This is a genomic window from Streptomyces sp. NPDC001700 (assembly GCF_053596435.1).
This window is the reverse complement of record NZ_JBSFGE010000031.1, coordinates 1-57,150: the sequence shown is the minus strand read 5'-3', so window position 1 is coordinate 57,150 and position 57,150 is coordinate 1. Positions and strand designations below refer to the sequence as shown.

The window sequence follows — 57,150 nt, the reverse complement described above, 5'->3', positions numbered from 1 at the left end:
AGCGCGGGCATGGAGTCGGCGGCGGGCGGGAGGGCGGCGGTGGCGGCCTGGCGGACGGTGTCCAGGAGGACGTCCTGCGCGACGATCGCCTTGGCGGCCAGGCCGTCGGGCTCGGCCAGGAGGCCGAGGACGAGGTGTTCGGTGCGGATCTCGTCGTTGGAGGCGGCGCGGGCCTCGTTCTGGGAGGACACCACGACGTTCCGGGCGCGGGGGGTGTAGCGGCCGAAGCCCTGGCTGGGGTCGAGGTCCTGGGCGGCGGAGCCCTTGGGGACGAAGCGCTTCTGGGCCGCCTGCCGCGTCACCCCCATGCTCTTGCCGATGTCGGTCCAGGAGGCGCCGGAGCGGCGGGCCTGGTCCACGAAGTGGCCGATGAGGTGGTCGGCCACGTCACCGAGGTGGTCGGCGGCGATGACCGCGTCAGTGAGCTGCTCCAGGGCGTCGGTGTGGGTCTTCTTGATGGCATCGATCAGCTCGTCGAGGCGTACGGGGTTGGTCATGCCGGTGGGCTGCGCGTTCGCGTCCGGGTTCGTCATGTGTCAACTATGGGTTGACAGTCTTCGGTGTGTCAACTCGTGGTTGACAGTAGACAGTGTCTACTTCTGACTGGTAGACACTGTCTATGAGCGAAGAGGACAGGGGCCTGCGGGCCCGACTGGTCGATGTCGGCGTCGAGTTGGTGGACCGGGAGGGCGCGGCGGCCCTGTCGCTGCGCGAGATCGCGCGGCAGGCCGGGGTCTCGCACGGGGCGCCCCGGCGCTACTTCCCGACACATCTGTCCCTGCTGTCGGCCATCGCGCGGCGCGGCTTCGACCAGCTGGCCGGGCAGGCCGGGGCGGCGATCGGGGACGGGCGGCGGGAGCCCCGGGAGCAGCTGATGGCGCTGGGGCGGGTCTACCTGGAGTTCGCGCGGACCAACCGCGGGATGTTCGAGCTGATGTTCCGGCACGATCTGCTGGAGAGCAACCAACTGGGGCTGCGGGAGACCAGTCTGCCGCTGTTCGAGGTGCTGGTGGGGCTGGTCCGCCGGGTACGCCCCGAGGCGGAGGCGGGTGTCGTCGCGGGTGCGCTGTGGGCCAATCTGCACGGCATCGCGCAGCTGTGGGAGTGGGGCAGCCTCCCGCTCGCCACCGGTACGGAGGACGTCGAGCCGTTGCTGCGGGCGGCGATGGACGCCCATCTGGGGGCGGCATGACGACGACGTCACGGCGACGGCAGCGGCTCATCCTCGTCGGCAGCGTCACCGGCGCCGTCGTCGTCGCCCTCGACGGCACCGTACTGACCGTCGTACAGCCCGCCCTGCAGCGCGATCTGCACGCCTCGTTCACGCAGGTGCAGTGGACCAGCACGGGCTATCTCATCGCCGTCGCCAGCCTGTTGGTGTTCGCCGGGCGGCTCGGCGACCGGTACGGCCACCAACGGGTGTTCGCGGTCGGCACGCTGGGCTTCGCCGCCGCGTCGGCGGGCATCGGGGTGGCGCCCGGCATCGGCTGGGTGATCGGACTGCGCGTCGCGCAGGGCGTGTTCGGCGCGCTGCTGCAGCCCGCGACCCTCGGCATGCTGCGCGCCGCCTATCCGCGCGACCGGCTCGGGATGCCGATCGCGCTGCGTACCAGCGCCATCGGGGTGGCGGCCGCCGCCGGGCCGATCGTGGGCGGGGCGCTCGCGGCGCAGTTCGGCTGGCGGTCGGTCTTCTTCCTGAGCGTGGTCCCCGCGGCGGCGGTGGGCGTGCTGGCGCTGGTCGTACGCGTCCCGGCGGACGGACCGGACGGGCCGGACGGGCTGGACGGGCTGGACGGACCGCGCACCGGGGTGGCGCTCGACCTGCCCGGTGCCTGTCTGCTGGCGCTGGCCCTGGTGTGCCTGGTCCACACGCTCGCCGCGATACCGGAGACCGGCTGGACGGCGGCCACCGCGCCCGGCCTCCTGGCCATGGCGGCCGCCGGGGGCGCGTACGTATGGCACGCGCGCCGTACGCCGAACCCGCTGGTGCCGCCCGGCGTGCTGCGCTCGGCGACGGTCGCCTCGGCGCTCGGCGTGCTGGTGGCGGCGTCGGCGGCGCTGTTCGGGGCGCTGTTCGTCGGCACGTACTTCCTGCAGGACGTCCTCGCGCTGGACCCGCTGGAGAGCGGGCTGCGGGTGCTGCCGCTGGCCGCGACGATGGTGCTGGGCGCGCCGGTCGCGGCGGTCCTGGCGCGCCGGTACGGACCACGGCGTACGGCGGTGGCGGGGATGGCCGTCCTCGCACTCGGCATCCTGCTCCTCTCCCGGCTCGACCGGGCGGCGACCGTCCCGGAGATCGGCGGCTGCTTCTTCGCGCTCGGGGCCGGTTTCGGCACCGTGATGGTGACCGCGACGGCCGTCGTCGTACGCCACGCGCCGCTGGAGCACGCGGGGGTGGCGGGCGGGCTCCAGCAGACGGCCATGAACATCGGGCCGACGCTGGGGGTGGCCGCCGCGACGATGCTGCTGCGGCTGCCGGGCGGCGCGACCTTCGCCGCCGCGATGGGCCCCGCGCTGGCCGCCCTCGCGGCGGTCGCGGCGCTGGGCGCGCTGCTGGCCACCGCCCTGCCCGGCCGGACGCGCCCGGAGGCAGGGCCGCGCGAGCACGTGACAGAGACAGGGGCAGAGGCAGAGACAGAGGGCGTGCGTTGAGGACGCGGGCTGTCCTCATGGGTTCCTAGGGTCAGGCACGTCATCGCGAAGAAGCCCGCCCCGAGGAGAGCCATGAGCGGCACCGAGGTACGTCCCTTCCGCATCCACATCCCGCAGCCGGACCTGGACGACCTGAACGACCGGCTGGCCCGCACCCGCTGGCCTCGGCAGCTTCCCGGCGAGGAGTGGAGCCGTGGCGTCCCGGTCGCGGAGCTGAAGGAGCTGGCCGGGTACTGGGGCGAGGGCTTCGACTGGCGTCGGCAGGAGGCGCGGCTGAACGAGTTCCCTCAGTTCATGACGGAGATCGACGGCCAGGACATCCACTTCCTGCACATCCGGTCCGCCGACCCCGGCGCGCTGCCGCTCCTCCTCACCCACGGCTGGCCCAACTCCTTCGTGGAGTTCGCCGACCTCATCGGCCAGCTGACCGGCACGTTCCACGTGGTCGTGCCCTCGGTGCCCGGCTTCGGCTTCTCCGCGCCGCCGCGCGAGACCGGCTGGAGCGCGGCGCGGGTGGCGCGGATCTGGGCGGAGCTGATGGAACGCCTCGGCTACGACCGGTACGGCACCCAGGGCGGGGACTTCGGCGCGTACGTCGCCCCGGAGGTGGCCAGGGCCGCCGCGCCGGGACGGGTGGCCGGGGTCTACGTCATCGGCGGGCTCGGCTTCCCGACGGAGGCCGACGTTCCCGACCTGACCGAGGACGAGCGGGCGGCGTACGCGTGGTTCCAGGAGCAGGACTGGCTCCACGGCGTGGACCACCACGCGCTGCTCCGCGCGGCGCCGCAGACCTTCGCCTACGGATGGCAGGACTCCCCCGCCGCCGCGCTCGCCTGGATGGCGCAGAAGTTCAAGGAATTCACCACGGCGGGCAAGGGGTGGCAGGAGCTGATCGACCGGGATCTGTTCCTGACCAACCTCAGCCTCTACTGGTTCACCGGCACGTTCGGCTCCTCGTCCTGGCCCATGTACGACAGCACCGGCTTCGGCTGGCCGGAGGGCCAGGCGGTGGCCCCGACGGGCGTCTACAGCGGCCCGCCCGGCATCCGCCGACTGGCCGAGCGGCACAACACGATCGTCCACTGGCCCACCGACAACCCGGGCGGCCACCACTTCGTGGCCATGGAGCGGCCGGGTGATGTCGCCGCCGATATGCGGGCGTTCTTCGACGCGGTCTAGGCTTCCGTGCGCAGCTGAAGGCCGCGGCGCAGCCTTCTGCACAGCAGGGCTAGGCGCGCCCCTCGTGCTGCGGTGGGTGGCGGGGCCACCAGGGGGTCCAGGTGAACTTGTCGCCGCCCACCCAGCGCACCACGTCCGGGTCGTCCAGGTCGATGTCGGCCAGGCCGAGCTGACGGGCGATCTCGATGACGTCCAGGACCGAGTGCGCCTTGCCGACCAGCTCCCCCGCGACCTCCACCAGGCGGTAGGGCGGATCGCCGTGCTGGACGCCGAGCACCACCATCGTCGGCCGGGTGACGCGCGGGCTCTCGCTCTCGGTCATGGCTCCACGCTGCGGCCGGGGCGCCGTCGTCGCACCCCTGGATGCCCCAGATGGGCGAATCCCGGGGATGGGGAGGCGGGGCCCCCGACCCTGAGGGCCCCGCCGGTCCGCACGATGGGTTCCGCTACTCGAAGAGTTCTCCGTACGAGCCCATCGCCAGCGCGATGTCCGCCTGGGCCCAGAAGCGGTGGTACGTGAAGCTCGGCACCGCGCCGCCCTTCAGGTACGCCTCCACCTTGGACCAGGCCGGGTCGTTCTTGTAGAAGGAGCGGATCGACTGGAAGGTCGAGCTGGAGTCGATCTTGTCGCCGTTGGGCATGGTGCCGGTCCAGCCGCTGGGGACGTAGACCGGGTCGTCGAAGCGGTTGTAGTCGGCGCGGGACTCGGGGACCGCGATGCCCAGCGCGTCCTGGTGGTGGTTCCACATGCCGTCGAGGAGCGCCTTGGCGGCGTTCTTGGCGGCGGTGTGGCCCGACTTGGCCGCGTAGTACGACAGCGTCTTCGCGTACGCGGCGGCCACGCCCACGTCGTTGGTGTAGTCGGTCACGGTGACGTGCAGGCCCGTGTTGGCGCCGGGGCTGGACGCGTTCCAGGTGTCGGGCTGGCCGGACCACTGGAGGTTGGACGGGAACTGGTAGGTGCCGTCGGGGTTGATGGTGGTCTTGGACAGCGCCCAGGTGACCCACTTGTCGAGGACGGCCTTGGCCGAGGCGTCACCGGTGCGGTTGTAGTACTCGGCGACGCGCTCCATGGACCACGCCTGGAAGCCGAACCACTGGTTGGACGGCGGGTCGTGGTAGACCGGCTTCTCGTCGTAGTACATCCCGTAGAAGGTGGACTTTCCGGCGGGCGGAGTGGCGTAGCGGCCCTGCCAGCTGTTGGTGGCGCCGCCCGCGATGGCGCCCTCGCTGGACTGCAGCCACCGGTAGAACTCGACCTGCCGCTTGAGGCTGGTGGACCAGTCGCTCGCGCCGGTCGCGGACTTGGGCTTGAGGTCGGCGTACGAGCTGAGCGCCCAGGCCGCCATGGGGTTCTGGTAGCCGCCGTGGGCGTGCGAGGAGCCGATGCGCCAGGCCCAGCCCGCGGAGGTGTCGGTGGCGCCGCCCCAGGCGTAGTACCAGGAGAGCAGATAGCTGGAGCTGTTCTTGCCGCTGCCCGCCGGGCAGGTGGTCTCGCCGACGCAGTTGCCGACCTTCTTGAAGTACTTGTCGTACATGGCGTAGCGCAGGTAGTCGCCCATCTTGGCGGCCTTGGCGATGTTCCCGGAGATCTGGCTGCCCTTGCCCTGCGCCTTGGCCCATTCGGAGGCCCAGTAGGCGGCCTGGACGACGCGGGCGTCGGCGTCGGGGGCGTTGGTGAACTTCCACTGCTTGGAGTAGGAGGCGTCACCGGTGAACAGGTCCAGATAGCCGTTCTTGCCGCCGTACTTGAAGCCGTCGCAGGTCGGCTGGGTCACGGTCTCCCAGACGGACTCCTGCGGGCCGCGCTGGAAGGTGTTGACGTAGGACGGGCCGGTGTCGGACGGTCCCGCCTCGCACTTGCCGGGCGAGTTGCCGTAGCCGTAGACGTTGTCGACGTCCTGGATCCAGTGCATGCCGTAGACGTCGTCGGTGCCGTACGCGCTCTTCAGCTCGGCCCCGATGGGGTCCTGGCCGACCGGTACGTTGCCGTCGAGCTTCGCCGGGTACTGCGAGGGCTGGTCCCACTCGGGCGCGTAGGTGGCGGGCTTGGAAGGGTTGTAGAAGCTGTTCGTCGGCTGGTCGGCGCGGGTGGGGATCATGTACTTCTCCATGATGTCCCACGCGGAGTTGAACTTGGCCCAGTCGCCGGTGACCTTGCCGTACATCGCCTGGAGCCAGATCAGATAGCTGTACGCCTCGGACGTCGTCTCATGGCCGTGGTCGGGGGCCTCGACGATCAGGGTCTCCACGGAGTGGTACGGGATGCCCTCGGGCGAGAAGTAGCCCGCCGAAGGTGCGGTGATCTTGTTGTACAGCTCCAGGAAGCGGGCGTCGTACGTCTTGGCGGCGGCCAGCTGGGTCACGGTGACCTCGGCCTTGGTGTGGCCGGAGGCGGTCGCGGTGAAGGTCGCGGAGCCGGTGCCGGAGCTGGCGGCGGCCACGGTCACCTGCTGGGCGGTGTTCCAGTTGGCCGGGGTGAAGGTGAGGCTGCCGCCGGAGGAGATGGTCAGGCCCGTGTTGCCGGACGTACGGGCCACCGCGACCGTCACGTTGGCGGACGGCCGGGTGGACAGCCGGAGAGCGAACGTACCGGTCTTGCCCTGCTCGACGCCGAGCTGAGCGGGGCTCGCGACCAGCGCGGGACCGGCCGCGACATGGATGCCGACGGGGGTGGACTCGGCGGCGGCGCCCTGGCTGTCGTAAGCCTTGGCGTACAGCGAGAAGTCGCCCGCCGGGACGTCCGCGTAGTCGAAGCTGTACGGCGACGTGGTGTCGGTGCCCAGCAGCTTGGTGTCGCTGTAGAACTCGACCTTGGTGATGCTCGCGCCGTCGGCGGCCGCGGCGGTGGCCGCCATCGGGACGGTGCCGCCCGCCGAGTAGACGGCGCCCGGGGCCGGGCTGGTGAGGACGGTGATGGGCGGCTGGTGGGCGCCTCGGCAGGTGACGCCGTTGACGGCGAAGGCGGTGGGCGCGGCGTTGGCGCCGCTGTAGCTGAACTGGCCGCCGGTGGTGACATTGCCACCGGCCGCGATGTTCGCGTTGTGGGCGGCGTTCTTGACGGTGACGGTCTTGCCGGACTGCGACCAGGTGCCGTTCCAGCCGTTGCCGAGCTTCTGGTTGCCCGCGTAGTCGTAGGTCAGGGTCCAGCCGTTGATGGCCTCGGTGCCGGGGTTGGAGATCGTGAGATCGGCGGTGAAGCCCGAGCCCCAGTCGTTCGTCTTGTAGTCGACGTTGCACTGCACGGCGGCGGCGGTGTCGGCGTGGGCGGGGGCGGCGCCACCGGCGGCGGTCATGGCCACGGGCAGCGAGAGGGCCGCGGCCAGCGCGGTCACCAGCCGTCTCATCCGCCGACGCGCCCCTGACAAGGGTGAGCCTCGCTGTACGCGCATGGGGGACCTCCACGCGGGTTCGGAAATGGGGGGATGTGCGAACCAGTGGGAGCGCTCCCAAGCGTCCGTTCCATCTGAGGAAGTGTCAAGTCTTTGAACAAGACGGCCTGACAGAACGCCTTCGACCGATAAATCTCTGAACGAGTCTGTTGACATGTACGCCACTGGCGCTACGGTCAGCTCAACCAGTGGGAGCGGTTCCAGCAGTCAGCGCCGCACGGGACGGCGCGAGCACCCGAGGAGTCGCTCCATGCGAGCACCACCGCGCCTTTACGCCTTGGCGGCCGCCGCGTCGCTCACCCTGGCGGGCACCGCGGGCACCGCCGCCGCGTCCGGCAGCTCCGTCGCACCACGGGACAGCTCCGTCGCACCACGGGCGGCGGCCGCCTGCACCGTGGCGTACACCGCCGCCAGCCAGTGGGGCGACGGCTTCCAGGGCAACGTCACGATCACCAATAACGGAGCCGCGCTCGACCGCTGGACCCTCACCTTCGACTTCTCCGCCGGACAGAAGGTGACCCAGGGGTGGAACGCCACCTGGTCGCAGTCCGGGACGACGGTGACCGCGGTCAACGCCGCCTGGAACGGGAAGATCGCGACGGGCGGCAGCGTCGGCGCCGGGTTCACCGCCTCCTGGTCCGGGACCAACCCGGTGCCGTCGGCCTTCAAGCTCAACGGCGTGGCGTGCGACGGCGGATCCGGCCCGACGGATCCCACGGACCCGACCGATCCCCCGCCGGGCCAGGGCGGCACCCCGCCGAAGCTGCGCGTCGCGGGCAACGCGTTCGTGGACGAGAACGGGGCCACCCGGCGGCTGCTCGGCGTCAACCGCTCCGGCGGCGAGTTCATGTGCGTGCAGGGGCGGGGCATCTTCGACGGACCGATGGACGACGCGTCCGTGAAGGCCATCGCCGGGTGGAAGGCGAACGCGGTCCGCGTCCCGCTCAACGAGGAGTGCTGGCTCGGTCTGTCGCACATCAACGCCGCCTATCGCGGAGCGAATTACATCAACGCGGTGAAGGAGTACGTCACCCGTCTGGAGGCCCACGGCATCACGCCGATCCTCGAACTCCACTGGAGCCACGGAAAGTACACCGGCGGCGACAACAAGTGCCCGGACACCGCCTACGCCACCTGTCAGAAGCCGATGCCGAACGCCCAGTACACCCCGGCGTTCTGGTCCTCGGTCGCCGAGACCTTCAAGGGCGACCAGGCCGTGGTCTTCGACCTCTTCAACGAGCCGTTCCCGGACCGCGCCACCTCCGACCTCACGGCGGCGTGGAAGTGCTGGCGGGACGGCGGCAGCTGCCCCGGCATCGACTTCCCGGTCGCAGGTATGCAGAGCCTGGTGAACGCGGTACGGGCCACCGGCGCCCGCAACGTGATCCTGCTCGGCGGCCTCGCGTACTCCAACGACATGCGCCAGTGGCTGGCGTACAAGCCGAGCGACCCGGCGGGCAACCTCGCCGCCGCCTGGCACACGTACAACTTCAACACCTGCTCCAGCGAGAGCTGCTTCAACGAGCAGCTGGCCCCGGTGATCGCCCAAGTCCCGTTCGTGGCGGGAGAGATCGGCGAGAACACCTGCTCACACGGCTACATCGACCGCGTCATGGCCTGGCTGGACGCCCGGCGCGCCTCGTATCTCGGCTGGACCTGGAACACCTGGGACTGCTCGTCCGGCCCCTCTCTGATCAGCGATTTCAACGGCACCCCCACCGCTTTCGGCATCGGACTCCGCGATCACCTGAAAGGACTGTCATGAGCCGCATTCCCTCACCTCCCCCACCGTTCCAGAAGCCCCGTAGCCGCACCCGCGCGGCCGCGCTCGCGGGCGGTGCGCTGCTGGCCGCCACCGCCCTGACCGTCGGTTCGCTCGCGGGCACCGCGTCGGCGCAGGCCGACGGGGCCGCCAAGGCCGCCGCGAAGGTCGACAACCCGTACGCGGGCGCCAAGGTGTACGTGAACCCGGACTGGTCCGCCAAGGCCGCCGCCGAGCCGGGCGGCTCCAGGATCTCCAACCAGCCGACCGGCGTCTGGATGGACCGCATCGCCGCGATCAACGGCACCTCCGGCGCCCGCGGCCTCCGCGCCCACCTGGACACCGCGCTCCAGCAGTCGGGCGGCAGCCCCACCGTCGTCCAGCTCGTCATCTACAACCTGCCCGGCCGCGACTGCGCGGCGCTCGCGTCCAACGGCGAGCTGGGCCCGACGGAGATCGACAAGTACAAGACGCAGTACATCAACCCGATCGCGTCGATCCTGGGCGAGTCGAAGTACGCCAACTCCAATCTGCGGATCGTCACCACCATCGAGATCGACTCGCTGCCGAACCTGGTCACCAACACCGGCGGCCGCCCGACCGCCACCCCGCAGTGCGACACCATGAAGGCCAACGGCAACTACGTGAAGGGCGTCGGCTACGCGGTCAACAAGCTCGGCGCCATCGGCAACGTCTACAACTACATCGACGCCGGACACCACGGCTGGATCGGCTGGGACGACAACTTCAACGCCACCGCCCAGGTCCTCAAGCAGGCCGCGACCGCCGAGGGCAGCACGGTCGACAAGGTGGCCGGGATCATCGTCAACACCGCCAACTACAGCGCCCTGAAGGAAAACAACTTCACCATCAACGACAACGTCAACGGGACCACGGTCCGCCAGTCCAAGTGGGTGGACTGGAACCGCTACGTCGACGAGCTGTCGTTCGCCCAGGGCTTCCGCCAGGAGCTGGTGAACGTGGGCTTCCCGTCGAACGTCGGCGCGCTCATCGACACCTCCCGCAACGGCTGGGGCGGCTCGGCCCGCCCGTCCGGCCCTGGCGCGACGACCAGCGTCGACACGTACGTCAACGGCGGCCGCTACGACCGCCGTATCCACATCGGCAACTGGTGCAACCAGTCCGGGGCCGGGCTCGGTGAGCGGCCCAAGGCATCGCCCGCCGCCGGGATCGACGCGTACGTGTGGATGAAGCCCCCGGGCGAGTCCGACGGCTCCAGCTCGCAGATCCCGAACGACGAGGGCAAGGGCTTCGACCGGATGTGCGACCCGACGTACACGGGCAACGCGCGCAACGGCTACAACATGTCCGGTTCGCTCGCGAACGCGCCGCTGTCGGGCCACTGGTTCTCGGCCCAGTTCCAGCAGCTGCTGAGGAACGCTTACCCGGCGCTGTAACTCCTCCCACAGGCCCCGCTCGTGTTCGTACGAACGCGAGCGGGGCCTACCCGTTCACGACGACTCGCGCCGCACCAGCTGGGTCGGCAGCACCACCTGGGGGCGCTTGGAGGGCCGTTCCGAGGGGCCTTCGATCTCCTCCAGCAGCACCCGCACCATCGCCCGGCCCATCTCCTCGGTCGCCTGCCGGACGCTGGTCAGCGGCGGATCCATGTGGCGGGCGACCGCCGAGTCCTCGAAGCCGACCAGCGCGACGTCCTCCGGGACCCGCCGCCCGGACTCGCGCAGCACCTGGCGGGCGCCCGCGGCCATCACGTCCGAGGCGGCGAAGACCGCGTCGAGGCGGGGCCGCAGCTCCAGCAGCTGGCGCATCGCCCGGCGGCCGCCCTCCTCGGTGAAGTCGGCGGACGCCACCAGCTCCGGTTCCGGCTCCCGGCCCGCGGCCCGGACCGCGGCGCGGTAGCCGTCCAGACGGCACTGGGCGACGTACATGTCCAGCGGCCCGGTGATGGTGGCGACGGTGGTGCGGCCGCGCCCGATGAGGTGCTCCACGGCGGACTGCGCGCCGCCGGTGTTGTCCGAGTCGACGTACGGCACCGACTCGTGCGCCGAGCGGCGCCCGCTCAGCACGGCGGGCATCTCCAGGCGCTCCAGCAGGTCGGGCAGCGGGTCGTCCGCGTGGACGGACACCAGCAGAACGCCGTCGACCCGGTGCGCGGAGAGGTAGTCGGCGAAGCGCTGGCGCTCCTTGGGGGTGCGGATGAGGGTCAGCAGCAGCTGCAGATCGGTGTCGGCCAGCTCGGCGCCGACGCCGCGGATGATGTCCGAGAAGTAGGGCTCCGCGAACAGCCGGGTCTCCGGCTCGGGTATGACCAGCGCGACGGCGTCGGCCCGGTTGGCGGCCAGCGCGCGGGCCACCCGGTTGGGCACGTAGCCCAGTTCGGCGACGGCCTGCTCGACGGCCGTACGGGTGCGATCGCTGACCCTCGGCGAGCCGTTGATCACCCGGGAGACGGTGCCGCGGCCGACGCCCGCGCGGGCCGCGACCTCCTCAAGGGTGGGCCTGCCGCGCCCCGCACCATGCCGCCGCCGGGTTCCTGCCATCTCGCGCCTCCAGCCTCCGTACCCAGCAGATCCACCCACATGGGCGGCTGCGGTGGACATTCAACAGCAGTGCGGTTTCCGGAAGTTGTTCCGCTCTGTCCCTTGACACCCCAGCGGGGAGCCGCAACCCTTCAACACATCAACCTGGGAGCGCTCCCACAGTACCTGAGTCATACACAACCCGCACGCTGCCCGCCCGTGCCGATGCATCTCAAAGTCCCATGGATTCCCCCTTTTTGGCCGGGAGCGGTACGTCAGGGCGCTAGGAGGACGGAATGCGCAGGATCACTGGTACGTACCGCAGCAGAGCGGTGGCCCTCGCGGCCATCGCCGCGTTAGGGGCCGGACTGCTGAGCGGCTGTGCCGACGACGGCGACAGCGACACCAAGTCAGGCGGGGGCGGCGGGGGCGGTGGTGGCGGAAAGACCAAGATCATCATGGGCCTCTTCGGCACCATGGGCTTCAAGGAAGCCGGGCTCTACGACGAGTACATGGAGCTGCACCCGGACATCACGATCGAGCAGACGGTCATCGAGCGCAACGAGAACTACTACCCGCAGCTGCTCAACCACCTGAGCACGGGCAGCGGTCTGGCCGATGTCCAGGGCATCGAAGTCGCCAACATCGCCGAGGTCGTCCAGACCCAGGCGGATAAGTTCGTTGATCTTTCGAAGACAGCGGGCGTCAAGAAAGAGAACTGGCTCGACTGGAAATGGCAGCAGAGCATCACGAAGGACGGCAAGGCGGTCGGCCTCGCCACCGACATCGGCCCGATGGCGATCTGCTACCGCAAGGACCTGTTCCAGAAGGCCGGGCTGCCCACCGACCGTGAGAAGGTCGCCCAGCTCTGGGCCGGGGACTGGAACAAGTACCTGGACGCGGGCAAGCAGTACATGAAGAAGGCCCCCAGCGGCACGGCCTTCGTCGACTCGGCCGGCGGTGTCTTCAACGCGGCGGTCGCGGGCAACGCGGAGCGGTACTACAACAAGAGCGGCAAGATCATCTACAAGGACAGCCCGGCGGTGAAGGACGCCTGGGAGCTGGCCACCAAGGCGGCCACCGGGAAGATGACCGCCAAGCTCCAGCAGTTCCAGAAGAGCTGGGACCAGGGCTACGCCAACGGGCAGTTCGCCACCGTCTCCTGCCCGCCGTGGATGCTCGGCTACATCCAGAGCAAGGCCGGGGACAAGGCGAAGGACCAGTGGGACGTGGCCGCCGCGCCCAAGCCCGGCAACTGGGGCGGCACCTTCCTCGGCGTGCCGCAGGCGGGCAAGAACAAGGAAGAGGCGGCCAAGCTCGTCGCCTGGCTGACCGCACCCGAACAGCAGGCGAAGCTGTTCAAGGAGCGCGGAAGCTGGCCCAGCTCCCAGGCGTCGTACTCCCTGCCGGACGTGAAGGACGCCAAGCACCCCTACTTCGCGAACGCGCCGATCGGCTCCATCTTCACCGAGGCCGCCAAGGGCATCCCGGTCCAGGTGCTGGGCGCGAAGGACCAGATCATCAATCAGAACCTCGTGGACATCGGCCTCCTCCAGGTCGACCAGCAGGGCAAGTCGCCCGAGGCGGGCTGGAAGGCCGCGACCAAGACGATCGACAACGCGCTGGACCAGTGACCGGAATGCCCACCACCTCCGGTACTGCCGCGCCCCCCGCAGGGCAGGGGGGCGCGGCCCCGCGCCGCGCCACTCCGGTGGCGCCCCTCGATCCCCGGGAGCGGCGGCGGCGCGCCTGGCGCTCCCGCCGCCACCACTGGGACGTGAAGTGGAGTCCGTACGCCTTCGTCGCCCCGTTCTTCGTCTTCTTCGCCGCGTTCGGGCTCTTCCCACTGGTCTACACGGGCTGGTCCGCGCTGCACCGGGTCGAGCTGACCGACCCCACCCATATGGAGTGGGTCGGGATGCGGAACTTCTCCCGGCTGTGGGAGGACGAGTTCTTCTGGAACGCGCTCCAGAACACGTTCACCATCGGGCTGATCTCCACCGTGCCGCAGCTGATCATGGCGCTCGGGCTGGCGCATCTGCTCAACTACAAGCTGCGCGGCTCGATGTTCTTCCGGGTCGCGATCCTCACCCCGTACGCCACCTCCGTCGCCGCCGCCACGCTCGTGTTCGTGCTGCTCTTCGGGCGCGACTACGGAATGATCAACTGGGCGCTGGGCCTGATCGGCGTCGACGGGATCGACTGGCAGAACGGCACCTGGTCCTCACAGTTCGCCGTGTCCACGATCGTCATCTGGCGCTGGACCGGCTACAACGCGCTGATCTACCTGGCCGCCATGCAGGCGGTGCCGCACGATCTGTACGAGTCGGCGTCGCTCGACGGGGCCTCCCGCTGGCAGCAGTTCCTCCACGTCACGATCCCCTCGCTGCGGCCCACCATCCTGTTCACCATCGTGGTGTCCACGATCGGGGCGACCCAGCTCTTCGGCGAGCCGCTGCTGTTCAACGGCAGCGCGGGCGCGACCGGCGGGGGCGACCACCAGTTCCAGACGCTGGGTCTTTACCTGTACGAGCAGGGCTGGGTGAACCAGCACCTGGGCCGGGCCTCGGCCATCGCCTGGGCCATGTTCCTGATCCTGCTGCTGATCGCCGCGGCCAACTGGCTGGTGCAGCGACGGCTGCGGAAGAGCCAGTGAGGGAGACGAGGGACCACCATGACCGCCACCGTGTCTTCCCGACCGGCCACCGCACCGCCCGCACCGCCCCCGGCCGGGCGGAAGGGCCGTAACCGCGCGGGCAAGCAGCTGCACGGCGGGAAGATCACCTATGCCGTGCTGACCCTGTTCACCCTGGGGTCGCTCTTCCCGCTGGTGTGGACCGCCATCGCCGCGTCCCGCACCAACACCCGGCTCGCCGAGACCCCGCCGCCGTTCTGGTTCGGCGGGAACCTGTTCCACAACCTCGATGTGGCGTGGAACGACGCCAATATGGGCAAGGCGCTGCTGAACACGACCGTGGTGGCCGGGACCATCGCGACCGGCACCGTGCTGTTCTCGACCATCGCGGGCTTCGCCTTCGCCAAGCTGCGCTTCCGCTTCAAGAACCTGCTGCTGATGCTCACCATCGGGACGATGATGGTGCCGCCCCAGCTCAGCGTCGTGCCGCTGTACATGGTGGTCGCGAAGCTGGAGTGGACCGACCAGCTCCAGGCCGTCATCCTGCCGACGCTGGTAACCGCCTTCGGGGTGTTCTTCATGCGGCAGTACCTCAGCCAGGCGCTGCCGACGGAGCTGATCGAGGCGGCCCGGATGGACGGCGCCAGCAGCCTGCGCGTCATCTGGCACGTGGTCTTCCCGGCGGCCCGCCCGGCCATGGCCGTGCTGGGGATGCTCACCTTCGTCCAGGCGTGGAACGACTTCTTCTGGCCGATCATCGCGCTCACCCAGACGGGCAACCCCACCGTCCAGGTCGCGCTGAACGGACTGGGCCGCGGCTACGTCCCCGACCAGTCGGTGATCATGGCGGGAGCGCTGCTCGGCACCCTGCCGCTGCTGATCGCTTTCGTGCTCTTCGGCAAGCAGATCGTGGGAGGCATCATGCAGGGCGCGGTCAAGGGCTGACCACCCATCCGCACCGCCCTCGCCTCCCCTCTCCCCCGTCCCTCCCCACATCACGACCTCGAATGGGAGCGCTTCCATGAGTCTTTCCTTCCCGCCCGGATTCCTGTGGGGCGCGGCCGCCGCCTCCTATCAGATCGAGGGCGCCGCGCAGGAGGACGGCCGCACCCCGTCCATCTGGGACACCTTCAGCCACACCCCCGGCAAGGTGCTCGGCGGCGACACCGGCGATGTCGCGGTCGACCACTACCACCGCTTCCGCGAGGACATCCGGCTCATGGCCGACCTCAACCTCGCGGCCTACCGCTTCTCGGTCTCCTGGTCACGCGTCCAGCCCACCGGCCGCGGACCCGCCGTGCAGCGCGGGCTGGACTTCTACCGCGGGCTGGTGGACGAGCTGCTGTCCGCCGGAATCCAGCCGGTCCTGACCCTCTACCACTGGGACCTCCCCCAAGAGCTGGAGAACACGGGCGGCTGGCCGGAACGCGAGACGGCCGAGCGGTTCGCCGAGTACGCCGGGATCGTCGCGGAGGCGCTGGGCGACCGCGTCGAGTACTGGACGACCCTCAACGAGCCGTGGTGCAGCGCCTTCCTCGGCTACGGCTCCGGAGTGCACGCCCCGGGCCGCACCGAGCGGCTCGCCCCGCTGCGCGCCGCCCACCACCTGAACCTGGCCCATGGCCTCGGCGCCCAGGCGCTGCGGGCCGCCCTCCCGGCCCGCGCCCAGATCGCCATCAGCCTCAACCCGGCGGTGGTCCGCCCGCTCACCCAGGACCCGGCCGACCTGGACGCTCAGCGCCGTATCGACGCGCTGGCCAACCGGGTGTTCAGCGGGCCGCTGCTGCGCGGCGCGTATCCGAACGACCTCATCGAGGACACGGCGGCTATCACCGACTGGTCCTTCGTCCGCGATGGCGACCTGGCCGTCATCAAGCACCCCCTCGACGCGCTCGGCATCAACTACTACACGCCCTCATTGGTATCAGCCCCCACCGACAACGAGGGCCGGGCCGCCCGGCACGACGGCCACGGGGCCAGCGCCCACTCCCCCTGGCCGGGCTCCGAGCGGGTCGCCTTCCACCAGACGCCGGGCGAGCGCACCGAGATGGGCTGGACCGTCGACCCGACCGGGCTGTACGACCTGCTGATGCGCTACACCCGGGAGGCGCCGGGAGTGCCGCTCTACATCACCGAGAACGGCGCCGCGTACGACGACAAGCCGGACGCGGACGGCCACGTCCACGACCCGGAGCGGATCGCCTACGTACGCGCCCATCTGGCCACCGCCCACCGGGCCATCGCGGACGGCGCCGATCTGCGCGGCTACTTCCTGTGGTCGCTGATGGACAACTTCGAATGGGCGTACGGCTACAGCAAGCGCTTCGGCGCGGTCTACATCGACTACCCCACCCAGGCCCGCGTCCCGAAGTCCAGCGCCCGCTGGTACGCGGAGGTCGCGCGCACCGGGGAGCTGCCGGACGCGTGATGCTGCCGGACGCGTAATCCGGACCGCGGGAAAAGACCGCGGCTCCGCCCAGCCTGTGGGGGGTGGGCGGAGCCGCCTTTTCATTCCGCGCGCAACCGGCACTGGCCCGAATGGATTACGGCGTGGTCCACACGCCCGGCCGACGGGGCGAACGGCGGACAGTGCTGGTAAATGCATGAGATATGAGCAAAGCAAAGGGCGAGGCACTCGCCGGGTGGTTCGACGGGCGGGTCGGCCTCTTCTCGATGGCCAAGGCCAATCTGCGGAAGGTCTTCCCCGACCACTGGTCCTTCCTGATCGGCGAGATCGCCCTGTACACGTTCGTCATCATCATTCTGACGGGCGTCTACCTGACCTTGTTCTTCGAGCCCGCCATGAACGAGGTCGTCTATCACGGCCGCTACGAGCCGCTCAACGGCATCCGCATGTCCCAGGCGTTCGAGTCCACCATGGACATCAGCTTCGACGTGCGCGGCGGCCTGCTCATGCGGCAGATCCACCACTGGGCGGCCGTGCTCTTCATCGCGAGCATGATCGCCCATATGATGCGGACGTTCTTCAACGGCGTCTTCCGCAAGCCACGCGAAATCAACTGGCTCTCCGGCGCCGGACTGCTCATTCTCGGCATGTTCGACGGCTTCATGGGCTATTCGCTCCCCGACGACCTGCTCTCCGGCACCGGGCTGCGCTTCATGGAGGGCGCGATCCTGTCGGTGCCGATCGTCGGCACGTATCTGTCGTTCTTCTTCTTCGGCGGGCAGTTCCCCGGGACGATCGTCATCCCCCGGCTCTTCACCCTCCATGTGCTGCTCATTCCCGGTATCATGCTCGGCCTGCTGGCCCTCCATATGATCCTGCTCGTCTATCACAAGCACACCCACGGGCCCGGGCCCGGCAAGAAGAACATGAATATCGTGGGTCCCCCGCTGTGGCCGGTCTATGTCGCCAAATCCGGCGGGTTCTTCTTCCTCGTCTTCGGCATCACCACCCTGATGGCGGGCATCGCCCAGATCAATCCGATCTGGGCGTACGGCCCCTACCGGCCCGACCAGGTCTCCACCGACGCCCAGCCCGACTGGTACATGGGCTATTCCGAGGGGCTGATCCGGCTGATGCCCGGCTGGGAGATCAATCTGTGGGGCCACACCCTGGTCCTCGGAGTCTTCATCCCCCTGGTGGTCTTCCCGATGGTGCTGCTCGCCATCTGGCTCTATCCGTTCCTCGAAGCGTGGATCACCGGCGACAAGCGCGAACACCATCTGAACCAGCGCCCGCGCAACGCCCCCACCCGCACCGCCTTCGGCGCCGCCTGGATCTCCCTCTACACGGTCCTGCTGATCGGCGGCGGCAACGACCTCTTCGCGACCCACTTCCATCTGTCGATCAACGCGATCACCTGGGCCGGGCGGATCGGCTTCTTCGTGGTGCCGCTCGTGGTGTTCGCCATCACCCGGCGGATCTGCCTCGGGCTGCAGCGGCGCGACCGGGACATGGTGCTGCACGGCCGCGAGACCGGCATCATCCAGCGGCTGCCGCACGGCGAGTACATCGAGGTGCACGAGCCGCTGTCACCGGGCGAGCGGTACACACTGACGGCCTACGAGCAGTACGAGCCCCTGGAGCTGCCACCGGCCGTGGACGGCGCCGGGGTCGAACGGAAACTGTCCCGCTCGGTGCGGCTGCGGGCGCGGCTGTCCCGCTTCTACTTCGGCGACGGCGGCCAGATCGCCAAGCCGACGGCCGAGGAGTACCGGGAGCAGCAGGAGACCCCCCACCACTAGCCGCTATACGCTCCCAGCTCCTTGGTGAACGCCAGCGCGTCCTGCTCGACCGAGCTGCAGATCGCCGACGCCGACTTCTGGGCGCCGCCCGCGCACTGCTTGTCGCGGGTCGCGGACCACATGGACAGCTTGCCCAGCCCCTTGGTCCGGGCGAACCGCACCAGCTGGGTGGCGTCCTCGACCGTGAATATCTCGACCTTGACGTCGTTGACGCCGATCATCGGGGTGACGCCGACGGCCTTCCACGCCGCCTCGTCGCTCAGCTTCAGCGCGCGCTTCAGCTGCTTCTGGGTCGCGGTGGCCGCGTCGATCGCGTACTGACCCATGTCGCCGTCGTAGAAGGTGCCGTAGTCCATCGCCATGATGTTGACGGCGGAGATCTTCACCCCGTTCTTCTCGGCGTCGGCGACCAGCTCGGCGCCGTCCCGGGTGAGGCCGGTGGGCATCACGGGCAGGGTGAAGGAGACGTCCAGGCCGGGGTTCTCCTTCTGCAGCGCGGCGATGGCCTGCGCCCGGCGGGTGTTGGCCTCGGCGTTCTTCAGCGCCTTGCCCTCGATGTCGAAGTCCATCTTGGTGAGCTTGAACCGGTCCACGACCTCGCCGTAGGCCTCGGCCAGCTCGTCCACCGAGGAGCAGGCCAGGGCCAGTTCGTTCCCGGACTGGCCGCCGAAGGAGACGCGTATGTCGCCGCCCTCCGCGCGCAGCGCCTTCGTCTGCCGGGCCACCTTGTCGCCGCCGAGCGCGGTTCTGCCGCCCCACTCGGGGGTGCAGCCGCCGCCGGGGGAGACGAAGCCGAGCGTGAACTCCTTGACGCCGGTCTTCTGCGCGGTGCCGACCATGTCGTAGGGGACGTGGAGCGAGGTGTCGATGTACGGCGCGAAGCGCGCGGCGGCCGCCACCCCCTCCCCGTTGCCCTGCTGCCCCGGCGTCGTGCCCGGGGGCGTGCCCGGTGTCGTGCTGGGGGTCCCGCCCGGCGCGGTCCCGGGTCCCGTCCCCGGTCCCGTACCCGCGCCCAGGTCCGGCGCCTCGTTCACCGACTCGCCGCCGCCGACCGCGCCGCTCAGCGCGAACGCCGCCCCGCCCGCCACGAGGACGACGGCGGTCGCGCCGATCGCCATCGTGCCCCGGCCCACGGTGCGGCGACGGCGGTACCTGCGGCTCATCATCTGCCTGCCCTGCGTACGGAGTTGGGTGGTCTACGGGGGGCACGCTAGCGATCGGATCGGGGACGCACGACCAGATCTGTGGAATGCGACAGATTTAGTCGAAGACGGCCGCCGGGGGCGCCGGGGAACGGGTGGCTGTCGCGTCGGTTACCGGGGCCGCGCCGCCGGTGAAGTCCGCGAGCGCGCGGCCGTGTTCGACCCGGGCGGGGTGCGGGTCCACGGCGGCGCGGCGGGTCAGCTCGGCCACCGGCAGCTCGTGGTCGGCGGCCAGCAGGACGGCGTTGCCGAAGCGGCGGCCGCGCAGCACGGCCGGGTCGGCGGTCAGGCACACCTCGGCGAACGCGGCGCGGGCGGTGGCGATCTGGGCGCGCAGATGGGCCAGCGGCGGCCCGTCGGCGAGGTTCGCCGCGTACAGCCCGCCGGGGCGCAGCGCCCGGCGGACCTCGGCCAGGAACTCCTGGCTGGTCAGGTGCGCGGGGGTGCGGGCCCCGCTGAAGACGTCCGCGATGATCAGATCGGCCCAGCCCTCGGGCACCTTGGCGAGCCCGGCCCGGGCGTCGGCGCCCCGCACCCGTATCCGGTCGCCGGGGCCGAGCGGCAGCTCGCGCCGTACGAACTGGACGAGCGGGGCGTCGATCTCGACGATCTGCTGGGTGGAGCGGGGCCGGGTCGCCGCGATGTAGCGGGCCAGCGTGAAGGCGCCGCCGCCCAGGTGGACGGCGTGCAGCGGGCGCCCCGGCGGGGCGGCGAGATCGGCGGCGTGGCCGAGCCGCCGCTGGTACTCGAAGTCGAGATACGCGGGGTCGTCGAGGTCCACATGGGACTGCGGTTTGCCGTCCAGCAGCAGCGTCCAGCCGCGCGGGCGGTCGCGGTCCGGCACCAGCTCGGCGAGGCCCCCGTCGACGGGTGCGGTGACCGGCTCGGGGGTGCGCCCCCGGCCCGCCGCGCGCCCGCGCTCCGCCGCTCGCTTCTTCGTGCCTTTCGCCATGTGCCCCAGTATGGGCCGGGCCACCGACAGCCGGTCCACCGCCCGGCATCGGGGCTGGTCACAGGGCTACTGACAGCGGTCGACGGCCTCGATCGTACGGGCCGCCTCACCGAGCGCGGCCCGCAGCTCGGCGGGGTCGGTGGCGCCGGTGTACGCGGCGTCCGGTGGCACCAGCCAGTGGGTGGCGCCCTGCCCCACGGCGCCGCCGTCGTTTATGCGCATGCCGCGCCCGGCCGTCTCGGTGCAGGCGCTGCCCGGCATGTCCCAGCCGTCCGCGGTGCCGGGCGGCACCAGGAAGCCGAGGGTGTCGCAGGCGTTGTCGTGCATCACGGGGCCGAGGCCGTCGCAGCCGCGGCGCAGGATGTCCACCGCCTCCAGCCCCTGGCGGGCGGGCACGGTGACCAGATCACACTCCTGGCGCGGGTGATGTTGGGCAGTCGTCCGCGAGCGGCTGATATCCACTCCGGCCTCCCTCTTCATCGGGTTGCTCAGGGTTCAACGCTCGGCAGTGTCAACGGCTACGGCCGAATGCCGCCGTAAAGGATGGCAGTTCATGGCAGATCGAGGGTGACTTGTCTTTATTGCCGGGAATATCCAAATGTCCGGAACGTCGTAACCGGTACGGTTCTCCCCCGCCGACACGGCAGCACCGTAGGGAGGGTCACCATGAGGCCGCTTCCGGAATCCTCGCCAGCCTCGCCAGTCACGTCCCCCCGCCCGAACACCGCGTTCCGGCTGTTACGCGGGCAGCTCTCACCGGCCGAGTTCGCGGCGTCCGTACGGCGCGCGGCCCGCGAGATCGGCGAACAGGTCTCCTGTGACGCGCGCTATATCGGCCGCGTCGAGTCGGGGGCGATCCGCTGCCCCAACTACGCGTACGAGCGCGTCTTCCGCCATATGTTCCCCGGCCGCGCCCTCACCGACCTCGGGTTCACCCCGCGCGAGGCGGTCCGGGGCCGCCCGGTCGGGCCCGCCGCCGTTCCGGCACCCCGTCCGGAGCCGGAGCCCCGCGCCCCGGCCGACATCGACATCTTCGAGGAGAGCGAACTGCTACGGCGTGCGTTCATGGCGGGCGGGGCGGTGGCCGCCGCCGAGGCCGTGCGGACCTCCCGGCGGGCCGGACAGGCCGAGGCGGCCGCCGTGGAGGAGGCCGTGCGCCGCATCCGGCTGCTGGACGACCGGCACGGCGCGGACAGCCTCTACGTGCACACCGCGCGCCCGCTGAGCGCCGCGTACGCGCTGCTCGACGCGGGCGGCTACGGCCGCTCCGTGGTGGAGCGGCTGCACGCGGGCGCGGGCGAGCTGGCCATCTCGGTGGGCTGGCTGGCCCATGACTCCGGGCGGCTCACCGACGCCCGCTCGCACTACGCGGAGGCGCTGGCCACCGCGCGCGTCACGGGCGATCCCGCCCTCGAGGCCCACGCGTTCTGCAACACCGCCTTCCTGGCCCGCGACGCGGGCCGCCCGCGCGAGGCCGTACGCGCCGCCCAGGCCGCGCAGCGGGCCGCACGGCGGCTGGCCTCGCCCCGGCTGCTGTCGCTCATCGCGCTGCGCGAGGCGGGCGGCCGGGCCTGGCTGGCCGACCGCGGCGGCTGCGAACGGGCCCTGCTGCGCGCCCAGTCGCTCTTCGGCCGAGGCCCCTGCGACGACGACCCGGAGTGGATGACCTTCTTCGGCGAGGCCGAACTGGAGGGCCTGGAGGCGCAGTGCTGGTCGGCACTGGGCGACTGGGGGCGCGCGGCGGAGCACGCGCGCCGCGCGGTCTCCCTCCAGAAGCCCCATTTCACCCGCAACATCGCCCTGTTCACCACGGAGCTGGCGAACGACCTGGTGGCGGACGGCGAGCCGGAGGCGGCCGCCGTGGCGGCGGGCCGCGCCCTGGGCCTGCTGAACCAGGTCACGTCCTCCCGGATCCGCCGCATGCTGGAGGACACCGCCCGGCTGCTGCGCCCGCACGGCCGTAACGCGTCGGTCGCGGACTTCCTCGCCCGCTACCAGCAGGCCCACCGCGAAAGCCCGGTCTGACCGTGCGATCGCGGCGGCGGGAGGTCAGCCCAGGTGCCCGGTGTCGTTCCAGCGCTCGATGGCCGGTTCGCCGTACGCCCACCCCAGGATCGACAGGGACGTGGGGTCGAGGCGTATCCGGGCCGCGAAGGAGACGTCGTAGCCGAGCCAGCGGGCCCCCAGGGTGCGCAGGATGTGGCCGTGCGCGAAGACCAGCACATCCCGGTCGGCGGAGCGCGCCCACTCCACCACGGCGTCCGCCCGGGCCGTGATCGCGGCGAGCGACTCGCCCTCCGGGACGCCGTCGCGCCAGATGAGCCAGCCGGGGCGGTCCGCCTTGATCTCGGCCGGGGTCATCCCCTCGTAGGCGCCGTAGTCCCACTCCAGCAGGGCGTCCCAGGCCTGCGCCCGGTCGCCGAATCCCGCCAGGTCGCAGGTCTCCTGGGCGCGTACGAGCGGACTGGTGCGCACCTCGGCGTCCGGCAGGCCCGCCCAGGGGGTCTGGTGGAGCCGCTCGCCGAGCAGCTTGGCGCCGCGCCGCCCCTCGTCCAGCAGCGGGATGTCCGTACGGCCGGTGTGCTTGCCCAGGAGCGACCACTGCGTCTGTCCGTGCCGGGCCAGGAGGATGCGTGGTGCCATGGGGTCGCCTTTCACCGGATGACGTGCCTGCCGCGCGCCCCGTGCGCCATGCCACGCGACCGCCCGCGGAATACCTGCGCTCTACGCGCTCTGGGGAACGGATCTCTGTCCGTTCGTTGTCCATCCATCATCGCGCACGTGATCGAGAGGCAACCTTGGGGGGACTCCTGACGTCTTCCTGCTCGCGCGGTTATCAACCGTGGGTCCCCGGGGGCGGTGCGGGGGCCGCCTCGACGACACCGTACGGTTGACCGCGCGCCATGTTGTGGCCGCCTGACTTTTGACTGGGAGAGCGTCCGGATGCCCCAAACCGCGCCCCGTGACGGAGCGACACTGGGCAGTCGGGCCCGTTGGTGGACCGAGCTGCCGCTGATCGCGGTGGTGTACCTCGCGTACGCGGGCGGTCGGCTGCTGGGCCAAGGCGATGTGTCCACCGCCGTCGACCACGGCCTGGGAATCCTCCGTTTCGAACGGCAGCTCAACATCGATTTCGAGTCGCCGCTCAACGACCTGTTCACCAAGCACGCCTGGATAGGCATACCGGCCGACTTCCTGTACGCGTCACTGCACTACGCGGCCACCCCGGCGGTCCTGGTGTGGCTGTGGAGGCGCGGCCGGAACTCGGACTACCGCTTCGCCCGCACCTGGCTGCTGGTCACCACGATGATCGGCCTGGTCGGGTTCGTCGTGGTGCCGACGTGCCCGCCGCGGCTGCTGGAGGCGAGCCAGGGCTTCGTCGACACGATGGCTCAATACAGCGCCTACGGCTGGTGGGGCGGTGACGCGTCCGCGCCACGTGGCATGGGCGGGCTCACCAACCAGTACGCGGCGATGCCGAGCCTCCATGTGGGCTGGGCGCTGTGGTGCGGGATAGCGCTGTGGTGGCAGGGGCGCTCGGTGTGGTCGAAGATCGTCGCCGTGGTCTATCCGCTGGTCATCACCCTCGTGGTGATGGGCACCGCGAACCACTACTTCCTCGACGCGGCCGCGGGTGCCGCCGCCGTCGGGGCCGGGGCGCTGCTGACCCGGCCCGCGCTGCGGCTCGCGGACGCCGTCCGCGACCGCTTCCACCCGGCCCGAGCCGCCATCGCGACCCGGACCGCCGACGCCGCCACCGAAGCTGCCACGGGCGCGGCCGCTACCGGAACCGCCGCCGGAACCGCCGCCGGAATCCCCGGCGCTGCCGCGAATGTCAGTGACAAGTGCGAGACTTCGGCCCGTGAACGGGAACGGGAACGGATCCCCCGACAGCAGGGCAGGGGCGCGGACACGCAACGTACGGGTGGCGGCGACGGCGGCGGACGGCAAGCCGGTGCCGGTGCCGGCCACGGCCGGGGAGCCGGTGCGGGCGACGGCGCTGCGGCACCAGCTCGCTGAGCTGCGCGGCCCCTCCGCCGTTCCGCATCCGATGGACGCCCGCGCGCTGGCCGCGCTGGCGGCCAACCCCGGCTGCCGCCGCCGCGCGCTGCTGGACGGCGCCGGGGTCGACAAGGGGGCGCTCGCGCGGGCGCTCGGAGCGCCCGCGCCCTTCGGCCAGTCCCAGTTCGCCCACCAGCGCGGCAATACCTTCGAGGCCCACGTCAAGGCCGACCGCGGCGCGCTGCTCACGCGGCTGCTGCACGAGCGGCTGGCCGACGGTTCGGCCGCGCCCGATCCGGACACCACCGCGACCCCCGAGCTGACCGCGGCCGGTCCCCAAGGGCGTACGGCCCGTACGGCGCTGGCGCTGCGGGAGGCCACCTCGGCGGGGCGGTGGGCGCTGCTCGACCATCCGATGGTGAGCCTGGACGTCGCGGGCTCCCCCGCCTTCCTGGAGCCGGACGCGGTCGTGGTGCACCCCGACGGCTCCTGGACGGTCGTCGAGATCAAGTCCTTCCCCATGGTGGACGGCGCGGCCGACCCGGCCAAGGTCGGCGCGGCGGCCCGGCAGTCGGCCGTCTACGCCCTGGCCCTGGAGCGGATCGCGGCCCACCTCGGGGAGGTCACCGAGGGCCCGGAGGGCAAGCAGGAGGGCGTGCGGGCCCGGGTGCGGCATCAGGTGCTGCTCGTCTGCCCCAAGGACTTCTCCAACCTGCCGACCGCCGAACTCGTGGATGTGCGCAAGCAGCTCGCCGTGACCCGGCGGCAGCTGGGCCGCCTCACCCGGATCGAGGAGATCGCCGCCGCCCTCCCCGAGGGCACCACCTTCGACCTGCGGCTCACCGAGGACGGCCAGACCGCGACCCGGCCCGTCGGGGAGCTGACCGCCGCGGTCGAGTCGGTCGACGCGGCGTACGCGCCGGAGTGCCTGTCCACCTGTGAGCTGTCCCTCCACTGCCGGGAGCGGGCCCGGGCGGCGGGCGCCGTCGAGTCGCTGGGGCGCGGCGTACGGGGTGACCTGGGCGGGCTGACCACGGTGGAGGCCGTGCTCGCGGCCGCCCTGGAATCCGGCGGTCCGCAGCCCACCGGCGACCCGGCCGTGGACACCCTGCGGCGCGCGGCGGCCCTGCGCGCCGAGGCCCTGGCCACCGCCGCGCGGCCTGCGGAGGCGGTATGTCGCTGATCACCACGCTGGCCCGGATGGAGGCCGTCCGGGAGGGCCGGGCGCGGCCGCTGACCACGGTGCGGCACCGGCATCTGTCCCAGCGGCCACTGGCGTTCGTACCGCTGACCACCGCGGGCGAGACGGGCGCGCCGCTCGGCGCGCTGGTGGGCACCGACCGGGACGCGCCGCGGCTGCTGATCGTGGCGCAGCCGCGCAACCGTGATCTGCGGTTCGCGTTCCTCGCCGAGCTGGCGGAGGAGATGCTTCCGTACCTGGACGGGTACGCGGACGACGTCGAGCTGGAGGAGCGCAAGGAGACCGACCCGGAGACCGGGAAGAAGGTGCCGGTCCAGGTCGAGCTGTGCGCGGACGCGCCGCAGCTGCTGGTGCCCAGCGCCTCGGGCGTGGCGTTCGTGCGGCTGCTGGGCCGGTCGATGCGGTTCCGGCGCACCGCCGAGCAGGACCCGGAGACGCCGTTCCCGGCGCCCGCGCGCGTACCGCTGCTCGGCCGGTGGCTGACGCACTACGGGGAGCGGTCCCGGGTGCCCGGCTCCTCGCTGCTGCTGTCGCTGACCGAGCTGCTGGGGCGGCACTGGGCGACCGGGCAGAGCAATCTGGAGGACCAGCACCTGGGCTCGCTGCTGGCCTGGATCGACCCGCCGGAGGGCGTCCCGGGCGCGGAGGCGGCGCTGCACACCGAGTCGGCGCGGGACGGGGACGGGCAGCTGCTGTACCCGCCAGCGGGCCCCGCCACCGACCCGGCCTTCGACAACAAGCTGCTGGCCCCGGCGATGTCCCGGTACGACGCGGCGCGCTCCGAGGTGACCGGCGGCGTGGCCGGGGGCGAGGCGCGGCTGCGGGCGGCCGAGGCGGAGCTGCGCGAGCTGATCGCGTCCCAGCTGACGCCCACCTGGGACGCGCTGTGGCGGGGTGTGGATCGCTTGCGTCAGCTGCCGGAGGGCGCGCGGGTGGCGGACCGCTGGAAGCGCGACCGCTGGTCGTACACCGGCCACCGGGACCGCGTCCGGGCCGGTGAGCCGCCCCAGCCGAAGCGGGACGACGCGGTGACGGCGGCGCAGAAGCTCGCCGCGCGCGAGACCGCGCAGGCCCAGCTGGACGCGCACGAGGCGCTGGACGATCCGCTGGTCATGGCGGGTCGGCGGCTGTCCGGGGAGGCGTTCGCGGGCGAGGTCACCGAGGTGGAGATGGCCTGGTCGGAGGCGAAGGTGCCACGCCCGCGGCCGCTGGTCACGGTGCGCACCGAGGACCGCCCGCACCTGGCCGAGCGGATCAAGCTGTACCGGGTGATGGACGACGGCCGGACGCAGACCGGGGAGTTCGCCGGGGACGCCGAGCCCGTGGAGGAGCCCGCCGAGGGCCCCGGGGGCGCGTCCGCCGCGTTCGTGGTCCGGCTGACCGGGGGCATGGGCCGGGGCAAGGAGCCGGAGCCGGGTTCGGTGCCCGAGCCGGGCGACCGGGTGTGCTGGACGCTGTTCGAGCACGCCCCGCGCGGCGGTCCGGAGCTGCCCGACCCCGAGAGCACCCCGTGGACCCACGGCGGCCCGCCGGACGCCGCCGTGCAGGACGCCGACCCCGTGACCGAGGAGGACTTTCTTTGAGCCCTCCCCCAGCTGAAGGCAGGGGGATTCCTGGCTCACGTCGCCTGCGGCCCTGCGGGTCGACAGGTCTTACACGATCAACACCAGCCGGGTTGGAACCAGCCCGGTTTGGCACAACAAGCAAAGGAGTCGCTGTGCTGGCTTGGTTCTCGCTCAGCACATCGGACATCGTACCAGCCATCTCGTCCGATTCCTCCCGGCTTGATGGCCGGGGCATCCTCGGAGGTTCACGGTGATCGCCACGGACCGGGCGGCCCGTGCGGGGAAGGGCGAGCCGTTCGACCCGTCGGCCGCGGCCGCGCGCGCGACCGACGCGATCCTGCACGACACCCTGCACGGCACCCACCGAGGTGTCGTCGTGGACTCCCCGCCCGGCGCGGGCAAGTCGACGCTGGTCGTCCGGGCGGCCCGGGAGCTGGCCGCCGCCGGGCGGCCGCTGATGGTCGTCGCGCAGACCAACGCGCAGGTGGACGACCTCGTGGACCGGCTCGCCACGGCGGACCCGGACCTTCCGGTCGGCCGTCTGCACAGCAGCGATCCGCATCCCTACGATCCGGTGCTCGACGAGCATCCGGCGGTGCGCTGCTCGGCGAAGGTCGCGGATCTGGCGGGGCTGGGCATCGTGGTCTCCACGGCCGCCAAGTGGGGGCATGTGAAGAACGTCGAGCCGTGGAGCCACGCGATCGTGGACGAGGCGTACCAGATGCGCTCGGACGCGCTGCTGGCCGTCGCGGGGCTCTTCGAGCGGGCGCTGTTCGTCGGCGACCCCGGGCAGCTCGACCCGTTCAGCGTGGTGGGCGCCGATCAGTGGGCGGGGCTCTCGTACGACCCGTCGGCCAGCGCGGTGACCACGCTCCTGGCCCACAATCCGCGGCTTCCGCAGCACCGGCTGCCGGTGTCCTGGCGGCTGCCCGCGTCGGCCGCGCCGCTGGTCTCGGACGCGTTCTATCCGTACACGCCCTTCCGCAGCGGTACGGACCACGGCGACCGGCGGCTGAGCTTCGGGGTGCCCTCGGACGGTTCGGGTCCTGACCGGGTGCTGGACGAGGCCGCCGTCTCCGGGTGGGGGCTGCTGGAGCTTCCGGCCCGCCGTACGCCGCGCACCGACCCGGAGGCGGTGGCGGCCGTGGCCCAGGTGGTCCGGCGGACGCTGGACCGGGGCGGTGCGGCGGTCAGCGAGCGCGCCGACGAGCCGGTGCCGCTGACCGCCGACCGGATCGCGGTCGGCACCGCGCACCGCGACCAGGCGGCGGCCGTGCGGGCGGCGCTGGCGGGGCTCGGAGTGTCGGGCGTCACCGTCGATACGGCGAACCGCCTCCAGGGACGTGAGTTCGATCTGACGGTGGTGCTGCACCCGCTGTCCGGCCGCCCGGACGCGACCGCGTTCCATCTGGAGACCGGCCGGCTGTGCGTGCTGGCGTCGCGGCACCGGCACGCGTGTGTGGTGGTGTGCCGGGCGGGGGTGGCGGAGCTGCTGGACGAGCATCCGTCGACGGAACCGGTGCAGCTGGGGGTGACGGTGAAGTTCCCGGACGGCTGGGAGGCGAACCACGCCGTCCTGTCGCACCTGGCCGAACACCGCGTCTCCTGGCGGCCTTAAGGACGCGCCCGCGAAAGTCCCGCCGGGCCCGGGGGTCCGGACCGGGGCGCTGGGTTCGGAGGTGGGGTCGGTGGGGAGACACCCCTGGTGGGGGCGGCGGTCTTGCCTCCCGCGCGACAATGGGAGCAGGACGCACCGCGAACAGAACGTGTCTCACGACCCAGGAGGAGAGATCACATGCCCGAGCCGGATCCGGCTCAAGGCCCGACCAGCGCCGCGCCACGGCGAATGAAACCGGCCGCGCTGCTCTTCGAACCGGCCGCCGCCGTCAAGGACGAGGCGCACTTCTTCGACCTGGAGTCGATCGAGGATCCGCGCGAACTCCTCGCCCGCTCGACCGAGCTGGTGCTCGCGTTCCGCGCGGCGACGGACCGGGCCATGGAGTTCCAGGCGATGGCGGCCGCGCAGCTCGCCGATCCGAGACGGTTCGACCGGCTGACCCCCGCTGTGATCGCCGAGCGGGCGGAGTGGACCGAGGACTACGCCAAAAAGATGATCGAGTTCGGTCGCGAACTGATACAAAGCGGCGAGCTGCCGGACTGATGGGCGTACTCCGCACGGGAAACCCGCACGAACGGGCCGCGTCCTGCCGCGATCATGCGCCGGGGGCATATGCGAGGGGAAGGTACCCCATCACCCCGCGCCATGTCCTGGTTTTGCCGCATCCCCCGATACCTCTCCTGCCGACGGTAATTGTAGAAACATGAGCAGAACGCCTCGGGACTCACTTCACACCGCCGCCTACGTCACCCCGGCCGGCGCGGACTGGCTCGCCTCCGCCAGCCGGTCCCCCCGCGGCATCCACGCGCTCTGGGCGCGGCATCCGGCGGCCTCGGTCCCGCTGCCGTGCGGCACCGCGTTCGACGTCGTCAGCATGGACGCGCTCTTCGGGCGCCGGGTGGTGAGCCGGTTATGGACCGATGGCCCCGGCACCGGTCCGGTGGCCGCCCAGGGCGGCCGGGTCCTGCTGTTCGCCACCCCGGGCGCGGCCCAGCGGCTGCCCGCGCTGCTCGGCTGGGAGGAGTGGGGCGGCACGGCACCCCCGCTGCTCTGCTACGGCTGGGGGGACACGGTGACCGTACCGCCCCTGTACCCCCAGGACCCCGGCGCGGCGGAGCCCGAGCCCCCGGCGGAGATCGCCTCGTACGACGCCCCCTCACCCCGCTGGCTCGTCGCCCCCGACGTCCGCAGCCCCTGGCTGCCCGGGCCCGAGGTGCTGCTGTGGGCCTGTGTCCGAGCGGCCCGCACGCTGCGTGCCACGGCCGGTGCGGACGCCGACGGCACGGCTGTGACCAGCGAACCCGCCCTGTTTCCGGGCTGAAAGATATCGATTTTCACTTCGCCTGACCCGGGTGCTAAGGTCTTCTACGTCAGCAGGCGCCGCTAGCTCAGTTGGTTAGAGCAGCTGACTCTTAATCAGCGGGTCCGGGGTTCGAGTCCCTGGCGGCGCACCGACATACGGAAGGCCTCTCACCGAGCGTGAGGGGCCTTTCGTGTGCCCCGGGTGCCCTCGGGGCGGCCCGTCAACCGTGCGACCGCCGCCTCCGGTCCTGGCATCGAGCGGGCCTCCTCCCGCAGCGCGCGGGCCGCGACCACGTACGACGGCTGCTCCAGCAGCGCGAAGAGGTCCCGGGCCAGCTGGGCCCCGGCCGCCCGGGCGATGCGGGGCGAACCGCCGAGCAGGTCGGCGGGGGTATGCGCCCCGGCACCGGTGATGGCCACCCGCACACCGTTGAGCTGCTGCTCGGGGCCAGGCGCGACGATCAGCTGCGGCACCCCGGCCACCGCCGCGGCCAGGACGGCGGCCCCGCCGCCCTGGTGGAGCACCGCGCGGCAGCCCGGCAGCACCCGGTGCAGCGGTCCGGCGGGCGGCCGCCCCTGGGCGGCGCTGCCCAGCCGGACGACCTCCACCCCGCGCGCCTCGGCCGCCCGCAGCGCCGTCCGCACGGCTTCGGGCGGGCCCGCGGCGTCCTCCCATACGGCGCAGATCCGGGCGGGCCCGGGGCGGACGGAATCGCACGACGGCTCGCCCGCCGCGTCGTACGCCCCCTCGTACGCCCCGTGCGACGACTCGTACGGGGCCTCCTGGGGCGGCCCGCACGGCGGCTCGTACCGGGATGCGTACCGGGGTTCGTACCGGGATTCATACGGGGACTCGTACGGGACGAACCGCACCGGAAGACGCCGCTCCGGCGACGGCAGCACCAGGCTCGGCGGGCAGGGGTCGAGCCACAGCTCCGGTTCGCGCGCCGGGTCCGCCCCGTAACGCCGCATCAGGCGTGCGTAGCCGGGCAGCGGCGGGCCGTCCAGCCGCTGCCGGTCGAGGCGCGGCAGCGCCGTACTCCCCCACAGCTGACCGACCGCGGGCACGCCGAGCGCCGCGGCGGCCACCGTGCCCGCGTACGTACTCGCGTCGTGCACCACCAGCTCCGGCTGCCAGCAGCGGGCGTAGGCCACCAGCCCCTGGGCCATGGCCTCGGCGATGGCCACCCGCTGGTCGCCGAGGGCGCGCAGCACCCCGTGCTGCTCCGGGCCGAGCACCCCGGGCCGCACCGGCCAGTCCGCGGGCCAGATGCCGCGCGAGCGGCGCGCCACGGCCGGTGGCACGCCGAGCGCGCGCGGCAGCACACCGGCCGGGACCGGCATCAGCCCGGCCCGGGCGACCGCCGCCGCGCAGCCGCCCGGGACCGCGACCCGCACCTGGTGCCCCGCCGCGAGGAACGCCCGCGCGAGCGGCACCAGCGCGATCAGATGCCCGCCCGGGGCCCAGGTCGTGAACAGGACGCGCACGATCCCTCCCCGGTCAGCCGCCTGTGAGCGTGAGGGTGTGGCCGGTGAGATGGGTGTTGGCCGCCGAGCAGAGGAACAGCAGGGTCTGCGCGGCGGCCCCGGCCCCGGAGGGCGCGCCCTCCGGGCACACCGCGTTGACCAGCACGCCGTCCGCCGCGACCTGCCCGCTGAGGCCTCGGGCCAGACCGTGCAGCCCGGCCTCGGCCGCGCCGTGGAACTCGTCGGGCACCCGGCGCGATGACACCAGCGCGATCCGGCCCCAGCCGCGCTCCCGCATCCCGACGACGGCGCACTGCACCGTGCGGATCACAGGGGCGAGGCTGTCCGCGACGACCGGCAGCCAGTCCCCCTCGGGGATGTCCTCGAAACGGGCGCGTGCGTCGGATCGCGCGCCCCGCCGCCAGGCGTTCGCCACCAATACGTCCAACGCGCCCCAGCGCTCCTCGACGGCGGCCACGACCCAGCGCGGCGACGCGGTGTCCTCCAGCGCGTACGGCACGGCGAAGGCCCGGTTGCCGTCCGGGCCCGCCAGCTCGGCGGCCAGCTCCTCGGCGGCCTCGCGGCGGTTCCGGTAGGCGAGCGCCACCCGCGCGCCCTGCGCGGCGAAGGCGCGGGCAGCTGCCTGGCCGATGGCGCCGGTGGCGCCGGTGACCAGGACCGTACGCCCGTCCAGACCGAGGTCCATCATGAGCGCGCCACCGCCGCCCGGTCCGGGGCGCCCGCCTCGGCCAGCTGGTCGCGCAGCGACCGGACCGTGCCGAACCTCGGCCGCCAGCCCAGCAGCAGCCGGGCCCGGGAGATGTCCACCCGCTGCCAGGCCGGGCCCGCTCCATGGCCTCCAGCGCCCGGCTCCTCCACCAGCGGCACGCCGAGCCCGCTGAGCACGATCATCCGCTCCACCAGCCGCCGCACGCTCAGCGCCTGTCCGCAGCCGATGTTGACGACCTGTCCGCTCGCCCGGGGCGCCGTCGCCGCCGCGAGGGCCGCGGCGGCGGCATCCCGGACGTCCACGAAGTCCCAGCGCCCCGCCAGCGGTTCCAGCCGCAGCGGTCCGGGGCGGTGGGAGGCCAGATGGCGGGCGACGGTGCCCAGCAGGTCGGCGCGGGGCGCGCCAGGGCCGAAGACCTGGGCGATCCGCAGCACCGTGCCGTCGACCGCACCGGCCCGGGTGGCGCGCAGCAGGGCTTGGGCGCCGAGCAGCTTGGCGCGGCCGTACGCGCTGACCGGCGCGGGCGGCAGGTCTTCGGTGATGCCGACGCCTCGGCACACCGGGCCGTACTCGTGGACGCTGCCCAGCTGCACCAGCCGGGGCCGGTACGGCAGCGCCGCGACGGCCTCCACCAGGGTGCGCACCAGCCCGGCGTTGGCCTCGGCCAGCTCCTCCTCGGTGCCGCCGCGGGTGAGCCCGGCCGCGTTCACCACGATGTCCGGGGCGGTCCCGGCGAGGACGGCGGCAAGCTGGCCGGACGAGGCGCGGGTCAGATCCAGGCCCGCCCAGGAGACGGTCTCGCCGGGCTCCGGTTCGTGGCGGGAGACCACCAGCACCCGGGCTCCCACGGCCTCGAACGCGCTCCGGACCGCACCGCCCAGGGCGCCGGTGCCGCCCAGCACCACGACGGACGGCCCGGCTGCGTGTGACACCCTCGGCACCATCGGCGCCCTCCTCGCGGTCGTTCCCGGCGGGGTGCTGGTGAGAACAGCCATGGTCGCCGCCGTGACTTGAGCCCGCCTCGATCCGGGTCACCCGATCGGGTCACTCGCTGCGGGCACCCGGTCCGGGTCAGGGGCGCATGGATGCCGCCCTGTCGTCCATGACGCGGATCGGCGGACCGCCGAACGCGATGCGCTGGAGCATCTTGCGGTGCAGTGGGGTGTGGCGCAGCGCCCGCGCGAGATGGGGGCGCACACGGGTGGCGAACGCGCTGCCCGAGAGCAGGGCCCGGCTCTGCCGCGTCTGCATCCGTATGACGGCCGCGACATCGGGCCCACGGCGCCCCTCGAAGGCGGCGAGCCGATCCGCGCCGAGGTCGCCCGCGGCCAGGGCGCCGACCAGTATGGGGTGCAGCACCACCGCGTCCTGGATGGCGAGGGTGATGCCCTGGGCGGCGATCGGGCCATGGGTGTGGGCGGCGTCGCCGATCAGCACAAGACCGTCGTCCACCCAGCGCCGGGCGCGGGCCGAGAAGACGTCCAGCAGGCCGAGGTCGCCCAGGGGGCGGACCTGTTCGCGGATGGCCGTCGCGTACGGCGGCACGGCACGCGCCAGCCGCTCCCTGATCCGGTCCGGGCCGAGCGCGGTGAGGGCGCGGTGGCCGTGCAGCGGCAGCGTCCAGCCGAGGTGGACGCGGTCCGGCCAGGAGCCGTAGACCACCACCGGGCCGTCCCCGGTGCGGAACACCCGCACCTCGCGGAGCGGCGGGGCGTCCGCGCCGCCCGTCCTGAGGGTGCAGCACAGCAGCACCTGGTGCAGCGCCTCGGTGCGGCCCGCGCCGATTCCGGCGAGCCGACGGACCCGGGAGTACCTCCCGTCCGCACCGATCACGGCCCGGGCCCGCACGGTGCAGCGGCCGTCCGGGCCGTCGGCGGTGACCCCGGCGATCCGCCCGTCCCGCCACACCAGACCGCCGACCCTCCGGCCGGGCAGATAGCGGAAGCCGGGCGAGCGGCGGCAGTGGGCGAGGAGTTCGTCCAGCAGATGGGTCCGGGGCAGGGACAGCAGATGGTCGTACGGGGCGGGGAGGAGCCGGTAGTCGGCCTCCAGCAGCATCCGGTGGCCCTCGAACAGCCGGAACCGGTCGTGCTCCTGGGCGCCGCGCGCCCGCGCCCCGGCGAGCACCCCCAGCTCGTCCAGCAGCGCCAGCGCGCCGGGCTGCAGGATCTCGCCCCGGGACTCCCGCTCGTGCGCGCGGGCGCGCTCCAGCACCGTCACCCGCGCCCCCGAGCGCAGCATCAGCAGCGCGAGGACGAGCCCGGCCGGGCCGCCGCCGACCACACAGACCTCGGTGTCGACCTCTTGATGTGCCGTCACCACCGGGCTCACCCCTCGTCGAGCAGGGCCACCGCGCGGGTCCAGCCCGCGCCCGCACCCGCTCCCGCGATCTTGACGGGGAAGCAGGCGACCCGGAAGCCGGTGGGCGGCAGGGTGTCCAGCCGGGCCAGCCGCTCGATCTGGCAGTACTCCCGGCGGCGGCCCGCGAAGTGCGCGGGCCACAGCGCCGACCGGTCGCCGGTGGCGTGGTAGCGGCGGATCATCTGGGGGAAGGGGGCGTCGAGGCTGAACGCGTCGGTGCCGATCACCCGGACCCCCAGGTCGAGGAGGTAGTCGGTGGCGGGGCCGTCGAGGCCGGTGAAGTCGGTGAAGTAGCGCGGCGTACCGGCCCAGCAGGCGGCGCCGGTGTGCAGCAGGACGACGTCCAGCGGGCGGGGGCGGCAGCCGGTCCGGGCGAGCGCCTTCTCGATGTCCTCGACCCCGGCGGTGCGGGTGTCCGGGTCGGCTCCGGTGATGTCCAGGACATGGGCCGGGCGCAGGAACCACTCCATCGGCATCCGGTCGATGACGCGCGACATCCCGCACACGCCGGTGGAACCACCGGGCGCGGGGGCGTCCACCGGTGCGGACAGATCGACGATGCGCAAGGCACCCCCTCGGCTGGTGTCGGAGGACGAGTGGTGGTCGGACGGGCGGTGGGTCGGACGGGCGGTGGGCGGGAAATGCACTACGGCTCCGCTTGCCCGCGCGGGGGGATCGGGCAGCGGAGCCGTAGCAGACCCGGCTGAAGGGCGGCGCCGGGCGTTTCGGGGGGAGGGCGGACCGTACGGCGGGGCGGGTCAGGCGGCGAACAGGTCGAGCACCGGTCGGCGCCACTGCCCTTCGAGGTCGAGGTCGAGCGCGGGGTCGGAGGCGAGCACCGCCTGCTGGAGCTTCTGCAGCCGCGGCGAGGGCTCAAGCCCCAGGTCCTCGACGAGCCGGGCGCGCAGCCCCTGATAGGTCTCCAGCGCCTGCCAGGGCCGACCCGCCCGGTACAGCGCGGCCATGCACTGGGCGTGCAGCCCCTCGTGGAGCGGGTGGCGGGCGGTCAGCTCGGTCAGCTCGGTCAGCAGCTCGGCATGGCGGCCCAGCCGCAGATCGGCCTCGATACGGCGCTCCAGAACGCCGAGCCGGCTCTCCTCCAGCCGGGCCAGCTCGATCTCCAGGACCGGACCGACCCGCACATCCACCAGCGCCGGACCGCGCCAGACCGCGAGCGCCTCGCGCAGCAGCAGGGACGCCTCGACATCGTCCCCGGCGTCGAGCGCGTCGCGCCCGGCGGCCACCAGCCGGTCGTACTCATGGATGTCAACCGCGCCCGGCTGCGCCTCCAGGACATAGCCGCCGTACCGGGTGGCCAGCACGTCCTTCGACGCCTGGGGCGCCTGGGGGCCGTAAGCGGCGGCCAGCCTGCGGCGGAGCTGGAGGATGTAGGTCTGCAAGGTGGTGGGCGCACTGCGCGGCATCTGCGTGCCCCAGATTTCCTCCATAAGAGTGGGCACCGGCAGCATCTGGTTGGCGTAGACGGAAAGCAGTGCAAGGATCTGCCGCGGCTTGCCCGCGCTGGGCACGATCGACTGACCGCACGCCTCGACGCTCAGCGGCCCCAACACCTTGATGTCCATGGTCCTGTACCTCCGTCAACGGTCCGTCAGGTGCCTCCTGGCCGCGCGGCCGTGCCATCGAGGCACAGAAAAGACTCGCGGGTGAGCGGTGCATCCGACCAGTGCCGGACTACCGAACTCGGTATGAGTCCTGGCAGTTCGACCCATGACAAATTCACACCCTGGAGAGCCTGTGATGACGGAAGCCTCCATCCCCCCGCAACCCACGCGGTCGCCGGACGGCACCGCCGACCTGCACGGTCTGCACGGCCTGGACACGCTGCACGACCTGGACGACCTGGTCATCGAGGATCTGACCACCGCCTCCTGGGAGGCCGTCGCGCCGCGCATCTGCATCTGCACGGTCAGCGGGGAATGAGGGGGCGGGGACACATGGCGGGCGAACTGGGCTTCACCCCGCATCTGCGGGTCGAGCCGGTGCCGGGCGAGGCCGTCTACCTGGTCTCCGAGCACGGCGTCACCGCGCTGCACGGGCGGGCGATCGCGGCACTCGCGCCGCTGCTGGACGGGTCGCGGGACCTCGCGCACATCCTCACCGAGGCCGCCCGCGCGCCCGGCCGCCCGGGCGCGCTGCCCGCCGGGCAGGCCGAGCGGGTCATCGCGCGGCTGCGGGCGGCCGGGCTGGTGTCCGAGCGGGAGCGTACGCACGCCCCCGGACCGGAGGAGGCGTACTGGGAACTGGCCGGGCTGGGCGGCGGCGACAGCGGCGGTGACGGCCGCTCCATACGCCCGGCCGCGCGCCCGGCCGGGGCCTCCGCGGCGTCGGTGGCGTCGGTGATCCTGGGGTCGGCCGATCCCGCCGAAGTCGTCCGGGCGCTGCGGGCGGCGGGGCTGCGGTCGGCGGCCGGGGTGAGCGAGACGGACACGGCTGACGAGGGCGACCAGGCCGACGAGGGGCCGTACGACCGGGCGGCGGCTCCGGCCGCGCAGGGCCGGGAGTGCCGATGGGCCGTTCGTCAAGTGGGCCCACGTCAACACGGCGCCGCCGAACTCACCCTTGTGGTGTGCGACGACTACCTCGATCCACGGCTCGCCGCCGTCGACGCCGCCCATCGCGCCGCGGGCCGCCGCTGGCTGCCCGTCAAACCGGTGGGCACCCGGGCCTGGTTGGGCCCGTTCCTCGGCGCCCCCGACGACCCGTGCTGGGCGTGTCTGGCCGACCGGCTGTGGCGGGGGCGGCAGGCCGAGGCGTACCTCCAGCGCAGGCTGGGCCGCCCGGGGCCGGTGCCACGGCCGCCCGCCTCGCTGCCCGCGAGCCGCGCGGCCGCGCTCCAGCTGGCCGCGCTGGAGGCCGCCAAGTGGCTGGCCGGGCACCGGCATCCGGGCCAGCGGGCGCTGTGCACCCTGGACAGCCTCACCGCCACCGTGGACCACCATCCGCTCTCCCGCCGCCCGCAGTGCGCAGGGTGCGGCAATCCACTGCTGGTCGCGGAGCGGATACGGGCGCCGCTGGCCCTGCCGTCCCGGCGCGAGCCGCACTACGCCGACGCCGACGCCGAAGACGCCTCACCGCTGCGCGTCATGGAGCGCTATGGCCATCTGGTGGACCCCGTCACCGGGCTGGTCACCGAGATCCGCCGCGATCCGCGCGGTCCGGCGTTCCTCAACTGCTACCACGCGCGCCACCCTTCGTACGCCTCGTACGCCGTCTACGCCTCGTACGCCGCGCACGCCGGAGCGCCCACCCCGCCGAGCGGCCTGGACGCCGTGCGCGCCGGGCTGCGGGCCGCCGCCCACGGCAAGGGGCGGACCGCCGAACAGGCCCGGGCGAGCGCCCTGTGCGAGGCCCTTGAGCACTACAGCGGCCACTTCCAGGGGGACGAGCCGCGCCAGCGCGCCCGCTACCGCGCGCTGGACCCGGCGGAGGCGGTGCATCCGGACACCGTCCAGCTCATGGACACACGGCAGTTCGCGCGGCAGTTCCCAGGCCAGGGGGCGCCGCGCCACCACATCCCCGACCCGTTCGACGAGGACGCCGAACTCGACTGGACGCCGGTGTGGTCGCTCACCGCCGAGCGCCACCGGCTGCTGCCCACCGCGCTGCTGTACTACGGCGCCCCGCAGCCCCCGGGGCAGCGCTGCTGCCGGGCGGACTCCAACGGCGCGGCGGCCGGGTCCACCCTGGCCGACGCCGTCGTACGGGGCTTCCTGGAGCTGGTGGAGCGGGACGCGGTCGCCCTGTGGTGGTACAACCGCACCCGTCAGCCCGCGCTCGCCCTGGACGGCCTCGACGACCCGTGGCTGGCCGAACTGCGCCGCGCCCACGGCGGTTTGCGGCGCGAGGTGTGGGCGCTGGACCTCACCACCGACTTCGGCATCCCGGTGGTCGCCGCGCTCTCCCGGCGGACCGACAAGCCCGCCGAGGACATCACCCTGGGCTTCGGCGCCCACTTCGACCGGCACACCGCGCTGTGCCACGCCTTCGCGGAGCTGAACCAGATGCTGCCCGCGGTGGTCGAGGCCCGCGCCGACGGCGGCGGATACGGCGCGGCCGACCCGGAGGCGCTGCGCTGGTTCCGTACCGCGACCATCGCCAACCAGCCCTATCTGACGCCCGGTCCGGACGCGGCGCCACCGCCCGCGATGGCCGCGCCGCCGGACGGCGACGCCCTGGCGGCCGTCCGGGAGGCGGTCCGCGCGCGCGGGATGGAGCTGCTGGTGCTGGACCAGACCCGGCCGGACGTGGGGCTGCCCGTGGCCAAGGTGCTGGTGCCCGGACTGCGCCCGCACTGGCCCCGGTTCGCCCCCGGCCGCCTCTACGACGTCCCGGTGGCCCTGGGACGGCTGCGGCGGCCGACTCCGTACCGCGCGCTGAACCCCATTCCCCTTTTCCTGTGATTCCTCCTGTGATTGCCGGTGACAACCCGTAACTCTGTGTACAGCATGAGCCTTCTCCGCATCCCCTCCTCCCCCGCAAAAGATCGGATACTCTCGGGCAAGCCGCCCAATCCGGCCCGACCATCCGGAGGACGAGTGCAGGGGAGCCTCTTGCCCGACGATGCCGGGAACAAGCCACCGCGCGACCATGACGACCTGGCGCCGCGTCTGGCCGTGGTGATCACGGTGCTGGTGCTCCTGCTCTACTTCGCCGTCGCCGTGACGTACGTGGTCGAAGGGCTTCCCCCGGGGAGCGTGGTGGACGCCGTGGTGCGGATGCTGGAGATCCTGCCGGTGCTCGCCGTGCTGCTGGGCATCCAACTGACCCACTCCTTCCCGGCGCTGGCGCCCCGGCTGGCCGCCGCCCGGCACTGGACGCTGCTGCTCCAGGCGGTGCTGACCTTCCTGCCGTTCGCCGTCTTCGAGCAGGCGTGGCTGGGCATGCCGGGCTTCCTGGCGGGCTCCGCGCTGCTGGTGCTGGCCCCGGCGGTGGCCTGGCCCGCGTTCGCCGTGATCCTGGTGATCACCGATGTGCTGCTGTTCCAGGTGGGGTTCGGCTGGGACAAGGTCGCGTACACCACCGTGTCCACGACGATCACCGGGCTGGTGGTCTTCGGCCTCTCCCGGCTCTCCGGGCTGGTCGCCGAGGTCTCCCGGTCGCGCGCGGAGCTGGCCCGGCTGGCGGTCGCCCAGGAGCGGCTGCGGTTCGCCCGGGACGTGCACGATCTACTCGGCCTCAGCCTCTCCACCATCACCCTCAAGTGCGAGCTGGTGCACCGGCTGGTGCCCCGGCAGAACGACCGGGCCCAGCAGGAGCTGGCCGAGATCCTGCAGACGTCCCGTCAGGCGCTGGCCGACGTACGGGCGGTGGCCAGCGGCTACCGCAAGATGTCGCTGTCCGCGGAGGCGGAGACGGCCCGGTCCATGCTGGCCGCGGCGGGCATCCGGGCCACCGCCGACATCGGCTGCGGGCCGCTGCCCGAGCGGGTGGACACGGTGCTGGCGAGCGTGCTGCGCGAGGGGCTGACCAACGTGCTGCGGCACAGCAAGGCCGAGCATTGCGCGATCACCGCCCGGCGGGCGGGTGCCACGGTGCGGCTGACGCTGGTGAACGACGGGGTGGGCAAGGCGTCCACCCTCCTGCGCGCCGACGGCGTCGCGGGCTCCGCCACAGGCGACGGCGGCAGCGGGATCGGCAACCTCCAGGTGCGGCTCGCGGGGCTCGGCGGGCGGCTGTACGCGGACGCGCGGGCCGACGGCTGGTTCGAGCTGCGGGCCGAGCTGGAGGTGTCCGCACAGCCACCTCGGGGCGGGCGGGGGCGCGGCACGGAGGAGGAGTTCGGCCCGGCGGTGACGGCGTGACGCCTCAGAGGGCGTGACCCCTCAGAGCCAGCCCGCCTCGCGGGCGATCCGGATGGCGTCGACCCGGTTGCGCGCGTCAAGCTTCGTGACGGCCGAGGTCAGGTAGTTGCGTACCGTCCCCACCGACAGGAAGAGCCGGGCCGCGATACGGGTTGCCTCCTCGCCCTCGGAGGCCATCCGCAGCACCTCCAGTTCGCGCGGGGTCAGCGGCTGCGGGCCGTCGTCCAGTGCGGCCAGGGCGAGTTGGGGGTCAATGACCCGCTCGCCCCGCGCGACCGCGCGAATGGCGTCGCAGAGGGTGGCCGGGCTGCTGTCCTTCAGCAGGAATCCGGAGACCCGGGCCGCGAGCGCGCGCCGCAGATTCCCGGGCCGCCCGAGGCTGGTGAGCATCATGGTCCGGCATTCGGGAACGGCGGTGTGCAGCTCGGCGGCGGCGGTCAGCCCGTCCACTCCGGGCAGGTCGATGTCGAGAATCGCGACGTCCGGGCGGAGCTGACGAGCCCGGGGCAGAATGTCCGCGCCACTGGAGAATTCGGCCACGACCTCGATATCGGGTTCGAATTCCAGCAGGGCCACCAGCGCCTTGCGCAGCATATGCATGTCTTCGGCAATGAGCACTCTGACCATGTCACCCCGCCCCTTCCCCACCGGCCCCCGCCGACGATTATTCCCTCACGTTTCCGGGGGTCGCGGCCTTTTCCGTCTGATTCCCTCTGTCGAACAGACGTATTGTTCGCCGACTTGATATCCAGCCGCGGTTCAGGCCGCGCCGCCCCGGCACGGTTCGGTGGGGACCGGCGCGTACTCCGCGTGCAGGGCGCGCAGTTCGCCGCGCAGATACCAGTCGCGCAGCATCGAACGGCGTACCTTCACCGCTCCGTCCCGGCGCACCGTCCCGGGGCGTACGAGCAGCACCGCGCCGGTGGTGACGCCGAACTCCTCCGCCACCCGGGCCCGGATGCGGGCGGCGAGCCGGGGCAGGCCGGTCCGGGCGGCGCTCGCCGTACGGACCTCCTGGACGACGACCAGCGGCCCGGCGCCGGGCCCCGCGCAGAACACCCGGGCCGACCCCAGGGCCCGCCCGCAGCCGAGCAGTTCGCGCTCGACGTCCTGGGGATGCAGGGTGACCCCGTCGACCAGGAGGCCGTCGTGGACCCGGCCGGTCATGCGGATGCCGCCGCCCGCGGCGAGGCCGAGGTCGCCGGTGCGCAGGAAGCCGCCGGGGCCGTCGGCGGCGCGCGCGGCGAAGAGCGGCACGGTGTCCAGGGGCCGCCCCCAGTGGCCGGTGGTGACGGCGGCGCCGCGCGCCCAGATCTCCCCGGCCGTCCCCTCGGGCAGTCGGCGGCAGGTCTGCGGGTCGACGACGCCGAACTCCGCGCCGGGCACCGGGGTGCGGCCCTCGGCGATCAGCAGCGGCGCGCCTTCGGCGGGGGCGTATCCGGCGACCAGGGTTCCGGGGCGCAGCCCCGCGGCGGCGTAGCGGCGGGCGAAGGCGGCCATGGTGGCGGGCGAGACCGGCTCCCCGGCGTTGAGCGCGGTCCGCCAGCGGGAGAGGTCGAGCCCGGCGGGCTGTTCGTCGGCGGCGAGCGCGGCGCAGCGTGCGTACTGGGTGTCGGGGGCGACGGTCTCGGTGATGCCGTGGCGGCTGATGGCCCGTAACCAGGCGGCCGGGTCGGTACGGAACGGGCGCGCGGGCAGCGGGACGGCGGTGGCGCCCAGCCACAGCGGGTGCAGCACCTGGCCGATCAGGCCGGGGGCGTGGCGGCGGGGCAGCCACCCGCCGATCCGGGAGCGGGGGCCGGTGCCCAGGGTGGCCCGCAGGGCGTGCATGGCGGCGAGCAGGTTGCCGTGGGTGAGCCGGGCGCCGCGCGGGGCGGTGGCGGGCCCCGAGTCGTACGCGAGCAGGGCGAGGCTGTCGGGGTCGGTGCGCGCGGGCGGGGCGGGCCCGTCGGCGGCGCGGTCGGCGGCACGGTCCGGCTGCAGCCTGTCGACGGGCAGGCAGGTGAGGTCGGCGCGGCCGACGAGCGAGAGGCGGCGGGAGGTCTCGGTGGCGTGCGCGGTTTCGGTGAGGACGAGGTCCACGGCGGCGTCCCGGGCGATCGCCGCGGTGCGCTCGGCGGCGGTGCGGGACGCGGTGGGCGCGGGGACGGGGACGGCGACGGCGCCCGCGTACAGGCAGCCGAGCAGGGCGGCGGCGATGTGCGGGCCGGGGTCCATGACGATGAGCACCCGGCGCCCGGCGGCGTCGCGTCCGCGCAGCCAGGCGGCGACGGCGGTGGCGCGGTCGTCGAGTTCGGCGTAGGAGATCCGCCGCTCGCCGCCGCCTCCGTCCGGATGGGCGAGCGCGACGGTGTGGGCCCCGCCGTCCCGGGCCCGCTCTCTCAGTGCCTCGGCCAGATTCGCGTGTCGTGGCATGGTCGCTCCCGGGCGCCGGAGATCAAAACGAGGCCACAGTTTCGGTACGCCACCTCGAACACTGCTTGATCACCGTTCGGATGCCCTTGCTCGCGCTACGGTGCGACGGACTAGGTTCGCTCGCCGTCGTCGCACGGGGCGTACCCGTTACGTACGTTCGCCGCGCGTCACTTGGACGGCCCAGGAGCCGCCGGTGGCGCGGCCGGTGACGGTCACACGGACGGCTTCCTCCCGGGCCAGCAGGGAGTCGCCGACGCCGAGCGGGGCGTCGGCCAGCTCGGGGTAGACGGACTCGTTCCAGCAGGCCGAGGTGGTCGGGTGGCCGTCCAGCACCCGGACCGGGCCCTCACCGGAGGCGGCGTCGTTGCGCACCCGGTAGACCAGGACGCCTTCGGTGCAGGTGCCCGCGTCGTTGCCGTACGCGCCGCGTGCCTCGATGGCCAGGGCGGTGGTGGGGCCGGTGCGGACGACGACCAGCCGGGTGCGGGTGTCGGTGCCGGGGCGGCCTTCCATGGGGGCGCCGAGGGGCTGGAGGGTGTACATCTTCGGGCCGAGGGCGCGGGCGCAGGCCACCTGCCGCCCGGTGAGCCAGCCGAGCTTCCACTTGTGCCAGCCGAAGGGGTCCGGGGACAGACCGAACTGGCTGCCCATCAGGTCCCAGTCGCCGACGTAGGTGTCCCAGTCGCCGCTGTTGTCGGTCGTGCTGGGCCGGTGGTAGAGGTCGGGCAGGTCGAAGACGTGCCCGGTCTCATGGGCGAGGACGTTGCGATCGGGCGGATGGTGCTCGAAGACGGTCACCAGACGGCGTAGATCCGTACCGTCGGCGCGCAGCGGCCTTTCGAAGTTGACCACTTTGGTCGCGTCGGCGTCGACGCCCGGGGCGTCGGGGTCGGCGACGAGGTAGACGATGTCGTAGCGGCTGAAGTTCACGTGCGGATCGGCGGCGCGGATGGCGTCGCGCAGATACGCGGCCCGGCGCGCGGAGTGCCAGTCGCGCTGTATGGCGTACGCGGTGGACGCCTTCGGCATGGTGATCCAGCGCCGCATCGGGTGGACGCGCAGCGAGAACCGTCCGTAGGAGGCGCGCTGGAAGAATTCGCCGGTCGCGGGGGTGTGGTCGGCGGCCAGCCGGGCGGGGGTGACCTTGGGGGCGGCGTCCGGGAAGGACAGGAAGACCATGGCCGCGCGGAGCGAGCGGACCGGGCGGGGATAGTTACCGTTCCAGCTGTCCAGCCCCTCGGAGTGGTGGGCGCCGGTGCGCTCCAGGGTGCACGGTCCGCCCGCGCCCACGGCCGTGGCGGGACCGGCCACCACGGTGGTGGCGATCAGGGCGCTCAGCGAGGTCAGGACGGCCTGGGCCCGGCGCAGCCGGGGCGGCCGCGGCGCCCACACGGCCGCTTGAGGACGCGCCATGCCGACCTCCCGGGCGTAGAGGGAACACCCACTCCACCCTGGGTCGGATTGGCGCGGTACGCCCTGTTCGGCTGGACCGGTCGAGTGAAGAGGCCGGGATGCGGGTACGTAACAGACGGTCACATCCGGTCAAGCGGGCAGTGCGCCCGCGCAGAGTCGAACAGATACGACCAAACACCTTGTCAAGGCGGCGGTGATCGCGATGGCGTCGATGGAACGCGCGGAGTACGAGCCTCTATGATCGGCACATTTCCAGCGGGGATTACCTATTCAGGCGGGCTCTTGGCGCCTGCCCGGCACCCGGTGTGAGAGATGCACGAGACGTGTACAACACAGATGACATACCTGGATCAGACAAACGCCATGCGGGAGCGAGCGGTGAGCGGAACCCCCGACTGGCAGGGCCGCGCGCCTGGCGCGACGCTGCCGACGATCACTGAGCGTGATGTACCCCCCAGCGCTTCCCCCATCGGGGCGGGCGCCGACGCGCCCCCGGGTACGCCACGGGGCGCGCAGCGGGGCGCACCACTGGGCGCGCCCCCCGGCGCACCATTGGGCGCACCCCCGGGCACGCCCCTGGGCGCGCCCCCGAACACGCCCCCGGGCGCACCGCCGGGTGCCGCGCCCTCCGACTACCGCGCCGCGTTCAACGCCGCGCGGCTGGCCATGGCGGTCATCGACCGCGAGGGCAAGGTGCTCGACGCCAACCCCGCGCTGGGCGCCCTGCTGGGTGCCGAGCCCGCCCAGCTGGCCACCCGGGGCGCCGCCGAGCTGGCGGAGCTGCGCGAGGACGCGCGCACCTGGAACGACTACCGCGAGGTGCTGCTCGGCCGCCGCGAGCGGATGACGTGCACCCGACGGCTCCATCACTCCGACGGCCATGCCTTATGGGCCGAGATCACCGTCGAACCGGCCCCGGACAGCTGCAGTCTGCTGCTGTCGATGGCCGACATCAGCGACCGCCGGGACCTCCAGGGGCGGCTGCGCCATCTGCAGATGCACGATCCGGTGACCCGGCTGCCCAACCGGAACCTCTTCTTCGAGCGGCTGGCCGCCGCGCTGGAGGCGGGGGCGTACGACCGCGCGGGCACCGGCCGGATCGGGCTGTGCTACCTCGATCTGGACGGCTTCAAGGCGATCAACGACACCCTCGGCCACCGGGTCGGCGACCGGCTGCTGCGGGCGGTCGCGCTGCGGCTCACCGAGTGCGCGGCGCCCGGCGACCATCTGGTGGCGCGGCTCGGCGGCGATGAGTTCGCGCTGCTGGTGCGGGAGTCCAGCGGCACCGAGCAGGTGTGCGAGCTGGCCCGCTCGGTGCTGGCCGCGCTCCAGCGGCCGTTCGACGTGGGCGGGCAGCGGCTGTCGGTGTCGGCGAGCATCGGCGTGGTGGAGCGGCCCGCGGCGGGCACCCACACCACCTGGCTCATGCAGGCCGCGGACACCACGCTCTACTGGGCCAAGGAGGACGGCAAGGCGCGCTGGACCCTCTTCGACCCCGAGCGCAACGCCCACCGCATGACCCGTCAGGCGCTGTCGAGCACGCTGCGACCGGCGGTCGAGCGGGAGGAGTTCGTGCTCGACTACCAGCCGCTGGTCGGCCTGGTCGACGGGGTCGTCCGGGGCGTCGAGGCGCTGGTGCGCTGGGACCATCCGCAGTTCGGCCGGCTCTCACCGAATCGGTTCGTCTCGCTGGCCGAGGAGAACGGCGCGATCGTGCCGCTCGGCCGCTGGGTGCTGCGTACCGCCTGCCGCCAGGCCCGCGCCTGGCAGCAGGCCCATCCGGGGCATCCGCTGGTGGTCAGCGTCAATGTGGCCGTACGTCAGGTGTGGGACTCCGACCTGGTCGCCGACGTGGGCACGATCCTCGCCGAGACGGGGCTGCCGCCACGGCTGCTCCAGCTGGAGCTGACCGAGTCGGCGGTCATGGGCTCGGCGGGCCGTCCGCTGCAGGCGCTCCAGCAGCTGAGCGACATGGGGGTGGCCATCGCGATCGACGACTTCGGCACCGGCTACTCCAACCTCGCCTATCTGAGCCGGCTGCCGGTCTCCACGCTCAAGCTGGACGGCTCCTTCGTCCAGGGCTTCCGGGCCGAGGAACACCCCAATCCGGCGGACGAGACGATCGTCCGGGCGCTGGTGGAGCTGGCGCACCGGCTGGGGCTCACGGTGGTGGCGGAGTGCGTGGAGAGCGCGGAGCAGGCGGAGCGGCTGGGGCGGATCGGCTGCGACACCGGGCAGGGCTGGTTCTACTCCCGCCCGGTCCCACCCGACCGCATCCCTCCCATGCTCCCCGCCTGCCCGCTCTCCCCCTGAGGGTTACGCCGCGGGCGCGTCCGGCAGGCCGTACGCGTCCGCGATCATGCCGTACGAACGGATCCGGGCCTCCCGGCCGTGCGCCGTCGTCGTGATCTTGAGTTCGTCCGCCCCGGTCCGCTTGACCAGGTCGTCCAGCCCCTCGCGCACCTCGTCCGCCGTCCCGTACACCACGTTGGCCAGCCAGCTGTTGACGAAGTCGCGCTCGATCTCGCTGAATTCGTGGGCCTCGGCCTCCTCCGGCGACGGCACCAGACCCGGGCGCCCGGTGCGCAGGCGGAGCATGGAGAGGGCGCCGGTGAGCACCTGCCGGTGGGCCGCCTTCTCGTCCTCGGCCGCGAACGCCGAGACGCCGATCGACGCGTACGGCCGGTCCAGCACCGCGGACGGCCGGAACGACTCGCGGTAGAGGTCGAGCGCGGGGATCGTGTTGGCCGCGGAGAAGTGGTGCGCGAAGGAGAACGGCAGGCCCAGCTGGCCCGCGAGCCGGGCGCTGAACCCGCTGGACCCCAGCAGCCACACCGAGGGGCGGTCGGCGGACTGCACCCCGCCGGGGACCGTGCCCTGGACGGGTCCGGGCACCGCGTGGATACGGGCGTACCGGTGGCCGTCCGGGAAGTCGTCGTCCAGGAACCGGGTCAGCTCGGCGAGCTGCTGCGGGAACTCGTCGGCGCCCTCGCGCAGCCGCTCGGTGCGGCGCAGCGCCGCCGCGGTCGCCCCGTCGGTGCCGGGGGCGCGGCCGAGGCCGAGGTCGATCCGGCCGGGGGCGAGCGCCTCCAGGGTGCCGAACTGCTCGGCGATGACGAGCGGGGCGTGGTTGGGCAGCATCACCCCGCCCGAGCCGAGCCGGATCCGCTCGGTGTGCGCGGCGACATGGGCGAGGATGACGGCCGGGGAGGAGCTGGCGACGCCCGGCATGGAGTGGTGCTCGGCCACCCAGAAGCGGTGGAAGCCGCGCCGCTCGGCGAGCCCGGCCAGCTCGGTGGTGGTGCGCAGTGCCTGGGTGGCGGTCAGCCCGCTGCCGACGGTCGCCAGGTCCAGCACCGACAGCGGTACGGGCGCGCTGCCCCGGGGACTGGCCCGGATGGTCTCGCGCTCTTCGGCGCGGCCTTGGTCGCGCTGGTCGTCTCGCCGGTCCCGCTCATCGGCCACGGTGGCCCGCCTCCCTGATCGCACTGCGGTACTGCATCGTCTACCGCGCACCATCAACCGGATGAAGGCTCCGCTTTATTCCCGGCCCGGGGACCCGGGGGTTCCGGGCCGCCGGGCCGGGGGTGGGTCAGGCCGTACGGCGGCGCAGCACCAGGACGGTGGCCGCGGCGCCGAACACCAGCGCACCGGCGCCGATGCCGATCGGCAGGACGGCCGAGTCGCCCGCACCCGCGCTCCCGGTCGTGGCGAGGCGGTGGGGGGTGAGGGCGTCGGAGATCGGGGCGCTGGCGGCCAGGGCGCTGGTCGTGTAGTGCCCGGACCGGTGCACCGAGGCCACCGAGCCGTCCTGCTTCAGCAGGACCTGGGTGTTGTTCGGGTGCCGGAAGTCGAACATGCCGGACAGCGCGTTCGCCCGGGTGTCGAAGGAGCCGTCACCGATCCGGCCGGTGTGCCAGTTGTCCTCGATGAAGCGGGTGATCGACGCCTGCTCGGTGGGGGTGTGGTCGACCTTGTTGGACGTGCTGTACGGGGAGATCACCAGCAGCGGCTGGCGCGGGCCGGGACCGCAGCGGTCCTGGTAGCCACGCGCGGGCCGGGGGGCGGACTGGCAGGCGGGGCTGTCGGTCGCCTTGCCGTCCGAACCGGCCGTGGTGTCGCGGGAGCCGTTGGTGGGCTTGGCGTACGCGTGGTCGTACCAGCCGTCGCTGTCGTCGTAGGCGACGACGACCGCCGTGTCCTTCCACTGCGGCGACTTCTGGATCGCGTTGATCTCCTTGACGAGGAAGTGCTGCTCGTCGACGGGGTCGGAGTAGCCCGCGTGGCCGTCCTGGTACTCGGCGGCCTTCAGGAAGCTGACCGAGGGCAGATGGCCGGTCTTGAGGGCGGCGTCGAAGTCGGTCAGGTCGTAGTTGTGGTTGGCCTGACCCTGGTGGCCGATCTCCGAGACGCTCTTGGGCGGCAGATGATGCGGATTGGCCGTGGACTTGTAGTACTGGAACGGCGCGTGGTGCGGGCTGTAGTCCACCGAGGAGGCGCCGCCGACATTGGTGTGGGTGGTGCCGGAGCACGTGGCGTAGCTGCCCTGCGTGCCGCCCCAGGCGGTGCTGGGCCGGAAGCCGCCCTGGAACCAGCCCCAGCTGACGTCCTTGGCATTGAGCAGGTCGCCGATGTTCTTGCCCTTGAGCATGCCGAGGGCGCTGCTGCTGGTGTGGTCCTTGTCCGAGCAGTCGTCGAAGGCCGGGTCCGGGTCGTTGATCATCGTGCCGACGCCCTGGGCGTCCGGCGAGGACACGGTCGCCGGATCCGGCTTGTCGGTCTGCTTCGGGTCCTCGGTGGAGGACTTCGGGTCGGTGGAGACGATGCCATGGGTCTGACCGGAGACCAGCTCGACGGCGCCCGGACTGGACGGGCCGTAGCCCGAGCTGAACGAACGGTCGCTCAGGGCGTAGTGCTGGGCGTAGTTCCACAGCCCGGTGACCGTGTTGCCGTCGTAGTAATCCATCACCAGACCGGGCTCGCCGAACAGCCCGGTGCACTTGCTGACCTCGGTGTTCTCGACGAACTTATCGGCCTTGCCGCCATTGGCCGCGTACTGCTCGGGGCCATAGGAATGGTTCTGGTCGCAGGTCATCGCCTGCGAGGACGCGAGCCGCTTGGGCTTGTAGAGATTGGGGTTCTTCTCCAGCAGGCCCGCGTGGGCGAGGGTGTCGATGTTCTTCGGGGTGTCCTTGGCGGCGGTGAACTTCGTGCCGTCGGTGTTGGCGGCCTGGGGGTAGGTACCGAAGTAGTGGTCGAACGAGACGTTCTCGTCGAAGATCACCACCACATGCTTCACGGGCGTCGCGGTCCGCTGTGCCGCCCCCTTGGCGGGCACGGCCCACGCGGGCGCCACCCCTCCCGCGACCGCCAGCACCGCGGCCCCGGCCAGGGCACTCCAGCGCTTCGCTCGTCGTCTACCGCCCATGCCATGCCTCCACGTGTATCCGTTTCACGCCTTCGCCGTGATCCTCGGCCGCGGGCAGGTCATTCCGATGGAATCCATGGAGGAGGGTGAATGAATAGCGGGTCAGGAAAACACAAGGAATTCTTGAGAGGTTCTTGACCAGGAGTGTTACGGGGATCGTTACCGGGAGTGGCCGGACAGCCCCGGACGCTCAGGACAGCAACGCCCGGCCCAGCCAATCCGCATGGTCCCGCACACCCGGCAGCGCGAAGAAATAGCCGCCGCCGAACGGGGTGATGTAGTCGACCAGCGGCTCCCCCGCGAGACGCTTTTGCACCGCCTCGAACTGCCGGGCCAGGTCCTGCTGATAGCTGCAGAACAGCAGTCCCATGTCCAGATTCCCGTTCGCGTCCATGCCCCGGTCGTAGTTGTAGGCGCGGCGCAGGATGCGCTGGTCCTCGGTGCGCGCCGTACGGGGGTTGGCCATCCGGATATGGCTGTCCAGCGGGATGATGTCGCCCTTGGGGTCCTGGGCGAAGCGCGGGGTGTCGAACTCGTGCCGACCGTCCAGCGGTGCGCCGGACTCCCGGCCGCGACCGAACATCCGCTCCTGCTCGGTGATCGACACCCGGTCCCAGAACTCCACCAGCATCCGGATCAGCCGGACCACCTGATAGCTGCCGCCGGTCGCCCAGCCCGGCTCCCCGGAGCCCTCCCCCGCCCAGATCAGGCGGTCCATCAACCGGGCGTCGCCGGTGTCCGGGTTGGCGGTGCCGTCCTTGAAGCCCATGTGGTTGCGCGGGGTGCCGGAGGGGCGGGGCGGGCTGATGAATCCGTCCATGCGCCAGCGCACCTGGAGCGCGCCCCGGGTGTGCCGGGCTATGTCACGCAGCGCGTGCAGCACCGTGTCCGTGTTCTCCGCGCAGAGCTGGAGGCTCAGATCGCCGTGGCACCAGTCGGGGTCGAGGTCGTCGTCGGGGAAGGACGGCATGGCGCGCAGCCGCCGGGGCCTGCGGTCCTCCAGCCCGTACCGCCCATCGAAGAGCGAGGCGCCCACGCCGACCGTCGCGGTCAGCCGGTCGGCGGTGACCTGGGGGCCCAGGGTGCCGGAGTCGACGGGCGGGGCGGTGATCCCCACCGGATCCGGGGTGCCGCCGGTGGTGAGGAAGCGGCAGCGCGCGGTGAGCGTACGGAACAGCTCGGTCAGCTCGGTGCGCCCCTCGGCGGTGGCGTCGAAGGCGACGAACACGGTGGCGCGCTGCGGCGGGGTGAGGATCCCGGCCTGATGTCCGCCATGAAAGGCGACCCGCGCGGCCGCCTCTCCCCCGGCCTCCTTCCCGGCGCCCTCCGGCCTCGCACCGTCCGCGTTCAACCCGCCCGCCCGCGCGGCGGCCGGGGCGGCCGAGGCGCCCGCCACCGCGCCGACCGTGCCCGCCGCGGCGCCCCGCAGAAAGCCCCGCCGCCGCACCTCGCTCACCGGGTCCTCCGCACATCGGTCAGGGCCGCCACATCGGCCAGCCGCTCCACCAGCGCGCCCGCGGCGGCGTTGATCTTCTCCCGGCGCCCCCGGTCGAGCTGGTCCAACGGGATCCAGTGGTCCCCCTGGCGGGCGGCGTCCAGGGCCTTCCCGGTGCGCTCCATCCAGGTGCCGATCTCCGACAGCCCGGGGTCACGGGAGGTCAGCAGCGGGCGCAGCCGGTCCAGCACGGCCCGGGTGCCGTCGAGGTTGGCCCGCGCGGTGGCCAGGTTGGTGCCGCTGCCGTAGTCGGTGCGGCCGGTCAGCTCGAACTGCACGGTGTTCTCCATGATCTCGTGCGCCCGCAGGCCCAGGTCCGCGGGATCCATCCGCTGCTGCGGCCAGCTGTCCCGCAGCGCGCGGACGTCCTTGTCGAGCTGGTCGGCGGCACCGCGCAGACTGCTCGCGGACGCGCCGTGCCACAGCCCGTACTCGATGCGGTGGAAACCGGTGAAGTCCGGATCGCGGACACCGCCGGACAGCCCCGCCGTGGTGCCGTTGATCGCCCCGTCCGCATCGCCGAAGGTGCCGTAGGCGGCGCCCATCCGCTCGTACACCAGATGGGCGGGCAGCCAGGCCGCGCGGGCGGCGGCCAGATCGCCCTCCCGGACGGCCGAGCGCAGCACGTCGGTGCGGCGCACCAGCTCGCCCATCCGGCCCTGGACGTAACCCTGGTAGGCGATGGTCGGCGGGATCAGGTCCTGCTGGGTGACCGGAACGGCGGCCGGGCCGCCGCCGCGCGCCGGTCCGGCCACGGTCACCGTGGGTCCGGTGACCGCGTCCGTGTCGTCGGGCAGGCAGCGGAAGGCGTAGGAGCCTCCGCCGAGGGTGACCCGCAGCGGGCGGCTGGTGCCCGGGCCCAGCCCCTCGACCTCCCCGTACACCGAGCCGTTCGCCGGGTCGGTCAGATACACCTCGGCCGCCCGGCTGGAGGTGTTCGTGAGGTCGAAGACCTGCTTGCCGCGATGCGGATGGGCCCAGCCCTTGCCGCAGCCGCCCTCCGACACCTCGACCGAGGTGTGCCGCAGCCCGTCGGTCGCGGGAGCGGAAGCCCGCGGGCCCCCGCCCTCCGACGATCCTCCGGCGGTGGCCAGCGTGGCCGCGGCCACCGCCGCGACCACCGTCACCGCGGCGGTGACCAGCAGCGGGCGTGGTGACCCGGGGAAGGAGGGAGGAAGGCGGCGCACGGCTGCATGCTAAGCAGATTTCGGGATGCGGAATACTGTCGGGATCGTCCGGAGAGAGGGAATTCCCGCCCGGTTCACCGATCCGTCACCACTCGCTCCCTTTCTCCGCCGCCGTCACCGCCCGCCCCCTCAGCCGTCCACGGGCCCTCAGCCGCCCGTGGCGAACAGCGCGCCCAGCCGGTCATGGACCGGGCTGCGGCCCAGCAGCCGCAGCCCTTCCCAGACCGTGACCTGGTTCGCCGTGAGCACCGGCTTGCCCAGGTCCGCCTCCAGGTCGGCGATCCAGGCGGCGGTGTGCAACGCGGTGTCCGGCAGCAGCACCGCCTGGGCGTCCGGATGGTCACCGTGGCGGGCCATCCGCAGCACCTCGTCCTTCCCCCAGGTGCCGACCTCGGCGGCGGTGATGATGCCGCTGCCCTGGGTGGAGACCACCTCCGCGCCCGCCGCCTTCAGGAACGCCCTGAAATACTCCGCGACGTCCTCCGGGTAGGTGGCGGCGATGGCCAGCCTCTCCAGGCCCAGCGCCTGCACCGCGTGGGCGAAGGCGAAGGAGGTGCTGGAGGCGGGCAGCGCGGCCGTCTCCTCCAGCTCGCGCACCTGCTCCCGGGCGCCCTCCCAGCCGAAGACGAAGCTCGCGCTGGTGCAGGCCCAGATCACCGCCTGGGCGCCGCGCTCCTTCAGCTCGGCGACCCCGGCCGCGAGACGGGACCCCGACCCCATTTCCAGCAGGGCGTCCACCCGGTGGGCGTCCTCGCCGATGTCGGTGTGGACGAGCGGGAGCCGCACACTGTCGCCGAGCATCCCCTCCAGGCGCGGATAGTCGTCCTCGGCGGAATAGCCCGGGTAGAGAAAGCCCACCGTGTCCGGCGCCTGGTGCGTCGTCCGCTGCGTCGCGTCCGTCATGACTGCCTCCTTACCTGCGGCCCCCGTGGGCGCCGCCCCTGCACTGTCATTTGTGATACACCGCAGCCGCCCGGCAGGTTCCCTCACATCGCAGACGGACCTCCCGAGTCGTCGAGGAACGGGCCCTCGCCTATCCCCGGCCCGAACCCCGGGTCGAGCCCGTCCGCCGGATCGACGTCCGGCCCCGGTGACGCGGCCCCGGCCAGCGCCGCCTCCGGCTCCGGCTCGGCGTGCGCCGCCGGATCCGCCATCGAGGACATCGGAGGCATCGAAGCCATCGGGGGCATCGAGGCCATCGGGTCGGCCACCGTCGACGACGCCATGCCCGCCGGGCCCCGCCGCGCGGCCGGGTCCAGCAGCGCCTGGTACGGGCCGACCGCCTGGGCGCCGATCTGCCGCAGCGCCGCCCAGACCGTCACCTGGTTGGCCGACAGCACGGGCATCCGCAACTCCGCCTCCAGCTGCGGAATCACGTCGTACGTCGGCAAGTTGGTGCAGCTGATGAAGAGCGCGTCGGGCGACCCGACCACCGCCTCCCGCGCCATGTCGACCACGTCGCGGTAGGGGACCTTCCAGATGTGCCGGGTCAGTCCGAGGTAGGCCCGGCCCGTCACGGTGATACCGGCCTCGCCGAGGTACTCCTCCAGCGAGTCGGTCACCGACCGGGTGTACGGGGTCACCACCGCGACCCGCCGGGCACCGATCTCCCGCAGCGCCTCCAGCAAGGCGCCCGAGGTGGTGAGCGAGGGCAGCTCGCCCGCCTGTGTCATGGCCGCGCACATCGCGCGCTCGCCGGCCACGCCGCCGACGAAGCTGCCCGAGGTGCAGGCGTAAGCCGCGACTTCCGGTGCGACCGCGCTCAGCGCCCGCACCGCGTCCTGCAGGGTTTCGTGCTCGCTCACGAGCCGTGCCAGGTCGAGGCTGACCTCGACCGGGACGAAGGGTGTGCGGGTGAGGTGCAACGAGACCTCGTCCGGCACCCAGCGCCATAGTTCGCGATCAAGCGCGAAGTCGAACGGTGCGACGACGCCCACGCCACGCTGCGGCTGCGGGCCACCCAGAAAGGAGACGTCCATATATCGAGCCCCAATACAGAAAGGGAGGGCTGGACCATTGGCCAGAGATATAAGAGAGAGCACCGGCCTGATGCCGGGACGTCGGGACAGATCCGTTGTTGACGACGGTAGTTTCCGCTGCCTAGCGTGGTCAATCCCGAAACCAAGGCGCCTGCCCCGACATTCGTCAGCCAAACTCACCCACGTTTCGAAACGGTTTCCCGCCTATGTCCGAAAGCACTGTTGTCGTCTTCGGCGAGCAGCCCCCGGTCCGGCTGGACCGGCTGACCGGCCGGGCCCAGGTCGTGGTGTGCGACGAGAAGACGCTGCCCGACGCCCTGCCCTCCGCCGATGTCCTCCTGGTCTGGGATTTCACCTCCGACGCGGTACGCGACGCCTGGCCCGGCGACGGCCCCCGGCCGCGCTGGGTGCACACCGCGAGCGCCGGGGTGGACCGGCTGCTGAGCCCCGAACTGACCGCGTCCGATACCGTGTTGACCAACGCGCGCGGCGTCTTCGAGCAGCCCATCGCCGAGTACGTCGCGGGCCTGGTCATCGCCATGGGCAAGGACTTCCCGGGCAGCTGGGAACTGCAGCGGCAGCGCCGCTGGCAGCACCGCGAGACGATGCGGCTGGCCGGGACGCGCGCGGCCGTCATCGGCGCCGGGCCCATCGGCCGGGCCATCGCCGCCACCCTGACCGCGCTCGGGATCAAGGCCGACCTGGTCGGACGCACCGCACGCCCGGGCGTACGCGGCAACGACGAGCTGCCCGAGCTGCTCGCGGAGGCCGACTGGGTGATTTCCGTGGCCCCGCTCACCGAGGCCACGCGCGGCATGTTCAACCGGGACGCCTTCGCCCGGATGAAGCCCACCGCCCGGTTCATCAACGTCGGACGCGGTCCCCTCGTCATCGAGGACGATCTGAAGTCCGCCCTGGTCGGGCGGCAGATCGCGGGTGCCGCGCTGGATGTGTTCGAGAACGAGCCGCTCGCCCCCGACGACCCCCTGTGGGACGTGCCCGGGCTCCTCGTCTCGCCCCATATGAGCGGCGACACGGTCGGCTGGCGCGACCACCTGGCCGAGCAGTTCCAGGACAACTACGACCGCTGGAGCGCCGGAGAGCCCCTGCTCAACATCGTCGACAAGCGTCTTGGATACGTACCGGTGGACTGATTCGCACGGACCTTCCTGACCCACCTGAACGGAGAGCTGGATGACCGACCTGCACGACCTGACAGCGGTTCAACTCCTCGAGCGGTACGGCTCCGGCGATCTCTCCCCCGTCGAGGCCACCCGAGCCGCCCTCGACCGGATCGAGCAGATCCAGCCGAGGGTCAACGCCTACAGCCGGGTGGACCACGAGGAAGCGCTGCGCCAGGCGGAGGAGTCCGCCGAACGGTGGCGGCGCGGCGAACCGGCGGGGCTCCTGGACGGCGTTCCGGTATCGGTCAAGGACATCCTGCTGATGCGCGGCGGCCCCACGCTGCGCGGGTCCCGTACGGTGCGCACGGACGGGCCGTGGGACGAGGACGCGCCCGCGGTGGCGCGGATGCGGGACCACGGGGCGGTGTTTCTCGGCAAGACGACCACCCCGGAATTCGGCTGGAAAGGTGTCACGGACAGCCCCGTGTACGGGGTGACGGGCAACCCGTACGACCCCGGGTGCACTGCGGGCGGCTCCAGCGGCGGCAGCGCGGCGGCGGTCGCGCTGGGGGCCGGTCCGCTGAGCCTCGGGACGGACGGCGGCGGGTCCGTCCGCATCCCCGCGTCCTTCTGCGGGATCTTCGCGCTCAAACCCACCTATGGGCGGGTGCCCATCTATCCCGCCAGTGCGTTCGGGACGCTCGCCCATGTGGGGCCCATGACCCGGGACGCGGCCGATGCCGCCCTGCTGATGGACGTCATCACGGGGGCGGACTGGCGCGACTGGTCGCAGCTCGGTCCCTTCGGGGGGAGCTTCCGGGAGGCCATCGCGGGGGGTGCGGAGGGTGGCGGCGCGGTCGACGGGCTGCGGGTCGCGTACAGTCCGGCGCTCGGTGGCGGGGCTGTGGTCGATCCCGAGGTGGCCGCGTCGGTACGGCGGGCCGTGGATCTGCTGGCCGGGCTGGGCGCGGTCGTGGAGGAGATCGACCCGGGCTTCGAGGATCCGGTGGAGGCCTTCCACACACTGTGGTTCAGCGGTGCGGCGCGGGTCGTGCAGCCGCTCGGGCAGGAGCAGCGGGAGCTGCTGGATCCGGGGCTGCGGGAGGTGTGTGCGCAGGGGGCCTCGTACAGCGCGCTGGACTATCTGGCGGCGGTGGATGTACGGATGGCGCTCGGGCATGCGATGGGGCGCTTCCACTCCGCGTACGACCTGCTGGTGACGCCTACGTTGCCGATCACCGCCTTTGAGGCGGGGGTGGAGGTGCCGGAGGGGTCGGGGCACGCGCGGTGGACGGGGTGGACCCCGTTCACGTACCCCTTCAACCTGACGCAGCAGCCGGCGGCGTCTGTGCCGTGCGGGGTGACGGCGTCGGGGTTGCCGATTGGGGTGCAGTTGGTGGGGGCGCGGCATGCGGATGCGGTGGTTTTGCGGGTGGCGCACGCGTTGTATGGGGCGGGGGTGGCCGAAGCCGTGCCTCCGCCGGTGGGGTGACGGGGGTGCGGGGGCGGGGGCGCCCCCCCGCCGCCGCGCCCCAGCCAGACAACCACACACCCAAA

At 72.5% G+C, this 57,150-nt stretch carries 45 protein-coding genes, 1 tRNA gene and 1 pseudogene (1 of these 47 only partly in view); 24 read left to right on the top strand and 23 right to left on the bottom strand.

Annotated elements, in window-relative coordinates:
- Positions 1-533: the 5' portion of a Clp protease N-terminal domain-containing protein gene (locus ACWC5C_RS36815; protein WP_450882816.1), read on the bottom strand. Its footprint begins 229 nt before the window's first position; the window shows 533 of its 762 coding nt (coding positions 1-533); its start codon is at positions 531-533; its stop codon lies off the left edge, out of view.
- An 86-nt stretch (positions 534-619) separates the two neighbouring features.
- On the opposite strand from ACWC5C_RS36815, the gene ACWC5C_RS36810 reads away from it, so the two are divergent.
- From ACWC5C_RS36810 to ACWC5C_RS36800, 3 genes are all read left to right on the top strand, one after another.
- Positions 620-1,192 carry a TetR/AcrR family transcriptional regulator gene (locus ACWC5C_RS36810; RefSeq protein ID WP_450882814.1) on the top strand — a complete coding sequence of 191 codons (573 nt, stop codon included), beginning with the start codon at positions 620-622 and terminating at the stop codon, positions 1,190-1,192.
- Positions 1,189-2,652: an MFS transporter gene (locus ACWC5C_RS36805; RefSeq protein ID WP_450882812.1), complete on the top strand. Its 1,464-nt coding sequence runs from the start codon at positions 1,189-1,191 to the stop codon at positions 2,650-2,652. Before ACWC5C_RS36810 ends, ACWC5C_RS36805 begins: the two co-directional genes overlap by 4 nt.
- Before the next feature lie 72 nt (positions 2,653-2,724).
- Positions 2,725-3,831 carry an epoxide hydrolase family protein gene (locus ACWC5C_RS36800; protein WP_450882810.1) on the top strand — a complete coding sequence of 369 codons (1,107 nt, stop codon included), beginning with the start codon at positions 2,725-2,727 and terminating at the stop codon, positions 3,829-3,831.
- A 49-nt stretch (positions 3,832-3,880) separates the two neighbouring features.
- Here the strand turns inward: ACWC5C_RS36800 and ACWC5C_RS36795 are convergent, their stop codons facing one another.
- Entirely contained in the window at positions 3,881-4,153 is a 273-nt protein-coding gene (locus ACWC5C_RS36795) for a hypothetical protein (protein ID WP_450882808.1), read from the bottom strand.
- A gap of 124 nt (positions 4,154-4,277) precedes the next feature.
- Entirely contained in the window at positions 4,278-7,178 is a 2,901-nt protein-coding gene (locus ACWC5C_RS36790) for a glycoside hydrolase family 48 protein (RefSeq protein ID WP_450882806.1), read from the bottom strand.
- A gap of 295 nt (positions 7,179-7,473) precedes the next feature.
- Between ACWC5C_RS36790 and ACWC5C_RS36785 the strand changes: the two genes are divergently transcribed.
- Together ACWC5C_RS36785 and ACWC5C_RS36780 are read left to right on the top strand one after the other, a co-directional pair.
- Positions 7,474-8,988: a cellulose binding domain-containing protein gene (locus tag ACWC5C_RS36785; RefSeq protein ID WP_450882804.1), complete on the top strand. Its 1,515-nt coding sequence runs from the start codon at positions 7,474-7,476 to the stop codon at positions 8,986-8,988.
- Complete coding sequence (locus tag ACWC5C_RS36780) at positions 8,985-10,403, top strand: glycoside hydrolase family 6 protein (protein WP_450882802.1); 1,419 nt, start codon at positions 8,985-8,987, stop codon at positions 10,401-10,403. Before ACWC5C_RS36785 ends, ACWC5C_RS36780 begins: the two co-directional genes overlap by 4 nt.
- Before the next feature lie 54 nt (positions 10,404-10,457).
- Here the strand turns inward: ACWC5C_RS36780 and ACWC5C_RS36775 are convergent, their stop codons facing one another.
- Entirely contained in the window at positions 10,458-11,507 is a 1,050-nt protein-coding gene (locus ACWC5C_RS36775) for a LacI family DNA-binding transcriptional regulator (RefSeq protein ID WP_450882800.1), read from the bottom strand.
- A gap of 275 nt (positions 11,508-11,782) precedes the next feature.
- Between ACWC5C_RS36775 and ACWC5C_RS36770 the strand changes: the two genes are divergently transcribed.
- The 5 genes from ACWC5C_RS36770 (at position 11,783) to qcrB (ending at position 18,330) form a co-directional block, all read left to right on the top strand.
- Complete coding sequence (locus ACWC5C_RS36770; protein WP_450882798.1) at positions 11,783-13,120, top strand: ABC transporter substrate-binding protein; 1,338 nt, start codon at positions 11,783-11,785, stop codon at positions 13,118-13,120.
- Positions 13,121-13,125: 5 nt separating this feature from the next.
- Positions 13,126-14,142 (top strand): carbohydrate ABC transporter permease, encoded by a 1,017-nt coding sequence (locus ACWC5C_RS36765; RefSeq protein WP_450882796.1) that lies wholly within the window; start codon positions 13,126-13,128, stop codon positions 14,140-14,142.
- Positions 14,143-14,160: 18 nt separating this feature from the next.
- Positions 14,161-15,066 (top strand): carbohydrate ABC transporter permease, encoded by a 906-nt coding sequence (locus ACWC5C_RS36760; protein WP_450882794.1) that lies wholly within the window; start codon positions 14,161-14,163, stop codon positions 15,064-15,066.
- A gap of 76 nt (positions 15,067-15,142) precedes the next feature.
- Complete coding sequence (locus ACWC5C_RS36755) at positions 15,143-16,549, top strand: glycoside hydrolase family 1 protein (RefSeq protein ID WP_450882792.1); 1,407 nt, start codon at positions 15,143-15,145, stop codon at positions 16,547-16,549.
- Between the two features lie 182 nt (positions 16,550-16,731).
- On the top strand, positions 16,732-18,330 hold the full coding sequence (gene qcrB / locus ACWC5C_RS36750; RefSeq protein WP_450882790.1) for a cytochrome bc1 complex cytochrome b subunit: 1,599 nt from the start codon (positions 16,732-16,734) through the stop codon (positions 18,328-18,330).
- Here qcrB and ACWC5C_RS36745 read toward each other — a convergent pair.
- The 3 genes from ACWC5C_RS36745 to ACWC5C_RS36735 all read right to left on the bottom strand — a co-directional run bounded on the left by ACWC5C_RS36745 (position 18,327) and on the right by ACWC5C_RS36735 (position 20,964).
- Positions 18,327-19,496 carry a chitinase gene (locus ACWC5C_RS36745; protein ID WP_450882788.1) on the bottom strand — a complete coding sequence of 390 codons (1,170 nt, stop codon included), beginning with the start codon at positions 19,494-19,496 and terminating at the stop codon, positions 18,327-18,329. The genes qcrB and ACWC5C_RS36745 overlap by 4 nt on opposite strands.
- A 94-nt stretch (positions 19,497-19,590) precedes the next feature.
- Positions 19,591-20,484, bottom strand: coding sequence for a spermidine synthase (locus ACWC5C_RS36740; protein ID WP_385437805.1), 894 nt, complete (start codon positions 20,482-20,484; stop codon positions 19,591-19,593).
- A 66-nt stretch (positions 20,485-20,550) separates the two neighbouring features.
- Positions 20,551-20,964, bottom strand: a complete 414-nt coding sequence (locus tag ACWC5C_RS36735; RefSeq protein WP_385437807.1) for a hypothetical protein — start codon at positions 20,962-20,964, stop codon at positions 20,551-20,553.
- A 186-nt stretch (positions 20,965-21,150) separates the two neighbouring features.
- Between ACWC5C_RS36735 and ACWC5C_RS36730 the strand changes: the two genes are divergently transcribed.
- Positions 21,151-22,509, top strand: coding sequence for a tetratricopeptide repeat protein (locus ACWC5C_RS36730; RefSeq protein WP_450882786.1), 1,359 nt, complete (start codon positions 21,151-21,153; stop codon positions 22,507-22,509).
- Positions 22,510-22,533: 24 nt separating this feature from the next.
- Here ACWC5C_RS36730 and ACWC5C_RS36725 read toward each other — a convergent pair whose 3' ends face one another.
- On the bottom strand, positions 22,534-23,127 hold the full coding sequence (locus ACWC5C_RS36725) for a histidine phosphatase family protein (RefSeq protein ID WP_450882784.1): 594 nt from the start codon (positions 23,125-23,127) through the stop codon (positions 22,534-22,536).
- 300 nt (positions 23,128-23,427) lie between these two features.
- Here ACWC5C_RS36725 and ACWC5C_RS36720 point away from each other — a divergent pair, with 300 nt between their 5' ends.
- The 7 genes from ACWC5C_RS36720 to ACWC5C_RS36690 all read left to right on the top strand — a co-directional run bounded on the left by ACWC5C_RS36720 (position 23,428) and on the right by ACWC5C_RS36690 (position 30,321).
- Entirely contained in the window at positions 23,428-24,504 is a 1,077-nt protein-coding gene (locus tag ACWC5C_RS36720; RefSeq protein ID WP_450882782.1) for a phosphatase PAP2 family protein, read from the top strand.
- The gene (locus tag ACWC5C_RS36715; RefSeq protein WP_450882780.1) at positions 24,410-25,669 is read left to right on the top strand and encodes a hypothetical protein; all 1,260 of its coding nucleotides are present in this window, start codon (positions 24,410-24,412) and stop codon (positions 25,667-25,669) included. The genes ACWC5C_RS36720 and ACWC5C_RS36715 overlap by 95 nt, the downstream gene beginning before the upstream one ends.
- Entirely contained in the window at positions 25,660-27,270 is a 1,611-nt protein-coding gene (locus ACWC5C_RS36710; RefSeq protein ID WP_450882778.1) for a hypothetical protein, read from the top strand. The genes ACWC5C_RS36715 and ACWC5C_RS36710 overlap by 10 nt, the downstream gene beginning before the upstream one ends.
- A 232-nt stretch (positions 27,271-27,502) precedes the next feature.
- The gene (locus ACWC5C_RS36705; RefSeq protein ID WP_450882776.1) at positions 27,503-28,870 is read left to right on the top strand and encodes an AAA domain-containing protein; all 1,368 of its coding nucleotides are present in this window, start codon (positions 27,503-27,505) and stop codon (positions 28,868-28,870) included.
- Positions 28,871-29,047: 177 nt separating this feature from the next.
- Positions 29,048-29,413 (top strand): hypothetical protein, encoded by a 366-nt coding sequence (locus tag ACWC5C_RS36700; RefSeq protein WP_450882774.1) that lies wholly within the window; start codon positions 29,048-29,050, stop codon positions 29,411-29,413.
- A 160-nt stretch (positions 29,414-29,573) separates the two neighbouring features.
- Positions 29,574-30,191 carry a bifunctional DNA primase/polymerase gene (locus ACWC5C_RS36695; protein ID WP_450882772.1) on the top strand — a complete coding sequence of 206 codons (618 nt, stop codon included), beginning with the start codon at positions 29,574-29,576 and terminating at the stop codon, positions 30,189-30,191.
- Positions 30,192-30,247: 56 nt separating this feature from the next.
- Positions 30,248-30,321: transfer RNA gene (locus tag ACWC5C_RS36690), tRNA-Lys, on the top strand.
- A 19-nt stretch (positions 30,322-30,340) separates the two neighbouring features.
- On the opposite strand, the gene ACWC5C_RS36685 is transcribed toward ACWC5C_RS36690, so the two are convergent.
- The 6 genes and pseudogenes from ACWC5C_RS36685 to ACWC5C_RS36660 all read right to left on the bottom strand — a co-directional run bounded on the left by ACWC5C_RS36685 (position 30,341) and on the right by ACWC5C_RS36660 (position 36,313).
- Entirely contained in the window at positions 30,341-31,660 is a 1,320-nt protein-coding gene (locus ACWC5C_RS36685; RefSeq protein ID WP_450882770.1) for a nucleotide disphospho-sugar-binding domain-containing protein, read from the bottom strand.
- Between the two features lie 13 nt (positions 31,661-31,673).
- Complete coding sequence (locus ACWC5C_RS36680) at positions 31,674-32,348, bottom strand: SDR family NAD(P)-dependent oxidoreductase (RefSeq protein ID WP_385437821.1); 675 nt, start codon at positions 32,346-32,348, stop codon at positions 31,674-31,676.
- Positions 32,345-33,301, bottom strand: coding sequence for an NAD-dependent epimerase/dehydratase family protein (locus ACWC5C_RS36675; protein ID WP_450882768.1), 957 nt, complete (start codon positions 33,299-33,301; stop codon positions 32,345-32,347). The genes ACWC5C_RS36680 and ACWC5C_RS36675 overlap by 4 nt, the downstream gene beginning before the upstream one ends.
- Before the next feature lie 139 nt (positions 33,302-33,440).
- A complete protein-coding gene (locus tag ACWC5C_RS36670) occupies positions 33,441-34,688 on the bottom strand; it encodes an FAD-dependent monooxygenase (protein WP_450882766.1) in 1,248 nt (415 codons plus the stop codon).
- Positions 34,689-34,696: 8 nt separating this feature from the next.
- A pseudogene (locus ACWC5C_RS36665) lies at positions 34,697-35,269 on the bottom strand (cyclase family protein); the annotation flags it as partial.
- Positions 35,270-35,488: 219 nt separating this feature from the next.
- On the bottom strand, positions 35,489-36,313 hold the full coding sequence (locus ACWC5C_RS36660; protein ID WP_385437826.1) for an AfsR/SARP family transcriptional regulator: 825 nt from the start codon (positions 36,311-36,313) through the stop codon (positions 35,489-35,491).
- Positions 36,314-36,488: 175 nt separating this feature from the next.
- Between ACWC5C_RS36660 and ACWC5C_RS36655 the strand changes: the two genes are divergently transcribed.
- From ACWC5C_RS36655 to ACWC5C_RS36645, 3 genes are all read left to right on the top strand, one after another.
- Positions 36,489-36,671, top strand: coding sequence for a hypothetical protein (locus ACWC5C_RS36655; protein ID WP_450882764.1), 183 nt, complete (start codon positions 36,489-36,491; stop codon positions 36,669-36,671).
- Positions 36,672-36,685: 14 nt separating this feature from the next.
- A complete protein-coding gene (locus ACWC5C_RS36650; RefSeq protein ID WP_450882762.1) occupies positions 36,686-39,151 on the top strand; it encodes a TOMM precursor leader peptide-binding protein in 2,466 nt (821 codons plus the stop codon).
- 150 nt (positions 39,152-39,301) lie between these two features.
- Positions 39,302-40,552, top strand: coding sequence for a sensor histidine kinase (locus tag ACWC5C_RS36645; protein ID WP_450882760.1), 1,251 nt, complete (start codon positions 39,302-39,304; stop codon positions 40,550-40,552).
- Between the two features lie 21 nt (positions 40,553-40,573).
- Here ACWC5C_RS36645 and ACWC5C_RS36640 read toward each other — a convergent pair whose 3' ends face one another.
- The 3 genes from ACWC5C_RS36640 to ACWC5C_RS36630 form a co-directional block, all read right to left on the bottom strand.
- Entirely contained in the window at positions 40,574-41,179 is a 606-nt protein-coding gene (locus ACWC5C_RS36640; RefSeq protein ID WP_450882758.1) for a response regulator transcription factor, read from the bottom strand.
- Positions 41,180-41,311: 132 nt separating this feature from the next.
- A complete protein-coding gene (locus ACWC5C_RS36635; protein ID WP_450882756.1) occupies positions 41,312-42,967 on the bottom strand; it encodes an AMP-binding protein in 1,656 nt (551 codons plus the stop codon).
- Between the two features lie 147 nt (positions 42,968-43,114).
- Entirely contained in the window at positions 43,115-44,380 is a 1,266-nt protein-coding gene (locus tag ACWC5C_RS36630) for a M6 family metalloprotease domain-containing protein (RefSeq protein ID WP_450882754.1), read from the bottom strand.
- A 363-nt stretch (positions 44,381-44,743) separates the two neighbouring features.
- Here ACWC5C_RS36630 and ACWC5C_RS36625 point away from each other — a divergent pair, with 363 nt between their 5' ends.
- The gene (locus ACWC5C_RS36625; RefSeq protein ID WP_450882752.1) at positions 44,744-46,693 is read left to right on the top strand and encodes a putative bifunctional diguanylate cyclase/phosphodiesterase; all 1,950 of its coding nucleotides are present in this window, start codon (positions 44,744-44,746) and stop codon (positions 46,691-46,693) included.
- Positions 46,694-46,696: 3 nt separating this feature from the next.
- Here the strand turns inward: ACWC5C_RS36625 and ACWC5C_RS36620 are convergent, their stop codons facing one another.
- The 6 genes from ACWC5C_RS36620 to ACWC5C_RS36595 all read right to left on the bottom strand — a co-directional run bounded on the left by ACWC5C_RS36620 (position 46,697) and on the right by ACWC5C_RS36595 (position 54,469).
- Positions 46,697-47,779, bottom strand: a complete 1,083-nt coding sequence (locus ACWC5C_RS36620) for an LLM class flavin-dependent oxidoreductase (RefSeq protein WP_450882878.1) — start codon at positions 47,777-47,779, stop codon at positions 46,697-46,699.
- Positions 47,780-47,972: 193 nt separating this feature from the next.
- Entirely contained in the window at positions 47,973-49,808 is a 1,836-nt protein-coding gene (locus ACWC5C_RS36615) for a phospholipase C (RefSeq protein ID WP_450882750.1), read from the bottom strand.
- Positions 49,809-49,998: 190 nt separating this feature from the next.
- Positions 49,999-51,264, bottom strand: a complete 1,266-nt coding sequence (efeB, locus tag ACWC5C_RS36610) for an iron uptake transporter deferrochelatase/peroxidase subunit (protein WP_450882748.1) — start codon at positions 51,262-51,264, stop codon at positions 49,999-50,001.
- Complete coding sequence (locus ACWC5C_RS36605; protein WP_450882746.1) at positions 51,261-52,490, bottom strand: EfeM/EfeO family lipoprotein; 1,230 nt, start codon at positions 52,488-52,490, stop codon at positions 51,261-51,263. The genes efeB and ACWC5C_RS36605 overlap by 4 nt, the downstream gene beginning before the upstream one ends.
- 147 nt (positions 52,491-52,637) lie before the next feature.
- Positions 52,638-53,393 (bottom strand): maleate cis-trans isomerase family protein, encoded by a 756-nt coding sequence (locus tag ACWC5C_RS36600; RefSeq protein WP_450882744.1) that lies wholly within the window; start codon positions 53,391-53,393, stop codon positions 52,638-52,640.
- An 83-nt stretch (positions 53,394-53,476) separates the two neighbouring features.
- Positions 53,477-54,469 (bottom strand): maleate cis-trans isomerase family protein, encoded by a 993-nt coding sequence (locus ACWC5C_RS36595; protein WP_450882742.1) that lies wholly within the window; start codon positions 54,467-54,469, stop codon positions 53,477-53,479.
- 206 nt (positions 54,470-54,675) lie between these two features.
- On the opposite strand from ACWC5C_RS36595, the gene ACWC5C_RS36590 reads away from it, so the two are divergent.
- Positions 54,676-55,623, top strand: a complete 948-nt coding sequence (locus tag ACWC5C_RS36590) for a D-2-hydroxyacid dehydrogenase (protein WP_385437852.1) — start codon at positions 54,676-54,678, stop codon at positions 55,621-55,623.
- Positions 55,624-55,663: 40 nt separating this feature from the next.
- Positions 55,664-57,085, top strand: coding sequence for an amidase (locus tag ACWC5C_RS36585; protein ID WP_450882740.1), 1,422 nt, complete (start codon positions 55,664-55,666; stop codon positions 57,083-57,085).
- The last annotated feature ends 65 nt before the right edge of the window (positions 57,086-57,150 follow it).

What these genes read in the sequence shown, in the direction of transcription:
- ACWC5C_RS36755 (WP_450882792.1), top strand. Translation starts at nt 15,143, where the DNA reads ATGAGTCTTTCCTTCCCGCCCGGATTCCTGTGGGGCGCGGCCGCCGCC.
- ACWC5C_RS36625 (WP_450882752.1), top strand. Translation starts at nt 44,744, where the DNA reads ATGCGGGAGCGAGCGGTGAGCGGAACCCCCGACTGGCAGGGCCGCGCG.
- ACWC5C_RS36660 (WP_385437826.1), bottom strand. Translation starts at nt 36,313, where the DNA reads ATGGACATCAAGGTGTTGGGGCCGCTGAGCGTCGAGGCGTGCGGTCAG.
- ACWC5C_RS36805 (WP_450882812.1), top strand. Translation starts at nt 1,189, where the DNA reads ATGACGACGACGTCACGGCGACGGCAGCGGCTCATCCTCGTCGGCAGC.
- ACWC5C_RS36795 (WP_450882808.1), bottom strand. Translation starts at nt 4,153, where the DNA reads ATGACCGAGAGCGAGAGCCCGCGCGTCACCCGGCCGACGATGGTGGTG.
- ACWC5C_RS36595 (WP_450882742.1), bottom strand. Translation starts at nt 54,469, where the DNA reads ATGGACGTCTCCTTTCTGGGTGGCCCGCAGCCGCAGCGTGGCGTGGGC.
- ACWC5C_RS36655 (WP_450882764.1), top strand. Translation starts at nt 36,489, where the DNA reads ATGACGGAAGCCTCCATCCCCCCGCAACCCACGCGGTCGCCGGACGGC.
- ACWC5C_RS36585 (WP_450882740.1), top strand. Translation starts at nt 55,664, where the DNA reads ATGACCGACCTGCACGACCTGACAGCGGTTCAACTCCTCGAGCGGTAC.
- ACWC5C_RS36720 (WP_450882782.1), top strand. Translation starts at nt 23,428, where the DNA reads ATGCCCCAAACCGCGCCCCGTGACGGAGCGACACTGGGCAGTCGGGCC.
- ACWC5C_RS36810 (WP_450882814.1), top strand. Translation starts at nt 620, where the DNA reads ATGAGCGAAGAGGACAGGGGCCTGCGGGCCCGACTGGTCGATGTCGGC.
- ACWC5C_RS36650 (WP_450882762.1), top strand. Translation starts at nt 36,686, where the DNA reads ATGGCGGGCGAACTGGGCTTCACCCCGCATCTGCGGGTCGAGCCGGTG.
- ACWC5C_RS36680 (WP_385437821.1), bottom strand. Translation starts at nt 32,348, where the DNA reads ATGATGGACCTCGGTCTGGACGGGCGTACGGTCCTGGTCACCGGCGCC.
- ACWC5C_RS36700 (WP_450882774.1), top strand. Translation starts at nt 29,048, where the DNA reads ATGCCCGAGCCGGATCCGGCTCAAGGCCCGACCAGCGCCGCGCCACGG.
- ACWC5C_RS36710 (WP_450882778.1), top strand. Translation starts at nt 25,660, where the DNA reads ATGTCGCTGATCACCACGCTGGCCCGGATGGAGGCCGTCCGGGAGGGC.
- ACWC5C_RS36735 (WP_385437807.1), bottom strand. Translation starts at nt 20,964, where the DNA reads ATGAAGAGGGAGGCCGGAGTGGATATCAGCCGCTCGCGGACGACTGCC.
- ACWC5C_RS36775 (WP_450882800.1), bottom strand. Translation starts at nt 11,507, where the DNA reads ATGGCAGGAACCCGGCGGCGGCATGGTGCGGGGCGCGGCAGGCCCACC.
- ACWC5C_RS36780 (WP_450882802.1), top strand. Translation starts at nt 8,985, where the DNA reads ATGAGCCGCATTCCCTCACCTCCCCCACCGTTCCAGAAGCCCCGTAGC.
- qcrB (WP_450882790.1), top strand. Translation starts at nt 16,732, where the DNA reads ATGAGCAAAGCAAAGGGCGAGGCACTCGCCGGGTGGTTCGACGGGCGG.
- ACWC5C_RS36740 (WP_385437805.1), bottom strand. Translation starts at nt 20,484, where the DNA reads ATGGCGAAAGGCACGAAGAAGCGAGCGGCGGAGCGCGGGCGCGCGGCG.
- ACWC5C_RS36770 (WP_450882798.1), top strand. Translation starts at nt 11,783, where the DNA reads ATGCGCAGGATCACTGGTACGTACCGCAGCAGAGCGGTGGCCCTCGCG.
- ACWC5C_RS36590 (WP_385437852.1), top strand. Translation starts at nt 54,676, where the DNA reads ATGTCCGAAAGCACTGTTGTCGTCTTCGGCGAGCAGCCCCCGGTCCGG.
- ACWC5C_RS36615 (WP_450882750.1), bottom strand. Translation starts at nt 49,808, where the DNA reads ATGGGCGGTAGACGACGAGCGAAGCGCTGGAGTGCCCTGGCCGGGGCC.
- ACWC5C_RS36725 (WP_450882784.1), bottom strand. Translation starts at nt 23,127, where the DNA reads ATGGCACCACGCATCCTCCTGGCCCGGCACGGACAGACGCAGTGGTCG.
- ACWC5C_RS36800 (WP_450882810.1), top strand. Translation starts at nt 2,725, where the DNA reads ATGAGCGGCACCGAGGTACGTCCCTTCCGCATCCACATCCCGCAGCCG.
- ACWC5C_RS36785 (WP_450882804.1), top strand. Translation starts at nt 7,474, where the DNA reads ATGCGAGCACCACCGCGCCTTTACGCCTTGGCGGCCGCCGCGTCGCTC.
- ACWC5C_RS36745 (WP_450882788.1), bottom strand. Translation starts at nt 19,496, where the DNA reads ATGATGAGCCGCAGGTACCGCCGTCGCCGCACCGTGGGCCGGGGCACG.
- ACWC5C_RS36760 (WP_450882794.1), top strand. Translation starts at nt 14,161, where the DNA reads ATGACCGCCACCGTGTCTTCCCGACCGGCCACCGCACCGCCCGCACCG.
- ACWC5C_RS36790 (WP_450882806.1), bottom strand. Translation starts at nt 7,178, where the DNA reads ATGAGACGGCTGGTGACCGCGCTGGCCGCGGCCCTCTCGCTGCCCGTG.
- ACWC5C_RS36730 (WP_450882786.1), top strand. Translation starts at nt 21,151, where the DNA reads ATGAGGCCGCTTCCGGAATCCTCGCCAGCCTCGCCAGTCACGTCCCCC.
- ACWC5C_RS36765 (WP_450882796.1), top strand. Translation starts at nt 13,126, where the DNA reads ATGCCCACCACCTCCGGTACTGCCGCGCCCCCCGCAGGGCAGGGGGGC.
- ACWC5C_RS36640 (WP_450882758.1), bottom strand. Translation starts at nt 41,179, where the DNA reads ATGGTCAGAGTGCTCATTGCCGAAGACATGCATATGCTGCGCAAGGCG.
- ACWC5C_RS36630 (WP_450882754.1), bottom strand. Translation starts at nt 44,380, where the DNA reads ATGGCGCGTCCTCAAGCGGCCGTGTGGGCGCCGCGGCCGCCCCGGCTG.
- ACWC5C_RS36635 (WP_450882756.1), bottom strand. Translation starts at nt 42,967, where the DNA reads ATGCCACGACACGCGAATCTGGCCGAGGCACTGAGAGAGCGGGCCCGG.
- ACWC5C_RS36600 (WP_450882744.1), bottom strand. Translation starts at nt 53,393, where the DNA reads ATGACGGACGCGACGCAGCGGACGACGCACCAGGCGCCGGACACGGTG.
- ACWC5C_RS36695 (WP_450882772.1), top strand. Translation starts at nt 29,574, where the DNA reads ATGAGCAGAACGCCTCGGGACTCACTTCACACCGCCGCCTACGTCACC.